The sequence below is a fragment of the Hydrogenophaga sp. H7 genome, from assembly GCF_002025745.1.
Lineage (GTDB): Bacteria > Pseudomonadota > Gammaproteobacteria > Burkholderiales > Burkholderiaceae_C > Hydrogenophaga > Hydrogenophaga pseudoflava.
Map to the genome: position 1 here is coordinate 168863 of NZ_MCIC01000014.1, position 55996 is coordinate 224858.

Consider the following 55996-nt stretch of genomic DNA (forward strand, 5'->3'; position numbering starts at 1 on the left):
CGCGCAGGCCGGGCGGGTCACGGTGAGCACACGGGACCTGGGCGGGCAGGTCGAGCTGTGTGTGTCCGACGATGGCGTTGGACTGGGCAGGCTTGACGGCGGTTTGTCTGGCGGGGGCGGGCGCGGGATGGGCAACATCCGGCTGCGAGCGGCCGAACTCGGTGTGCTGGTGTCGTTTGAGGAGGCCGCGCCCGGGACGTGCGTGCGCTTCCTCTTCCCTCTGCAGCGGCACGACCCGGCGGGCAGCGGGTAACCCGAGAGAAACACTTGGCTATTGGTGTATACTCGATAAAAACAGTCGGATACCAAGTTGACGTTGCAGCCACCACGGTGGCTGGGGTGGGTGGAGAAGCGGTCGAGTGGGTGTCTCAAGACGTCCGCCCGGTTCTACAACGGCAGCCAAACCTCACGATTCAGGAGCACCCCATGCGCCTCACGACCAAAGGCCGCTTCGCGGTCACCGCCATGATCGACCTGGCCCTGCGCCAGAACAATGGCCCCGTCACGCTGGCCGCCATCAGCCAGCGCCAGCAGATTTCGCTGTCCTACCTCGAGCAGTTGTTTGGCAAACTGCGCCGCCACGAGCTGGTGGAGTCCACCCGCGGCCCTGGCGGCGGCTACACGCTGGGCCGGAAGGCAGCAGAGATCACGGTCGCCGACATCATCGTGTCGGTGGACGAACCCATCGACGCCACCCAGTGCGGTGGCAAGGAAAACTGCCTGGGTGAGGGCAACCGCTGCATGACGCACGAGCTGTGGGCTCAGCTGAACGCCAGAATGGTCGACTTCCTCGATTCGGTCTCGCTGCAGTCGCTTGTGGACGAACAGATCGCCAAGGGCGTGGTGGTCGAGAATGCCCCCATGATCAAGCGCGCGATTTCCAGCGCCCCGGTGGTCAAGCCGATTCGCGTCAACGCGCCGAACTCGGTGTTCGCGCTCGGAGGCGCCGCACTCTCCAAATGACGAGCACGGCTGGTGCTTGCACCGGCCTCGCCTTTGGCATGCCCACCCATTCGGGGCGGGCATCCTTCTGGTCCCACGATTCCAAATTACTGAAAATCTGCCGCCATGAGCACGCCGCATTTCCCGATCTACATGGACTACAGCGCCACCAACCCCTGCGACCCTCGGGTGGTGGACGCGATGATTCCCTGGTTGCGCGAGCACTTCGGCAACCCGGCCTCACGCAGCCACGCCTGGGGCTGGGAAGCCGAAAAGGCTGTCGAAACCGCCCGCGAGCAGGTGGCGGCGCTGATCAACGCCGATCCGCGCGAGATCGTCTGGACTTCGGGCGCCACCGAGTCCAACAACCTCGCCCTCAAAGGCGCCGCGCACTTCTACAAGACCAAGGGCAAGCACCTGATCACGGTCAAAACCGAGCACAAGGCCGTGCTGGACACCTGCCGCGAGCTGGAGCGCCAAGGCTTCGAGGTGACCTACATGGATGTCCAGGCCGATGGCCTGCTGGACCTGGAGGCCTTCAAGGCCGCAATCCGCCCGGACACCATCCTGGCCTCGGTCATGTTCGTGAACAACGAAATCGGAGTGATCCAGGACATCGCCGCCATCGGCACCATCTGCCGCGAGAAGGGCGTGATCTTTCACGTGGACGCGGCGCAGGCCACCGGCCGGGTGGACATTGACCTGCAGACTCTGCCGGTGGACCTGATGAGCCTGACCAGCCACAAGACCTACGGTCCCAAGGGCATTGGCGCGCTGTACGTGCGGCGCAAGCCGCGCATCCGCATCGAGGCGCAGATGCACGGTGGTGGCCACGAGCGCGGCATGCGCTCGGGCACCTTGCCCACCCACCAGTGCGTGGGCATGGGCGAGGCCTACCGCATTGCCAAAGAAGAGATGCACGCCGAGAACGTGCGCATCCGCGCGCTGCACGACCGCATGGTCGCCGGCCTGAAGGACATCGAGGAGGTGTTCATCAATGGCCACGAGACGCAGCGCGTGCCCCACAACCTGAACATGAGCTTCAACTACGTCGAGGGCGAATCGCTGATCATGGGTATCAAGGGTCTGGCGGTGTCGTCGGGTTCGGCCTGCACCTCGGCCAGCCTGGAGCCCAGCTACGTGCTGCGGGCCCTGGGCCGCAGCGACGAGCTGGCCCACAGCAGCCTGCGCATGACCATTGGCCGCTGGACCACCGAAGAAGAGATCGACTACGCGATCGCCACCATCAAGGAAAACGTCGCCAAGCTCCGTGAACTCTCCCCCCTTTGGGAAATGTTCAAGGATGGCGTCGATCTGTCCACCATCCAGTGGGCAGCGCACTGAAGGAGAACAACCATGGCCTATTCTGAAAAAGTCGTTGACCACTACGAAAACCCCCGCAACGTCGGCTCTTTCGACAAGGGTGATGAATCCGTCGGTACCGGCATGGTGGGCGCACCTGCCTGCGGCGACGTGATGAAGCTGCAGATCAAGGTGAACCCGCAGACGGGCGTGATCGAAGATGCCCGCTTCAAGACCTACGGCTGCGGTTCGGCCATCGCGTCGAGTTCTCTGGTGACGGAGTGGGTCAAGGGCAAGACGCTGGACGAGGCGGCTGCGCTGAAGAACAGCGAAATCGCCGAAGAACTGGCCCTGCCGCCGGTCAAGATCCACTGCTCCATCCTGGCCGAAGACGCCATCAAGGCCGCTGTGGACGACTACCGCAAGAAGCACGCGAACTGAGTCCTGCCATGTCCGTCACGATTTCTGAAGCCGCGGCCCGCCACGTCACGCGCTACCTGGCCAAACGCGGCAAGGGCGTGGGCGTGCGCCTGGGTGTCAAGACCACCGGCTGTTCTGGCTTGGCCTACAAGCTGGAGTACGCCGACGAGATCGCGCCCGAGGACGTGGTGTTCGAGGAAAACGGCGTCAAGGTGCTGGTGGACCCCAAGAGCATGCCTTACATCGATGGCACGCAGCTGGACTTCGTGCGCGAGGGCCTGAACGAAGGCTTCAAGTTCCACAACCCGAACGAGCGCGACCGCTGCGGCTGCGGGGAAAGTTTCCGGGTCTAATCCCGGAAATGAACCTGCAATCCAACGACTTCGAACTTTTTGAGCTTCCACCGGCCTACTCGCTGGACCGCGCCGTTCTGGACGAACGCTGGAAGGCCTTGCAGCGCGAGGTGCACCCCGACCGGCACGCTGCGGCCGACGCCCAGACCCAGCGGCAGGCGATGCAGTGGTCCGTGCGCATCAACGAGGCTTACCAGCGCCTGAAGGACCCGCTGCAGCGCGCGAGCTACCTATGCGAACTGCACGGGGCTCCCGTCCAGGCGGAGAACAACACCGCCATGCCTCCTGCCTTTCTCATGCAGCAGATGGAATGGCGTGAAGCGCTGGAAGAGGCGGCTTCTGCCGCTGTGGTCGAGGATCTCGCCGATGAGGTGGCCTCTGCACGAAAGCGCATGCTGGCGCAACTGCAGCAGACCGCCGACGTGCAGCACGACTGGCCCGCACTGGCCGGGCAGGTCAGAGCCCTCATGTTCATTGAGCGTTTTGCGCGCGACGTCGAGAGCCGTCTCGAACAGCTGGGACAATAGCGGGTTGCGCTGGTTTCATTCCCGTTTTTTCTCTTCCGTCCATGGCACTCCTGCAGATCTCCGAGCCCGGTCAGTCCCTCGACCCGCACCAGCGACGTGTGGCGGTGGGCATTGACCTGGGCACCACACACTCGCTGGTCGCAGCGGTCCGGCATGGCGTGGCCGAATGCCTGCCCGCGCTGGATGGCCGAGTCATCCTGCCCAGCGTGGTGCGCTACCTCGACCCTCAAACCGGAGGTGCAGGGCGTCAGATCGGGTTTGATGCGCTGGCCGCGCAAATTGGTGATCCGGCCAACACGGTCAGTTCGGTCAAGCGACTGATGGGCCGTCGCCGCGATCAGGTGGTCGACGTGGACAAGCTGTCCTACGCCGTGGTCGACGACAACGGCATGGCCGTGGTCGAGACCGTGGCCGGGCGCAAGACCCCGATGGAGGTGAGCGCGGAGATCCTCGCCACGCTGCGGTTCCGCGCCGAGGACAGCTTCGACGACGAACTGTTCGGCGCGGTGATCACCGTGCCGGCGTACTTCGACGACGCCCAACGCCAGGCCACCAAGGACGCGGCCCAGCTCGCCGGCATCAATGTGCTGCGGCTGATCAACGAACCGACCGCTGCCGCCATTGCTTACGGACTGGACAACAGCAGCGAAGGCGTCTACGCCATCTACGACCTGGGTGGCGGCACCTTCGACATCTCCATCTTGCGACTGACACGCGGCGTGTTCGAGGTCATGGCCACCGGTGGTGATTCGGCTCTCGGTGGTGACGACTATGACCAGGCGCTGGCCTCCTGGGTGCTGCAGCAGGCCGGCCTCGGCCCCGTGGCGGATGCGGCCGAACGCGCCGCATTGCATCGCGAGGCTCGGCGCGTGAAGGAGCAGCTCTCGGCGCATGCCGAAGTGCTCTTCCGCGCCGAGATTGAAGGGATCGCTGTCGAACAGGCCGTGCGGCAAGAAGATTTCGAAGCCTGCACCGCAGAGCTGACGGCCCGCACCATGACCGCTGTGCGCAAGGTGCTTCGCGACGCGGGCGTGACCCGGGACGAGGTGCAGGGCGTGGTCATGGTCGGCGGCTCGACCCGCATGCCGGTGATCCGCCGCGCTGTGGGCGAGTTCTTCGGCCGCGAGCCGCTGACCAACCTCAACCCGGACGAGGTGGTGGCGCTGGGTGCCGCCATCCAGGCCAACGCGCTGGCCGGCAACAGCCAGGACGGTGACCTGCTGCTGCTGGATGTGATCCCGCTGTCGCTGGGCATCGAGACCATGGGTGGGCTGGTCGAACGCATCGTGCCGCGCAACAGCACCATTCCCACCGCCCGTGCCCAGGACTTCACCACCTACCAGGATGGTCAGACCGCGCTAGCGCTGCACGTGGTGCAGGGCGAGCGCGATCTGGTGGCCGACTGCCGAAGCCTGGCGCGCTTCACGCTGCGCGGCATCCCGCCCATGGCGGCCGGTGCGGCGCGCATCCGCGTGACCTTCACCGTCGATGCCGATGGCCTGCTGTCGGTCAGTGCGAAAGAGCAGGGCAGTGGTGTCGAGGCGAAGATCGACGTCAAGCCGGCCTACGGTCTGTCGGACGAACAGATCGCTGCCATGCTGCAGGACAGCTTCAACACCGCCCAGCAGGACATGGCTGCGCGGGCGCTGGTTGAGGCGCGCGTGGATGCCGACCGCATGATCGCCGCCACCCGCAGCGCGCTCGCCGCTGATGGCGACCTGCTGGACGTGGCTGAACGCGATGCCATCGACACCCTGATCAATACGCTGGCGGCAGTTTCGGCCGACGGCAGCGCCGCCGACATCGAAGCCGCCACGCAGGCGCTGGCCAAGGGCACCGAAGCCTTTGCGGCCCAGCGCATGAACCGAGGCATCCAGCATGCGCTGGCCGGCCGCAAAGTCGAAGAAGTCTGAACCCATGCCCACGATCAAGATCCTCCCGCACCCCGAGTACTGCCCGCAGGGCGCCAGCGTCAGCGCGCCCCCCGGCACGTCGATCTGCGAAGCGCTGCTGGACAACGACATCAAGATCGAGCACGCCTGCGACATGAGCTGCGCCTGCACCACCTGTCACGTGGTGGTGCGCGAAGGCTTCAACAGCCTGGGCGAGCTCGATGAAGCCGAAGAAGATCTGCTCGACCGCGCCTGGGGTTTGGAGCCCAACTCCCGCCTGTCCTGCCAGGCCATCCTGGCGCAGCAGGATGTGACGATCGAGATTCCGAAGTACTCGATCAACCACGCCAAAGAGAACCACTGATGAGACAGATCGTTCTCGACACCGAAACCACCGGCCTGTCGGCGGAGAACGGTGATCGCATCATCGAGATCGGCTGTGTCGAGCTGCTCAATCGCAAACTCACCGGCAACAACCTGCACCACTACATCAACCCCGAGCGCGACAGCCACGAGGACGCGCTCAAGGTGCACGGCATCAGTAACGAGTTTTTGCGTGACAAGCCCAAGTTCGCGCAACTGGCCGACGAGATCCTGGACTACCTCTCTGGCGCCGAGCTGATCATCCACAACGCGCCGTTCGACATCTCCTTCCTCAACAAGGAGCTGGAGCGGCTGGGCCGCAAGCCGATCAAGGCCTACATCGACGGGGTGATCGACACCCTGGTGATGGCCAAGGAGATGTTTCCGGGCAAGCGCAATGGCCTGGATGCGTTGTGCGACCGCCTGGGCGTGGACAACTCCAGCCGCACGCTGCACGGGGCCTTGCTCGATGCCGAACTGCTGGCCGATGTCTACATCAACATGACTCGGGGCCAGGATGCCCTGATTGTTGAAGAGGGCATTCCGACCGAGGTGAGCCTTGGGGAAGAGCTGGTGCAGGTCGACCTGAGCCGCTTGGAGCTGCCGGTGCTGACCGCCAACGAGCAGGAAGCGGCTGCCCATGACGCCGTGCTCGCGGATATCGACAAGGCCTGCAAAGGCAAAACCCTGTGGCGCCAACTCGCTCCCGCTGTCTGATTTTGGGCGGTCGTCGGAAAAGGGAAAATATCAGGCTATAATGCGAGGCTTCCGAACAATCGGATCTGATGACAAGTCAGGCAAGATTTTCGGGCGGTTAGCTCAGTGGTAGAGCACTGCCTTCACACGGCAGGGGTCGCAGGTTCGAACCCTGCACCGCCCACCAGTCAAAGCCCCGAGCGAACGCTCGGGGCTTTTTCTTTTTGGCAGCCGATGGAGACGGGCCATGGACCAGGTGGATGTGTTGGTGATCGGCGCTGGCGTGGTTGGGCTGGCGGTGGCCCGGGCGCTGGCGCTGTCCGGGCGCGAGGTGCTGGTGCTCGAGCGTGAAGCGGGTATCGGCATGGGCACAAGCTCTCGCAACAGCGAAGTCATCCATGCCGGGATCTACTACCCGACAGGCTCGCTCAAGGCGCAACTGTGCGTGCGGGGACGTGCGCAGCTGTACGCATACTGCTTGGAGCGAGGCATTGCCCATCGCCGTTGCGGCAAGCTGATCGTTGCCCATACGCCTTCTCAGGTCGCCGGTTTGCCGGACATCATGGCCAGGGCGCGCGCCAACGGTGTGGACGATCTTGTGTTGCTCGGCGCCGACGAAGCCCGCGCGCTGGAGAGTCGCCTGCACTGTGCGGCGGCCTTGCTGTCGCCCTCTACGGGCATTGTCGACAGCCACGGGTTGATGCTCGCGCTGCAAGGCGATCTGGAAAATGCGGGTGGTATGGTGGTCTGTCACAGCGTCGTTGACGAAGTCGCTGCGACCGGTGGGCAGTTCGTGGTCCGGACCGCCGATGGCACAGAACTTCAGGCGACAACGGTGGTGAATGCCGCTGGTCTCGACGCCTGTGCCGTGGCGTCGCGGACGACCGGGCTGGACCGCGTGCATGTGCCTCGCGCGAGGTACGCCAAAGGCAACTACTTCACGCTCGCGGCCGGGCGTTCACCGTTCGAGCGATTGATCTACCCGGCGCCCGAGCCGGCGCAACACCTGGCCGGGCTGGGCGTCCACCTCACCATCGACCTGGGCGGGCAGGCGAAGTTCGGTCCCGACGTTCAGTGGACCGACGATCCTGAGGATCTGGTGGTGGACCCGGCGCGAGGCGATGCCTTTTATGCCGAGGTGCGCAAATACTGGCCCGAACTGCCGGACGGTGTCCTCCAGCCGGGCTACGCGGGCATGCGCCCCAAGATCAGCGGACCCGACGAGCCGGCGGCCGATTTCCGCATCGACGGGTCGGCTGTGCATGGCCTGCCCGGCCTGGTCAACCTGTTCGGTATCGAGTCGCCGGGCCTGACCAGCTGCCTGGCGATTGCCGAGCGGGTGGTCAGCCTGTTGCGCTGATCAGCGGGCTTCCTTGAGGGCTTGCGCGGCCTCGCGCACCAGGGCAGACCCCTTGTAGATCAGACCGGTGTAGATCTGCACCAGATCCGCGCCCGCCCGCACCTTGCTGACGGCATCGTCGCCGCTGAGCACGCCGCCCACACCGATGATGGGAAACCCCTTGCCCAGCGAACCGCGCAGCAACCGGATGACCCTGTTGCTGGCCGCCAGCACCGGCGCTCCCGAGAGCCCGCCAGCCTCTTCGGCATGGGCCAATCCCGCCACCGCATCGCGGCTGAGCGTGGTGTTGGTCGCGATCACGCCCAGCCGCTGGTTGGGCTGACCTGCGGTGTCGCTGCCATAGCGCAGAAGGGTGGCTGCGATCACCCCGATCTGCGTTTCGTCCAGATCGGGCGCAATCTTCAGGAAAACCGGTGCCTGTTTGCCGTAGCGCTGTGCGAGCAGCTCGCGCCGTTCCATGACCGCGCCCAGCAAGGCATCCAGGGCTTCGTCGCTTTGCAGGCTGCGCAGGTTCTTGGTGTTGGGGCTGGAGATGTTGACCGTCACGTAATCGGCGTGCGGGTACACGCCATCGAGGCAGGTCAGGTAGTCGCTGGTGGCCTGCTCGATGGGGGTGGCGGCGTTCTTGCCAATGTTCAGGCCCAGCAGCATGGGCGATGGGCCGCCCTTGCTGCGAAACCGCGCTTTCTGCACATTGGTCACAAAGGCAATCAGTCCTTCGTTGTTGAAGCCCAGCCGGTTGATCAGCGCGTTGCGTTCGGGGATGCGGAACAAGCGCGGCCTGGGGTTGCCCGGCTGGCCCTTGGGGGTGACGGTGCCGACCTCCACAAAGCCGAAGCCCATGGCCGACAGCCCGTCGATGCAGCGTGCGTTCTTGTCCAGCCCGGCGGCCAGACCCACACGGTTCGGGAACCTCAGGCCGGCCACCATCACCGGGTCGTCAATGCGCGACTCGCTCCAGAGGCAGCTCAGGGGCGAGTGCTGGAAGCGCGCGATGTTGTCGAGCGTCAACTCGTGCGCAGTTTCAGGGTCCAGACCGAAGAGAAGCGGGCGGGTGAGCGCGTAGGGCAGAAGTGACATCGGATAATCAACAAATTCGCGTAAACCCTGATTCTCTCAAATGACCCAAGACGAACTCAAAGCCCTGGTCGGCCAGGCCGCCCTTCAGTACGTGACCCCGGGTGAAGTGGTCGGTGTCGGCACCGGCTCAACGGTCAACAAGTTCATTGATGCGCTGGCTGCCATCAAAGGCAGCATTCCCGGAGCGGTATCCAGTTCGGAAGCTTCAACCGCCCGCCTCAAGGCGCTGGGCATTCCTGTGCTGGAGGCGTCCGCAGTCGAGGGGCTTTCGGTCTACATCGATGGTGCCGACGAGATCGACGCAAAAGGCTACATGGTCAAGGGCGGCGGTGCCGCACTGACGCGCGAGAAGATCGTGGCCGCGATGTCCAGGCGCTTCGTCTGCATCGCCGACGAGTCCAAGATGGTGCCGGTGCTGGGGGCTTTCCCGCTGCCGGTCGAGGTGATTCCGATGGCGGCTGCCCGTCTGGCTCGCCAGTTTGACGGGCTGGGCGGTTCCGCCAGGCTGCGCATCAAGGATGGCCAGCCCCTGGTGACCGACAACGGTCAGCACATCCTGGATGTCACCGGTTTGAAGATCAGCGATCCGCTGGCTTTCGAGAGCGAGGTCAACCAGTGGCCTGGCGTCGTGACCGTGGGGGTTTTTGCCCACCAGAAAGCCAGCGTGTGCCTGCTCGGTACCCCGGGCGGGGTGCGCACGCTGACGTTCTGACCAGCAGCGGGGCCAGAGGGCGACTGCCCCCGGTTTCTCAGAAGCGGATGCCGCTGGGATTGCTGGCCGGCGGCGTCACCGGGACTTCCGCGGGTGTATCGGCAGCGGGTTGACCGGCGGGCGTTCTGGTGGCGGGCGCCGCAGCCGGTTTGGCCTCGACCAGCGGGGTGGCTGCTTCGCGACGGTAGCTGGGGGGCAGCACCGACTTTTTCGGGTAGCCGGCCGCATCCAGGTACTGGCCCCACTCGGTGGCCGAATAGCCCTTGAGCTGTTGTCCTCCGACGGTCAGCAGCGGCAGGCTGGTGGCGCCGCTCAGTCGCTTGAAGGCGGCCACGTCGTCGCTGCTGTTGACGGTTTTTTCAGCAAAGGGAATGCCCCGCGTGCTCAGGAAGTTGCGGCCACTGTCGCAGGGCGAGCAGTCGGCGCCGGTGTAGAGGGTCACGGGATAGCGGCTCGCTGCCTGACGAACCTCAACCGGCAGCGTGGGTGCGGCCGATCCCGCTGAGCTGGCCCCGTCGACTGGGCGGGCGTTGGTCGCAGCCGGTGGTGGCTGGTCGGAATAGGTGACTTTGCCATCAGGCCCCACGATCCGGTAGACGCCTTGGGCAGAAGCAAGCGGAGCGACCAGCATGCCTGCGAGTGCGACTGCGGGAGCGAGCTTCGATACAGAGAAGATCGAGTGGCGGCAGAAGGAGCGCATGTCGTTTGTCCTCGGAAGAGATCGGATGAAGGCGGGTCAGGCCATGCCCTGGTGGCGCAGCAGCGCATCCAGGCCGGGTTCGCGGCCGCGGAAGGCCTTGAACGACTCTATGGCCGGGCGGCTTCCTCCCGCCTCGAGAATGGCTTCACGGTAGCGGCGGCCCGTGGCCACGTCCAGCGTGCTGTGACCACTGGCGCGCGCAGCTTCCTCGAAGGCCGAGTAGGCGTCGGCCGAGAGCACCTCCGCCCACTTGTAGCTGTAGTACCCAGCGGAATAGCCGCCTGCAAAGATGTGGCTGAAGGTGTGCGGCGTGCGGCTGTAGGGCGGTGGCTGCAGCACCGCGACCTCATCGCGGACCTGCGACAGCAGCGCCAGGATGTCCTCGCCGCTTGACACGGGGGCAGGCTGGCTGTGCAGCAGCATGTCGAACAGGGAGAACTCGACTTGGCGCAGCGTCTGCAGCCCGCTCTGGAAGTTTTTGGCCGCCAGCATCTTGTCGAACAGGTCGCGCGGAAGGGGTGCACCGGTGTCCACGTGCGACGTCATGTGCTTGAGAACGTCCCATTCCCAGCAGAAATTCTCCATGAACTGGCTGGGCAGTTCGACCGCGTCCCATTCGACACCGCTGATGCCAGACACGTCGCGTTCGTTGACACGCGTGAGCATGTGGTGAAGGCCGTGACCGAACTCGTGGAACAAGGTGATCACGTCGTCGTGCGTGAGCAGGGGGGGCTGCCGGACTCCATTGACCTCGACGCCCTCGGCGAAGTTGCAGACCAGGTGCGCCACGGGCGTCTGCACGCTGCCGTCGTCCGGTCGCAGCCAGCGGGCCCGCACATCGTCCATCCAGGCGCCACCGCGTTTGCCGTTGCGGGCCGCGGGGTCGAGGTAGAACTGGCCGACAAGTTCGGGTCCGGTCGCAGTCCGGCGTTCGATGCGGTAGAACTCCACCAGCGGGTGCCAGACCGGGGCGATGTCCCGGCGGATGCTCACCTCGAACAAGGTTTCGACGATCTGGAAAAGGCCCGCCAGCACCTTGGGCGCGGTGAAGTAGGGCTTGATCTCCTGGTCGCTGAAGGCGTAACGGGCTTCCTTGAGCTTTTCGCCGATGTAGGGCCAGTCCCAGGGCTGCGGATCGCTGATCCCCAGTTCCTGGGCGGCGAACTCCCGCAAATCCTTCACATCCTGCTCGGCGTACGGGCGGGCCTTGCGGGCCAGATCGCGCAGGAAACCGATCACCTGTTCGGGCGATTCCGCCATCTTAGGCACCAGTGAGACATCGGCGAAGTGGCGATGTCCCAGCAACTGGGCCTCCTCGTGGCGCAGCGCCAGCAGCTCGGCCATGATGGTCGTGTTGTCGAAGCGGGTGGCGTCGCCCTCGGCCTGGTCGCTGGCGCGCGTCACGTAGGCGCGGTAGAGCTTTTCCCGCAAAGCGCTGCTGCGGGCAAACTGCATCACAGGCAGGTAGCAGGGCATCTTGAGGGTGAGTTTGTGACCGGCCTGGCCGTCTGCCTGGGCCGCCGCGCGCGTGGCCTGCTGCACATCCGCCGGCACCCCTTCGAGGTCTTCTGGTGACACGTACAGACTGAAAGAGTCGGTGGCGTCCAGTGCGTTTTCGCTGAACTTCTGGGCGAGTTCGGCCTGTCGTTCCTGCAGCCAGGCGAACCGCTGCTTGGCCTCTCCTTGCAACTCGGCACCGCCCAGAACGAATCCACGCATGGCGTTGCGGTGGGCCTGTGCCTGCTCAGGGTTCAACCGGGAGACGTCCATGGCCTTGTACTTGGCATACAGACGCTCGTCGGCACCCAGCCGCGTCCAGAATTCCGTCACGCGGGGCAGCGCTTCGTTGTAGGCAGCCCGCAACTCGGGTGTGTCGGCCACGCTGTTGAGGTGTCCGACTGCACCCCAGGCGCGCGACAGTCGCTCGGTGGACACGTCGAGCCGGGCAGACAAGGCGCTCCAGTCCGCAGGAAACTCCGGCGCCGTGACGTTCTCCAGGGCGGCATCGGCTTCCTTCAACAGGGCATCGATGGCGGGCGCCACGTGGGAAGGGGTGATGGCATCGAACCGCGGCAGTGCGGAGAAATCGAGCAGTGGGTTGTCAGCGACGGTGTTCATGCAACTCAGTAGGGGCTCGGGACAGAAAGTTCAATGGCCTGGGCGGCTGGAACCCGGAACACCGGCTCAGCGGGCGCTTTTCTTGATGCTCTTCTTGAGCACCTTGGCGCGCTTGACCTGGCCGCCGGGAGTCAGTCGCTGGTTGCCCAGCACCCGAACCACCTTGACTTCGGGCTTCTGGCCTCCGCGCTTGCTGAACTTGAGCACCTTCACATCGCGTGGCCCGGGCATGCGGTCTTCATCGGCCACTTTCTGCTTCTCCGGAACCGGGCGCCACAGCACCAGCAACTTGCCGATGTGCTGAATGGGGGCTGCCTCCAGCTCGTCGGCCAGCGTCTGGAGCATGGCCTCGCGGGATGGGCGGTCGTCGCTGAACACACGGATCTTGATCAGGCCGTGGGCCTTGAGCGCTGCGTCCACCTCCTTTTTGACGGCGGCGGTCAGTCCGTCTCCGCCAACAAGAACGACGGGATCGAGATGGTGCGCCTCGGCGCGGTGCACCTTGCGCTGTGCGGGCGTGAGTTGGATCTGGGGCATGGGACAATTATCGTTTACATAGCGGCGGCTCACAGCCCCGGTTTCGCCATGGGCATGAAAGTCAAGACTCAGAGCAAGAAGGTCAACAAGGCGTGGCTGAACGAGCACGTCAACGATCCGTATGTGCGTCTGGCCCAGAAAGAGGGTTACCGTGCGCGGGCGGCCTACAAGCTCAAGGAGATCGACGAAACCCTGGGGCTGATACGTCCGGGTGACGTGGTGGTCGATCTGGGTTCGGCGCCCGGCGCCTGGAGTCAGTATGTGCGGCGGCGCCTGAGCCCGGGCGGCGCCGCTGTCGGCGAGTTGCACGGACAGATCATCGCGCTGGACCTGCTGCCAATGGAACCCGTCGAAGGCGTGCACTTCATCCAGGGCGACTTTCGCGAGCGCGAAGTACTGGCCGCGCTGGAGCAGGCGCTGGCCGACCGTGGGGTGAAGGCAGTCGATGTCGTGGTGTCCGATATGGCGCCGAATCTCTCTGGCATCGGGTCGGCCGACGCCGCGCGCATTGAGGATCTGGTGGGCCTTGCAGTGGACTTCGCCAGTCAGCACCTCAAGCCAGATGGTGCCTTGGTGGCCAAGCTGTTTCACGGTGGGGCCTACGACCCTCTGGTGGCCCTGTTCCGAAAGACGTTCAAAGTGGTAAAGACCTTCAAGCCCAAGGCGTCGAGGGACAAATCCTCTGAAACCTTTTTGGTGGGCATGGGTCTCAAAAGCCCGAGCTGATCAATAAATACTAACCATTTCATTGGCGTTGCCTCCCCAAATGTCAAGTCCCTCGTGGCTTGAAACACCTAAAATGGCCTCAACATGCCAGTATCCGTTCTAGTCAGGAGCCGACCTTGAACAACCAGTGGTTCTCGAAGATTGCCGTGTGGATGGTGATCGCCATGGTGCTTTTCACCGTCTTCAAGCAATTCGATGGCCGCGCGACGGCCGGAGCCGGTTACGTCGGCTACTCCGAGTTCCTGGATCAGGTGAAAGCACAGCAGATCAAGCAGGCCACCATCCAGGAGGGCCAGGGCGGTACCGAAATCGTGGCGGTCACGCACGATGACCGGCGCATCCGCACCACGGCCACTTATCTCGACCGCGGTCTGGTGGGTGACCTGATCAACAACAATGTCAAGTTCGACGTGCGTCCGCGCGAAGAGGGCTCGCTGCTGATGACCCTGCTGGTCAGTTGGGGGCCGATGCTGCTGCTGATCGGCGTGTGGATCTACTTCATGCGCCAGATGCAGGGCGGTGGCAAGGGGGGGGCCTTCAGCTTTGGCAAGAGCAAGGCCCGCATGCTCGACGAGAACAACAATACCGTGACCTTTGCCGACGTCGCCGGTTGCGACGAAGCCAAGGAAGAGGTCAAGGAGGTTGTGGACTTCCTCAAGGACCCGCAGAAGTTCCAGAAGCTGGGCGGCCGCATTCCGCGCGGCCTATTGCTGGTCGGTCCTCCGGGCACCGGCAAGACACTGCTGGCCAAGGGCATTGCCGGCGAAGCCAAGGTGCCGTTTTTCAGCATCTCGGGTTCGGATTTCGTGGAGATGTTTGTTGGCGTGGGTGCGGCCCGTGTGCGCGACATGTTCGAGAACGCCAAGAAGAACGCGCCCTGCATCATCTTCATCGACGAAATCGATGCGGTCGGTCGCCAGCGAGGTGCCGGTCTGGGGGGGGGCAACGATGAACGTGAGCAGACCCTGAACCAGATGTTGGTCGAGATGGACGGCTTTGAAACCAACCTGGGCGTGATCGTGGTGGCCGCCACCAACCGCCCGGACATTCTGGACGCCGCCCTGTTGCGCCCGGGGCGTTTCGACCGGCAGGTCTACGTGACGCTGCCCGACATCCGTGGTCGCGAGCAGATCCTGAACGTGCACATGCGCAAGGTGCCGTTGGGCACCGACGTGAACGCCAGCGTGATCGCCCGCGGGACGCCCGGCATGAGTGGTGCCGACTTGGCCAACCTGTGCAACGAGGCCGCCCTGATGGCCGCCCGCCGCAACGCGCGCGTGGTCGAGATGCAGGACTTCGAGAAGGCCAAGGACAAGATATTCATGGGTCCCGAGCGCAAGAGCATGGTGATGCCCGAGGAGGAGCGCAAGAACACGGCTTATCACGAAGCTGGGCATGCCCTGATTGGCAAGCTGCTGCCCAAGTGCGATCCGGTGCACAAGGTCACGATCATTCCGCGCGGCCGGGCACTGGGTGTGACCATGAGCCTGCCGGCGCAGGACCGCTACAGCTACGACAAGGACTACATGCTGAACCAGATCAGCATGCTGTTCGGTGGCCGCATCGCGGAGGAGGTGTTCATGAACCAGATGACCACGGGCGCTTCCAACGACTTCGAGCGTGCCACCTCAATCGCCCGCGACATGGTGATGCGCTACGGCATGACCGACGCGTTGGGCCCGATGGTCTACGCTGAAAACGAGGGCGAGGTGTTCCTGGGCCGTTCGGTCACCAAGACCACCAACATGAGTGAGCAGACCATGCAGAAGGTGGACGCCGAGGTTCGTCGCATCATTGATCAGCAGTACAAGCTGGCGCGTGACCTGATCGAGGAGCACAGCGACAAGATGCACGCGATGGCGACGGCCTTGCTGGAGTGGGAAACCATTGATGCCGACCAGATCGACGACATCATGGCCGGGAAGCCGCCGCGCCCTCCCAAGGACTGGACACCTCGCACGCCATCGGCGGGCGGAGGTGGCAGCGGCGGGACGCCTGCCGTGACCACGGACACGGCGCCAACAGCCGCCTGAGGCGCGTCATCAGTCCAGTCTTTTTTCTGCGGGGCCCCATGGGCCCCGTTTCTATTCAGAGACCCGTATGCAGTGGACCACCTCCCGTTTTGTCATCGACCTGGACACGCCGAAGGTCATGGCCATCGTCAATGTGACGCCTGACTCATTTTCTGATGGTGGGCAACATGACAGCACGTCCTCCGCGCTGAGACATTGCGAGCAGGTGCTCAAGGAAGGCGCACATATTCTGGACATTGGCGGCGAATCGACACGGCCGGGTAGTCCTGCGGTACCACTGGAGGCCGAACTTGAGCGGGTCGTTCCGGTCGTGCGCGAGGCGGTGAAACTGGGGGTGCCGGTATCGGTGGACACCTACAAGCCGGAAGTCATGCAATCGGTGCTGGACCTCGGCGCCGACATCGTGAACGACATATGGGCTTTGCGCCGCAAGGGCGCAGAGAGTGTGGTGTCTGGCCATCCGCGCTGTGGTGTGTGCCTGATGCACATGCATCGCGATCCGCAGACCATGCAGGTGGCGCCCATGGATGGCAGTGTGCTGACTCCTGTGCGGCAATTTCTAGAGGACCGGGCTGCAGTGCTGGAGGGGAGGGGGGTGAGCCGAGAGCGGATCGTATTGGACCCAGGCATTGGTTTTGGCAAGTCGGTGCAGCAGAATTTTGAACTTCTGGCAAATCAGTCCGCATTGAATCAACTGCCATATCCGTGGCTTGTTGGTTGGTCGCGTAAGTCATCGCTCGGTGCCGCCACTGGACGACCGACTCCAGTCGAGCGTGTTTCCTCCAGCGTGGTGGCGGCTGTACTCGCGGTGGAGCGTGGTGCTTCAGTGGTTCGTGTACACGATGTTCGGGACACGGTGGATGGACTGGCCGTATGGCTGGCCATAGGTGCACCAGCGAACACAGCCTAAAGTCGCAACAAAGTGTGTATCCCCCGCTTTGGGGGCGAAACCAACTAGTACGCAAGTTACAATGCCGACCTGCCAAAAATATATTCAGGAGGAAGTGGCAGCAGGTCCGGCCTAAGCGCGACACAGCGTGGCTGGGCTCGCCGGCCCGCGCAGCCGTCATGCTGGATTGTCCGGATCTCGCGGTACCCAGGGAGGTGATGCAACACGTCGTGCGCGTGGAGTCATCGCGCAATCCGTTCGCCATCGGAGTGGTGGGCGGTTACTTGGCGCGCCAGCCCAAAAGTCTTGAAGAAGCGCTGGCCACTGTGCGTCAGCTCAAGGAAGAGGGCTACAACTTTTCCGTAGGCATCTCTCAGGTCAATCGCTACAACCTGGCGAAATACGGCCTCAAGACCTACGAACAAGCGTTCGAAGTCTGCCCTAACCTGCAAGCGGGTTCCCGCATCCTTCGAGAGTGCTACGACCGTGCCCAAGACTGGGGCAAGGCCTTCAGTTGCTACTACTCGGGTGACTTCACTACGGGCTTTCAGCACGGATATGTGCAGAAGGTGTTCGCTTCCATGTCCAAGGGAGTGCTAGCCAAGGACTCAAGCCTGCCCGTGGCTATACGCGTTATTCCACGCGAAGGCGTCCAGCGTCGGCGTGTCAGCGACGAGCAACTGCCTCTAAGAACTATCGGAAAAGTTCTGCGTCTTGATGGATTGCAGCTGCGAACGGCTTCTGCGTACCCAGAGTCCTATCCGGTACGTCGGCATATCTCTTCCTCGAAGCTACCTGTTGCGGGAAAAACACAGCTGCTTGCCGAGTATGGGGGGCAGCAAGCAAATGCCAACGAATCGAGTTCCGGCCTCTCTGTGCTGGGAATAGGTGTTGTGGCTGCAACTCAGACCACATTGCCCGAGAGTTCACGCACCCAGATTCCAGTGCAGATGGTAGGTGTGGACGGTGATCCCTATCAAACCCGCATGCTTCCACTCCAAACCGGCTTTCCCGACAAAGTTCGGCCTGGGCCAGACTTCAATCAACCTTCCCGCTCTACTCGTTCGGCTGCCCATGTCGCCGAGCGCAGAGGTGGCTTGTTGCTTTCCACTGAGTCTTCAGCTTTGTCTGAAAACCCGGCTGATCGGTCGTCACCGTTCGTCGGAAATGTTCGCGGTCCGAAAGGCATATCGCCGACGGATCATTCCTTCGTCTTTTGATATTTCAACTTCCTCAATACTTCTATGTTGACCACTCAAAAATTCACGCATCGGTTGGAGTATCGCTTTGCCATAGCGGTATTGATCTGCTTGATTTGTATTTTTTTCGTCCCAGAAGTTCTCGCGCAACAACAGGGAGGATTCACGGCTGCCTGTCAGAATGTCCAGACATTCTTTGGCCGTGTAGTGACAATTCTCCGTGCAGCGTCAGTGGCGATCGTAACTATCGCAATTGTTTTTGCTGGCTACCAGATTGCATTTGCTCACAAGCGTTTATCTGATGTTGCTCCGGTGTTGGTTGGAGGTCTTCTGATTGGCGGTGCAACCGCCCTTGCCAGTTGGTTTGCAACCGATCTCGGGGCTGGCTCGGTTGTGGGTGCTCAAGCAACTTGCTGAGCAGGGTCTTTTAAGCGATGAATAGAGATACTGTTTTCCGCGGCTGTACCCGGCCTGCAATGATCATTGGAGTACCCTACTTACCTTTTGTAGTAGGCGCTGGTACTCCACTGGTCTTGGCTATGTATATTTCGTGGTGGTTTCTGCTTCTGATACCGTTTTCAGTCCTAATAATGCGATTAATGGCTAAAAGGGATGAGATGATTTTTCGATTGATTGGGTTGAATCTGGTGTTTCGATTTTTGCCCAGAAATCTAAATGCGGCTGGAGGCGCTTGGGTATTTTCGCCGCAGCGGCAGAGCAAAGGTAATCGCGGTAAGAAGATGGAGCCGTACGCTTGAACGAGCGGCTAAATACTTCATCGGTAGATCCTGCTTATGTCTTTGTTCTCGCCCGATGCTGACTTCAGCAACTTTATTCCCTTCAGCACTCATGTGGATACCCACGCGGTGAAATCACGGGAAGGTGACTACTTGATCACCTGGTTGCTCAGTGGATTCCCGTTCGTAGGACGGGAAGACTGGGAGCTTGAGCACCGGCACAAAGCCTTCAACAACCTGCTGCAAAGCCTGCGTGCGCCGGATTTCGAGAACGTCGCATTCTGGGCCCACGACATCCGGCGTCGCCGGCCCATCAAGGCCGAGGCGCGCTTTCCCCACACCTTCAGCCAGGAACTGCACGACAAGTACATCGACCGGCTTTCGAGCAAGCGGTTGATGCAGAACGAGCTCTACCTGACCATGGTCTACCGCCCAGTGGTCAGTGGAAAGAAGTTCGCAGCGATCTCGCGAGACATTGAGGCCTTGCGTAAGGAAGAGAAGGCTTATCTTGAGAAGATCTACGAGTTGGTGGGCAACGTCGAGGCCCTGCTGCAGGACTACTCACCGTACCGCCTGGGTCTCTACGAGAGTGTGCACAAACAGGTCTTTTCCGAGAACCTGGAGTTCTTTGGCTACCTGATCAATCACGTGGATGAGCCTGCGCCGGTGTTGCCGGCACCCATCTACAACTACCTCCCGACAAGCAAGCATCTGTTCTCGACAGGGAGCGGTGATTTCGCCATTCGCACTGCCAACGGCGACAACTATTTCGGTGCCATCCTCAACATCAAGGAGTACGCCGACAGCTCCTGGCCAGGCATTCTGAACGGCCTGAAGTATCTGGAGTTCGAGTACATCGTCACTCATTCCTTCACGCCCATGAGTCGCTACGACTCGATGAAGGCTTTGGAGCGCACGAAGGGCGCCATGCTCTCGTCCGAAGACAAGGCGGTCAGCCAGATCGTGGAACTGGACTTCGCGATGGACCAGCTCGCCTCGGGCAACTTCGTGCTCGGCCAATACCACTTCAACATGGCCATCTTTGCCGCCAGTCAGGACGAGCTGTACAGCCACGTCGCGCAGGCCCGCGCACAGCTGTCGGGCGCCAGCTTTGTGACAGTAAAGGAGGACGTGGCCGTGCCAGCGGCTTTCTATGCGCAGTTGCCCTGCAACTGGCGCTTCCGCCCGCGCATTGCCAACCTGAGTTCGCTGAACTTCCTGGGGTTGAGCCCGCTGCACAACTTCGCCACCGGCAAGCCCAACTTCAACCCGTGGGGGCCGTCGGTCAGCATCCTTCAGACGCTGAACAATCAGGCATACCACTTCAACTTTCACGCCACCAAGCCGCACGAGTACTCGCTGGGTGAGAAGGCCATTGCCAACACGATGGTGATCGGCAAATCAGGCACCGGCAAGACGGCGCTCATCAACTTCCTGTTGGCGCAGGTACAGAAGATCGATCCGGAACCGACGATCTTCTTTTTTGACAAAGACCGCGGCGCCGAGATCTTCATTCGGGCCTGTGGTGGTCGCTACTTCACCCTGGAAAAGGGGCGGCCGACCGGCTTCAACCCTCTGCAGTGCGACAACACGCCCGAGAACGAGCAGTTTCTCGTGGAGTTGCTGCAGACGCTGTGTGGCAAGGAGAAATACGCCGCTACCGAGCACGAGGACCTGATCCGTGCAGTGCGCGCCATCCTGGACACGCCGGTGCACCTGCGCACCATGACCAACCTGCAGAAGAGCCTGCCCAACATGGGCGAGAACAGCCTCTTCGAGTGCATCTCGGTCTGGTGCAAGGGCGGGCCGTTTGCCTGGGTGTTCGACAACCCCAAGGACAACATCGACTTCTCAGGCGCCAACATCGTCGGCTTCGACTACACCGAAGTCATCGAGGACTCCAAGACCCGTGAGCCCATCATCCAGTACCTGCTGCACCGGATGGAAAGCCTCATCGACGGGCGCCCGTTCATCTATGTGATGGACGAGTTCTGGAAGGTGCTGGAGGGCAAAGGCGGTCTAAAGGACTTCGCTAAGAACAAGCAGAAGACCATCCGGAAACAGAACGGCCTGGGGATCTTTGCCACCCAAAGCCCGCAGGACGCGCTCAACAGCGACATCTCGGCTGCGCTCATCGAACAGACCGCGACGCTGATTTTGCTGCCCAACCCCAATGCCGACCCCAAGGACTACCTCGAAGGTCTCAAGCTGACGCGGGCCGAATTCGAACTGGTGGTCGGGCTGGACGAGCGCAGCCGCTGTTTCCTCGTCAAGCAGGGCCACAACGCGGTGCTCTGTCAACTCAACCTCAATGGCATGGACGACGAACTCGCCGTGTTGTCGGGCTCGTCGGACAACGTCGAGATCCTGACGGCCCTGCTCGCCGAACACCCGACGCCACATTTGCCGGACACCTGGCTGCCCGAGTTCCACCTTCGTCGCAAGGGGCTGCGCACCCAGCGCAAAGCGCTCATGGCCAACAGCAACGAGTTTCTCCGGCATGCGCCAACGGCCGATCTGGAGGAGAGCAGCGAAGCATCGCTGGTCAGGTAGCCGAAAACCCAAGGGAGCAGAAACAACAATGAAACCAATCAGAACATCCAAAGCAACCGCCATGCGCTTGCTCGCTGCGCTTGTTTTGGCGGGCGCCCCGCTGGCCGCTTCGGCGACTGCGGGACAGTCCAAGTGCGGAGGCCTGGCCCCCGAAGGCACCTCCACTGGGGGAGCCTTCTTTGACAACGACCTTCCTGCCGGGCAGGACGTGTTCTCTTTCTGTGCCTTCGGCTACCCGCCGCACTGCTGGGTGGGGGTGAACCCCATCGCAGGCACCTGGAAGATCGTCAACCAGTATTGCTTCAACCCCAAGTGGACCAGCAAGTACGAGCAGGTCTGCCCGCACGGCCGCCGCCCGGGTACTTGGAAGAGCCCGGGCAAGATGCCCTTCGACTACAAGGGCAAGGCCGGTGCGCCTGATGGCCTGGAGGAGTGCCAGCACTTGATGGAAGAGTGACGGCGGCTTGCACCAAGAACAACAGACAGGAGGAAAACCAATGAACACATCCATCACCCGGGCTTTGCGGGGCCTCGGCATGCTGGGGGTCGCCCTGATGCTGGCCACCGCCGCTCACGCCGTCAATTTGCCCAAGCCGCCCAGCCCACCGAAGCCTGGGGATCTGCCTGAAATTCCCGACACCCAGATCCTCGACAAGCTGCCCGAGGGCACAGAAATGCCCGAACCCGGACAGTCCGGCGTGGTGGTGTCCTGCCTGCAAAAAGGCAACATGGACATCTCCCGGCCGAGCCTGCCTCTCCTTAGCTGCTGGGAGAGCGCGACCAACGGCAGCGATGACGTGGAGGCCCTGAACAAGGCCTGCACGGTGCAGATGACGCCGATGAAGATCGACTCGACCCTCGTGCCGAAGTGCCCCCCCAAGGCGCTGGGCACCTGCATCGGAGCCAAGAGTGGCGGCGCTGCCAACAGCGAGAAGTCCACCTCCAACCACTATCACTACACGCCGCAGACCTTGTTCGAGTGGCGAAAGAGCAAGAAGAACTGCGAGGCCTCGGGCGGCAAGTGGTACGGCCTGGGCAACAAGTCGCGCCTCTTCTGATCCATCCGTCCAACACCTGCTTGCTGCTGCGCCATGCACACCTCAAAGCGCGTTCTCCGTTCGCTGTTGCTCACCGTCTCCACCGCGTGTCTGCTGGGGGGCTGCATGATGCCTGCCATGGTCGCCACCAATCTTGAGAAGTCGGGCTACAGCAGCGATATCGACAAGGGTCGCGCCGTGCTGCTGCACCACGTCAAGACATTGCAGGCGGCGGGCGATCCGCTCGGTGACTACTTCTACGCGCTGGGCAATTCGGACGGCTGGATCAAGGACGTTCAAGGCGACGAGGCCATCACCGAGCTGTTCCGCCAGGCGGCGGCCAAAGGGTCGATGGACGCGAAGATTCTGCTGGCGCTGCAGAAGGCGACTGGGGAACCGGTGCCGGGCAAGCTCAATGAAGGCATGGTGCCGAACAAGGACCTGAGGCTTTGGGAGGCCGGGCTGGCCGAATTGCAGCCGCTGTTGCAGCAGCAGTGCTATGTGCGGCGGCTGGTCGTGGGCAGTCGCGACCTGGGTACCGATCTGAGGCCTCATGTCACGACGTATGCGGTGGCATACAAGATCTGGCCGACGTTTCGAGATGGGCATCATGTTCAGGGCGCTCAAGGGGAATGGATTAAGAAAGTCGAGAAGAACCCTGAGCGGCACAGGCTTTGGGAGGCCCTGGAGGAGAACTGCAAAGTACCTGCCGATATGTGGCTGGCCCGCCTGTACAACAAATAAGTCGGGAGTAAGCGCATGAGCGAACAAAAAATACTCCCGCCCGGGCCGCCTGAGAATCCCTGGAACCGGTGGGGCGCCAAGGTGGGGCTGCACCTGGCCTTCTGGGCCTATCCGCACAAGGACGTCAAGAAAGCGGAGGAAGTTGCCAATTACCCCCCGCCTTGGGAGCATGCCGTGCCGGGAAAACTCTTGCCCGCTGACTGGCCAGCTCCCGTCAAAGACACCAACGGCCGCCTGTTGCAAGACGGCTGGAACACCCAGCAAAACGCCGACGGCACGCTGGAGAACCAGTTCATGGTCTCTATCAACCGGAAGACGAACCAGATCTCCTTCGACTTCAAAGGTTCGGACGCCTGGAGCAACTGGGGAAGCGACTTGGGCAATGCCGGCGCCAGCGAGTTCGCCAAGATCCAGGCCAAGGCCCAGGCAGCGTATGACTACTTGAGCCAGCACCCCGACTACAAGCACTACCACTTTTCAGCCACCGGCCACAGCCTGGGCGGCGGCATGGCGCAGAGCTTTGCGCTGAAAAACAACATCGACGTGGCTGTCTACAACAGCCTTCCCATCGCACGCGACACCCGCAACGGCGACTACTTCAAGGATGTGGGCGGTTACGAGGTCGCCCTTGCGCGTTACCGGGCCAGCGGCCGCGTGGTTCACGACGTGCGCACCCCCAACGACATCGCCACCCACACCTACCACAGCGTGATGGGCAACCACTACCTGGGCGAACGCACGGGCCAGCCCCACACCCTGCTGCCCGGCACTCCCGCGCCCGACCTGCTCAAGACCGCTCTGCTGCTCAGCAAGTTCGGCACCCTTCCGGCGGTAGCCATCATGGGCAAGGACCACACGATGGGAGCACTGGTCGACGGTCAGCAGGGCCTGAGCGTCGGACCCGACGGGCGCTTCCGCATTCCCGAGGGGCAACGTGAGTTCTCCGAAATTCCCGCGCAGGCCAGGGCGCGCTTCGCATTGCTCAGCGCTTCACCCGTGACCAAGGTCGGCCAGATGGCGAGCGCCGACGAGAGCTCGCCCTGGAACCGCTACCAGATCGAGCGCAAAGACGGCAGCCGTCAGTGGCTCAGCAGCAACCAGCAAACGGGCGCCGTCGAGATCGAGCACCACGGTGCGGATGACCAACGCCGCCGCATCGAGCTCAATCCCCGGCTTGGGAAGGAGGCTGTGTTCACCGAGCTGGATGCCGAGGGGCGGCCGGTGCGCAGTGAAAAGGTGTCGATGAGCGGGCCAGATGTGAAGAGTGGTGTCCGGCTGGCTGTTGATTCCGGCAAGTCCGAACGCCAGTGGCCCAGTGCAGAGCAACAAACCCAAGCCCAGCGTTTCGAAGAACAGCTGGGAGCACGGCTCAAGCAGCTTGGGATGAACGAACGGCAGATCGACACCCTGGCGGCGGCAGTCGTCAAGGAGTGCACGCGGTTCCATGGCCAGGGCGAGGCCGGCCGGTTTTTGCTGAGCCGCGACGCCAGCACCATCGCACTGCAGCAGGTGCATACCCCGCTGAGGGAATTCAGTGTGGCAGATGCATTGGCGCGAAGTCCGGCGGAGCACTGGGCGGAGGCGGTGACCATGAATCGGGACAGTTCAGCAGAAACACGTGACGACCACGGCGGCCATGGGATGAGCGTGCCGGGATATTCCCAGCATGTGCCGGGACACCAAGCAGTGGCCTGAGCGGCGCACGCTCGTTCCGGCAGCGCCAACGTTTATTCAAGGAGTGGATGGTATGAAAAGCAATGAAGTTAAGGCAGCAGCGCATTCGGTTGCCCGCCGGGCCGTGATGAGGCTCACCCTGGCTGGTGTGCTGGCAGTTGGTTTGTCGGCGTGCGGTGGTGGAGGCGGGGGCGACGACAGCTCGGACGATTCCAAGGACCTGCGGGCGGCGCTGGACCGGTTGGAAGCGGGAATGACCTATGACGAGGTTGTGGCTGCGGTGGGTTGGGAGCCCAATGAAACACGCAATGTGTGGTCCCATGACGGTCTTCAGTTGCAGGTGATCTTCGGAGTTCCGTACAACGGAGATGTTGAGCGAATCGAGACGGCTCGTCTGTCTGGTAGAGGCGACAGTATCGATCGTGACTATCGATAACGAAAACCCGAAGGCATCTGCCATGAAGAAGACAGTGTTCTTGACCTTAATTTTGTTGTCACAAGGCGCGCAGGCGCAATGGGCGGTTCTTGACGAAGAGGTGAGAAAGCTCGTTGACCGCATTAACAATGTGCGTGGCTCTACAGGCCAATTGGATGATCTGTCTCCCAGCACCAATCTCGACATGGACTTTTCCACCGTCGCGGTACAGAACCCTGAGCGATTTGTCGGCACGGCAGCGGATTGCGGTGACCGCTCGCTCAACCAGAACCACTACAACGCCTGCATGGGATTGCGCAACCTACGCCTCACCACGCTTAAAGAGACGGTAGATGTGGTGAACGTAATTGCGGCGCGAGACCGGCAGATAAAGTCGATCATCAACCATGGCAGTCGAACTGCAAACTCTGGTGAGCTTCAGCGCCTCCAGTTCGAGCTGATCGGGCTGCAGACCCGCATGCAAAACGACGCGATGAAGCTTCAGGCGCTGCACTTCGGCTACAAGCAGCGAGAAAAAGCCTACGAGATGCAAATGGCTGAAGCGCGTCGGGTTTCAGATACCCGGCCCAACTCGCTCGTCAATCTCGGCCCGGTGCCTTTCGTACCGCCGCCGAGATAACAGGGTGCTTGGATTGAACCTATTTCCAGAGTTGTCATATGCCCTGTAGTTCCGCTGCGCTTCCAGCATTTCTGGTGACCGCCCTCACTGGCTTGGACAACCGCTACGTTGCCATGGTCAACGATGCCGTGTTCGTCTGCAGCGTTCGTGAGTATTTGATCGACGACATGTTGATCGGTACCTACCGTGAGTTGGTGGCAGCCAAGTTGGCTACCGCGCTGGCCTATATGTCCACGACGCTCGTGACCATCTGGGTGGCTTACCAGGGGTTCATGATCATTTCCGGGGCCAATCGGCAACCCATTCTGGGGCTCGCCTACAAGACAGGGAAGATGGTGTTGATCCTGTCGCTGGTCGCACTGGTGGCTCGGAACTCACCGGTGATTGCCGACACCGTGCTGGATTTTCAGGAACTGGTCACGGCGGTCGTGGTGGACGAGGGGACCGACGTCTACCGCACGATTGACATCAACCTGGCGCTGGCCCAGGTGTTCAATGCCCTGATTGACGGTTTTGTAGGGGGCGCTCAGGCGAACGCAGAGGGCAAGTCTCTGACCCAGATGGCCGGTCTGGTCGGCCAGAGTGGTCCGGCCATGCTGGTGTCGGTGATGGCGATCATGGCGGAGATCTCCATCACGCTGGCCATCATGCTGGCGCCTTTGTTCCTGCTGTTCCTGCTGTTCCAGCAGACCGCGGCTATGTTCTGGAGTTGGGCAAAGTTCCTGCTCGGAACCATGTTTTCGCTGGCGGTGCTGGCGCTCGTCTCCGGCATCTTGCTGAAGATGATGATGATGTACGGCGCCACCGTGCTCGCCGGCTTCTTCCTCAATGCGTCGGCCCTGGGCAGTGTGGTATCGGTGGATGTGGGTGGCAGTGCGATGCGGATGGCCATGCTCGGGGCGCTGTCGACTGCGTTGCTGGTGATGATCCCGCCGCTGATCATGCAGTTCTTCAACTCCGGGGCCTCTTTTGCAGCGGGCGCCATGATGGGGGCCATGGGCGGTGGTGCGGCCGCCGGCGGTGTGGTTGGCCTAGCCAACGCGATGGGCGGGCAGCAGCAGCCTGCTGGTGTTGGTGCTTCGTCCGGTGGCTCGGGCGCACGCCTTGAGACCTCTCGGGAAGGGGCTGGTGTCGCAACTGAAAGCCCCGCCACCCGCAACACCCAAATGGCTCTTCAACGCACCGGCGTTTTCGGGTCGGCAGGTGCAGGCGAACGCCTGTCTTATGGCACATCTCCCGCGCCCGGCAGTATGGGCGTGGCCAGCCGGGTACCCGAATCCCCGGGGTTGGCGTTTCTTCGGCAGAAGCAGAGCAGCGACGAGTTCCGCGATCCAGGCAACGCTTCCTCTTCCAGGCCGGTTGAGGTTGAAAGCGCTGAGAGCACATCGGTGCAGCCCCCGGTGGCCGACCTGACCTACGACGCGACACGGGGGGTGTACGTCGGCGCTGGCACCGAGGCTGCCTTGGCCGGCGACGCTGGCAAGGGGGGGCGGCTGAAGGTTTCTCAGGGCGAGGGCGATACCTCTGTTCACCGTGGCAACCAAGGCCCTGTTGCTACAAGCAATGGAGCTCCGGCAAGGCCGCGTGTGCCATTCGGGGCGCCTGCAGACAAGCCCCTGAAGCAGAGCTGACGATGCCGATTCGAAATGACCAATGAGTGACTACGAGATGACCAATACAAACATGACCAAGGGACGGATGACACGTGTACTGGGGGCCTTGTTGCTGGCGGGCTTGCTGCAAGCCTGCGCAGCGCCCAAGCCCATTGACATTTCCGACAGCTGGAAGCCGGTGAACACGCTGGCCGCCAAGCCGCAGGAGATTCCGCTCAAGGAGGAAAACGAGCTGCCGCGCTTCCAGATGCTGCCGACCGATGCCACGCTGCGCCACATGCTGGAACGCTGGGCCAAGGAGAACGGGGGGGCGCTGGACTGGCAGTACCCCAGCGACCTGACCCTGGTGTCGGGCCTGGAGTCGATCAAGGACAACAACCTGCAGCGCGCCCTCAACGCGGTGAGGCGCAACTACGCGGCGCAGAAGCTGCGCATCCAGGTGTCGGCCAGCCGGTCGATGCTGGTCACCAAGATGCCTTGAGGACGGTATGGCTTTGTTCAAGCGCGAGGTGTCCGAGGCCTCGCAGGAAATTCTCAAAAAGTCGATGGACTTCGAGTCCAACGTCATCTCGATGGTCAAGCGCAGCGAGCGCAGGGCATGGATCGTGGCCATCGGTTCCATGGTGCTGACCCTGATGCTGGGCGGGGCGATTGCCTACATGCTGCCGCTCAAGGAAAAGGTGCCTTACCTGGTGACGGTGGATCTCAAGCGCAGCACCAGCACCGTGTCGCCGTTGCGCGACAACGTTGCGGCCACGGGCATCTATGCCAGCGAGGCGCTCAACCGCAGCCATGTCGCCCGCTTCGTGCAGGCGCGCGAGGGCTACGACTACGACACCATCAACGAGCACGACTGGGAGTACGTCGCGTCCATGTCCAACGACCAGGTCAAGGGCCTGTTCGTGCAGCAGTTCGACGGCACGGCCAACAGCCCCGAGAAGAAGTGGGGCCGCAACACGGCGATCCGGGTGAAGGTCAACAGCATCGTGTTCAACGGGCTGGACGAAGAGCGTGGCGCCCGGCCCACCGGGGCCACGGTGCGCTTCGAGAAGTGGAAGTTCGACAAGACCAACGGGCGCAGCGAGTACCTCAGCAGCCACGTGGCCACGATGAGCTACGAATACAAGACCAACCTGAAGATGAGCGACCACCTGCGATTGCGCAACCCGCTGGGGTTCCAGGTGACCTCGTTCCGCGTGGACGACGAGTTCAACGCACCGGTGTTCAAGGCCGGCCAGCCGGACAAGGGCGTCCCGCTGCTGACGGAGGACGAAGGTGTGATGCACCGCGGCGCCGACGCGCCGGATGCGCCGTCTGCGGTGGTGCCGGCAAGCGCCCAGCCTGCCCAGCCTTCGCTGCCCGCACTGCCTGGTGCACCTGCGACACCGGCCCCAGGCCAGTAGTGGCCTGAGCCAGCGCACACATGGGCGCCACCCGGTGGTTGCGCCCTCATCGAGTTTGAAATGACAGGGAGTAGACAAGCATGACCCATCGATTGCGAAACTTCAGCGCCATGGCGGTTCTGGCGCTCACGGCCAGCCTCTGGGCGGGCAGCGCCGGCGCACAGGAGGTGCGCGAAGTGCCGTATCAGCGCGACCAGGTGGTGCGCGTGAACACTGGGCTTGGCATCGCCACCCAGATCGAGATCAGCGCCCAGGAGCAGGTGAAGGATTTCGGCACCGGTTTCAGCGACGGCTGGGAGCTGGTGCGGCGCGACAACATCTTCTACATCCGACCGAAGAACGTGGATGTGGACACCAACATGTACATCCGCACCAACATGCGTTCGTACCTGCTGGACCTGCGCGTGTCGGCCACCAAGTGGAAGACGCTGGAAGAGGCCAAGAACGCGGGCGTGTTCTACAAGATCCGCTTTGTCTATGGCAATGAAGAGCCGGACAAGGCCAGCCCGCTGGCCGCCGCCAATGCGGTGCTGTCGCCATCGGCGGCTGCTCTGAACTCGCAGAGCAACTACCACCTGAACTACGACTATTCGACGGTCAGCGATGTGTCGACCATCGTGCCCACCCGGGTCTACGACAACGGTCAGTTCACCTACATCCACCTGCCGCCGATGGCGAATTTCCCGGCCGTGTTCGGGCGCAACGAGCGCAACGGCGAGGAGTTTCTGGTGAACACCAAGAGCGAGAAGAACGTGATGGTGGTGCTGGGCGTCTATCCGTTTCTGGTGATGCGGCTGGGCAATGACGTGGTGGGACTCAGGAGGAACCAATGAGCATGCAATTTCCCCAAGGCGGCGGACAGGGCCCGGTGCTGTCCGACAACATGCCCAAGCTGTCGGCGGGTCTGACGCGCGGTGTGAACAAGACGGCGGTGGCGTACATCGTGCTGGTGTCGCTGGCCACCATCGGCATGACCCTGTGGGTTGCGAGCAATGCGTTCTCGGCCGACGACGACAAGAAGAAGCAGGTGACCTATGAAGAGGTCACCGTGCCGAACAAGCCGAAGCTCGCCGTGCTGCCACCTCCGCCGCCGGCCGAGGTGGTGGCCAAGGCGGATATGCCGTCACTGCCTACGGAGATGCACCAGCTGGCCGAGGCCCAGGCGCCCAAGGACGACCTGATGCAGCGGCGCATGGCAAGCGAGAACAATCTGGTCGCCACCCAGGACAAGGGCAAGAAGAACCAGTTGTTCGAGGACGAGTACTCGTCGGTCAAGCGCGGCGCGGTGGAGGCCCTGGCCAATGCCGACTTCACGCTGACCCGTGGAACGTACATCCGCTGCTCGCTGGAAACCAAGATCGTGTCGACCCTGCCTGGCATGACCTCGTGCATCGTCACCGAGCCCATCTACTCGGTCAACGGGCGCCGGTTGCTGATCGACAAGGGGTCGAAGGTCACAGGCGAGTACAAGTACGCCGACGAGAACTACGACCGGATCGGCATCGTCTGGACCCGCGTGCTCACCACCACGGGCCTGGATGTGCGGATCGACAGCAACGGCACGGACGCGCTCGGGGGGGCTGGGGTGCCTGGTCACTACGACGGTCACTGGGGTGAGCGCATTGGCGCAGCCATGTTGGTCAGCCTGCTGGCCGATGGCATCGATGCCGGGGCTCAGAGGTTCGCGAACGAACACAACATCCGCGGCAGCACGACAGTGACGGGGGCTGGCGGTGTGGGCGTGGTCTCGATCGACCCGTGGGAGTCGGCCACCGCGGCAACGGCCAAGAAGGCCGCCTCCGATATGTTGGCCCGCTCAGCCAACCGCAAGGCGACGGTGACGGTGCTGAACGGCACGGTGATCAACATCTTCACCGCCCGGGACGTGGATTTCTCGAGCGTGATGCGCTGACCGGTGGTGGTGTCTGACATGTCAGAGAGTGGCGGCGCGGAACAGATCGCGAACATCTCAACCGAGTTTCTGGAGTACCAGTACCACGTCCTGGGCATCACCCCGTTCCTGGGTGATCCGCGCGTCACCGAGATCTGCATCAACCGGCCGGGCGAGGTGTTTCTGGAGACGGTCAAGGGCTGGGAGCGCATCGATGTGCCCGGGCTGACCTTCGACCGTGCGCGCCAGTTCTGCACCACGGTGGTCAACGAGAGCAAGACCGGGCAGCGCATCACTGCGGTGGACCCGGTGGTGTCACTGACTTTTCCCACCGGGCAGCGCGCGCAGTTCGTGCTGCCGCCAGCGGTGCCGGCGGACCACGTCTCGATCACCATCCGCCTGCCCTCGCGCTACACCAAGACGCTGAACCAGTACCAGGAGGACGGCTTCTTCGCCCGGATTCTGGAGGGCACCGACAGCGTCAGCGAGATGGACGAGGAGTTGCTGACGCTCAAGCGCTCCCGCAATTACCACGACTTCTTCAGCAAGGCAGTGTTCTACAAGAAGAACATCGTCGTGTCGGGTGCCACCGGCAGCGGCAAGACGACCTTCATGAAGTCGCTGGTGACGCACATACCGGAGGACGAGCGGCTCATCACGATCGAGGACGCGCGGGAGCTGTTCATCGAGCAGCCCAACCGCGTGCACCTGATCTATTCGCGGGGCGGGCAGGGCACGGCCAATGTCACGGCCAAGGGCTGCATGGAGGCCTGCCTGCGGATGAAGCCCGACCGCATCATCCTGGCCGAAATCCGGGGCGACGAATCGTTCTACTACATCCGCAACTGCGCCTCCGGCCACCCGGGTTCGATCACCAGCTGCCATGCCGGCAGCACGAGCCAGACCTGGGACCAGATGGCGCTGATGGTCAAGGCCTCGCCTGAGGGCTCAGGCCTGGACTTCGACGAGATCAAGCGATTGCTGATGCTCACCATCGACATCGTGGTGCACATCAAGGCCCATGCCGGCCAGCGCTACATCACTGGCATCGACTTCGATCCCCAGCGCAAGCTCGCGCTGGAGTCATGACATTCAAGGAGGACAACATGAAACATCGTCAGGTTGTGGCGGCGGCCTTTGTCGCGCTTTGTGCCATGGCGGCGCAGGCCGCCACGCCGACGCCGGGCATCACCCCGGTCGACATGCGGGGGCTGTGGTTCCTGAAGAACGAGGAGGGGGCCGCCAAGTGCGCCGCCTACCTCGGGCGCAAACCGGTGGAGCCCGATCCGGGGGCGCTGGTGATCGACGAACGCCAACTGCAGCAGTGGGCGGAGAACACCCAGACCACCATGTACTTCGTGACCGATGTACAGACTCGCCGCGTCAACACCTGGCGCATGCAGGCCCTGGTCGATGTGCCGCCCTACGACAAGCCCAAAACGCTGGAGACCTATGTCTTCGAGCTGCGACAGGACGAGCTGCTCTGGTCCCGCCGCCGGGGCACCGACGCGCTGGACGAACCCGTGGACACAACGGTGTTTGCGCGCTGCGGCTACTGAGGTCTGTGAAAACAAGGGAGTGAGGACATGAAGAATGTTTTGAGAAGCGCCAGCAGCCTTGCGCTGCTGCTGTCCCTGGCGGCCTGTGCCCCGTTGTCCCTGGATTTCCTGCGCCCACAGGCCCAGGGTCTCGACACCATGACCCAGAAGGTCGGGCACGAGGCGCCGGAGCTTGCGTTCAGCTTCGAGTTCGACGACAAGGCCGATGCCGCCGAGGGCGAGGTGGGGTCGGGCTACATCGTGGTGACGCAGGATGGCAAGGAACTGCAGGCGCTTCCGCACGCCTTCGAGATGCCGCGCGAGCGGCTGGACGCCAGCGGATGGCTGCAGTTCAAGGACTTCAATGGCGACGGGCTGCTGGACTTCAAGGTCACGCGCCTGTACGCCATGGACGGCAAGCTGCCGGTGGACAGCCTCTACCAGTTCGATCCGAAAACCGGGCGTTATGCGCAGATTGATCTGGTGTCCAACGCGGGAGAGATCCAGCCTTCGGCACCGAACTGCGTGTCGTTGAAGGTGGCCGGCGCCTCGGGGAGCCCGAAGGTGGAGAGCCACTGCTATGTGGCTGCCAGCGGGCGCTGGGTGCGCGGCACACCGGCGGCGGCGCGGCGCGGGGCAGCACCCGACCGGGTGGACGCGGTGTGCGACAGCGGGGCGCCCGAGCTGGTGGCCTGCCGCCGCGCGCGCATCGAGCAGGACAAGGCCCTGCTGACCCTCGTGCGCGACTACCGGGCGGGCCGCATGCAGTCGCTGCAGGCCGAGCACGGCAAGAGCTATGCGCAGTCCTATGCGCGCCACCAGGACCTGGACCACAGCCGGTGGCGCGAGTACCGCGATGCGCGTTGCGCGACGCAGTCCCGCGAGCAGGCGGTGCCCGTCAAGGCGCTGCCCGCCTCGGTCGAGCTGTGCCGGTACGAGTGGGCCCGCGACCAGCTGAGGCGCTACAAGGACCAGATGGCGCGCCTGGGCGAAGTCAAAGGTGCCAAGGTCCGGCAATGAGGCGTTTCCTCGGCTGGGGCGTGCTGGTGCTGCTGGTGTTGGCACTGGTGGCGGGAACCTATTTCAGCGGGTGGCTGATGGCCTGGCGCCTGGGCCTGCCGCTGGAGCGCATCGGCGCGTTCGACTACTGGCGCTACCTCGCCGCCTACGCCGATGCGCCCAAGCATGGCCCGGTCATCAAGAGCAGTGGCCTGGTGGGATTCGGCGTGCCCTTGCTGGCGCTGGCCGCGCTGGTGCTTGCCGTGTTGTTGCGCAGGAAGCCGAGCCTCTACGGCGAGGCCCGCTTCGCCACCATGGCCGACCTGCGGTCGCGCAAGATGCTCCGTGCCGAGGACACGGCGCTGGTGGTGGGTAAGAAGGACGGGCAGTTTGTCTACTTCAATGGCCAGCAGTTCGCCCTGCTGGCCGCGCCCACGCGCTCGGGCAAGGGGGTGGGCATCGTCATTCCCAACCTGCTGAGCTACCAGGGCTCGGTGGTGGTGCTGGACATCAAGCAGGAAAACTTCGAGCTCACCAGCGGCTTTCGGGCGCGCTACGGGCAGTCGGTCTATCTGTTCAACCCGTTCGCTGAAGACCGGCGCACGCACCGCTGGAACCCGCTGTCCTACGTCTCGCGCGATCCGGCGTTCCGCATCAGCGACGTGCAGAGCATCGCGGCCATGCTGTACCCGGTGTCGGACCTGCACAAGGACCCGTTCTGGGCCAACCAGGCGCAGAACGCCTTCGTGGCATTCGCGCTGTATGCCTACGAACAGGCGGCCTACCTGGCCGAGCAGTACGGGGTGTCTTTCGAGGAACCGACCATGGGCGGGCTCTACCGCCTGGCGTCGGGGCGCCCCGGCCAGGAGTTCAAGGCCTACCTGGCGGAGCTGGCGGCCTGGCCGCACCTGAGCCCCAGTGCGCGCACCGCCTTCGCCACACTACTGGGGCAGGCCAACGAGACCTTCGCCAGCATCATGGGCACCTTCAAGGAGCCGCTGAACCCCTGGCTGAACCCGGTGGTGGACGCCGCCACCAGCGGCAACGACTTCGACCTGCGCGACGTGCGCAAGAAGAAGATGAGCATCTACGTCGCCATCCAGCCCAACAAGCTGGCCGAGAGCCGGCTGATTCTCAATCTCTTCTTCAGCCAGCTGATCAACCAGAACACGCGAGAGCTGCCGCAGGCCAATCCCGAGCTCAAGCACCAGTGCCTGCTGCTGATGGACGAGTTCACCAGCATCGGCCGCGTCGACATCATTGCCAGTGCGGTCAGCTTCATGGCCGGCTACAACCTGCGCCTGATGCCCATCATCCAGAGCATGGCGCAGCTGGAGTCGACCTACGGCAAGGAGAACGCGCGCACCATCATGACCAACCACGCGCTGCGCATCATCTTCGCGCCGCGCGAGCAGCAGGACGCCAACGAGTACAGCGAGATGCTGGGCTACACCGGCGTGCGCAAGGACAGCGTGAGCCGCAGCCGCTCGCGCGAAAGCAGCTACACCCGCAGCGAGAGCGAGGAACGTCGGGCGCTGATGCTGCCGCAGGAGCTCAAGGCCATGGGTGACGACAAGCAGATCCTGCTGGTGGAGGGCATGGCGCATCCGGTGATGTCGGACAAGATCCGCTACTTCAAGGACACGGCGTTCAAGGAGCGGCTGCTGCCCAAGGTCGACGTGCCCCTGCTGGCCCTGGCCAGCGAACCGCCTGTGACGCCGGCTTCCGAACGACATGTGCCTCCGCCCGCGGTGGTGCCTATCGAGCTGCCGGAAGCGGTGCCCAGCGTCCAGGAGTCGCTGGCACGGCAGATGGATGCCGACCGCAGCAAGGTGGCGAGCCCACCGGCCGAGTACACCGGACTGGCAGGCATCGGCGGCGAGATTGATGCGATGCTTGCGCACCTGGAGCGCTGAGGCGCGGATTCAAAGGAGCCGATGTGGTGTGTTCATTCCTTGTCAAAAACTTGCGCCGGTGGGGGTGTGCCACCGGACTGGCGGTGGCCCTGGTCGGCTGTTCGGCGGGTGGGGCCGGTGTACCTGCTGCGCAAGCTGTCCCGGAGAGTGGTGTGCTGACGGCGCCCTTGAGGATCCCCATGCCGCTGGACAAGGCGGGCCACAAGATCGATGTGACTTTTGACGTGCCGCCGCCGCCGAAGGTGAGCCACTCGACGGGTTACTTTCTGGGGTTGAGGGTGTTGTTTGCGCCCTCAGACCCGGACAGAAAGATAGCGACGATTGACGCCCATCCGGTGGAAGTTCGTGTGACTTTGCATCGAATGCAGGATGGAAAAGAGGTTCCGGTGAAGATCTGGAATCGTGTGGATGTCGCCAAAGGCTATGAACCAAGCCGATTCGAGTCTTTCAGCCTTAGAGACGGTATCGCGATATCCCGCGGCTCCTTTTCTGAGCACTCTGGGGCGCCGCCGGGAACACCAGACGCCTCTACCTATGTGGTGGTGTTTGGCGGTCCCGGTGAGCAGGGGCCAGGCAGGTACCGGCTGAGACTGGAGACCTTGAAGGACATTCCCCAGCTCAAGGGATTCAAGGCGTTTTTGGCTTACGAAAGAGGACCTGATCGCTAGGAGCGCATATGGCAGGCCCATATCAGATCACCATATACACAGCACTGCCAAGCACTCCACTGGTGGACGAGCAGGGGCGACCCGACGGTACTTCGGCAGCTGGGCACATGTGGTACCAGGTGTCCGACGGCGATGCCAGAAACAGCTACGGCTTTGCGCCAAAAGAGCATGGCGCTTCAAGTGGTCCGGGACAGGGGTACCGCAGTGACACTCAGGCATACGGCGCCCCACGCTATTCGCGGACCACGGAGATCACTGCAGAACAATACGCAAAACTCAAACAGTTTGGCGAAGCTGCGGTCAATGGAGACTGGCGCTACTTCAAAGGCGAGTACAACGGCGCCACCAACAGCTGCGTCGACTTCACCTGGGGCGCCCTGAAACACGCCGGCTTTGAAATCCATCGGCCCGAGGTTTCGGCACACGACGGTACTGTGGTGACGCCCGAGTACCGAGGTCCCATCGAGTCTTACTTCGACGGAAGGCTCAAGCCCGGTCACAACAAGGCGGACATCCAGCAGATCGTGGCGCCGGTGCCAGACAGCCCGATGAATGCAGAGAGAACCAACCCGCCGCCCAAAGACCGCAGCCTGTTGCAGCATCTGCTGAGCGACAACCAGGTGGGCACGCCGCAGCAGCGCGAGACGGCCCAGCGTTTCAGGGAACAGCTCGGGGACCGCCTCGGCCAGCTTGGCATGAGCGATCAGCAAGTGAGCGCCTTGGCCGCAGCGGCTGCCAAGGAGCAAACACGCTTCGCAGGGCAGGGTGACGTGCAGTCGTTCCTGTTGAGCAAGGACTGCAGCAAGGTGGCGATGTGCCAGTCGTTCCCGCCCTTGCGGGAGATCGAAGTTGGATCGGCGCTGGCGCAAAGCGAACGCAGCCACTGGAGCGAGGCGGTGGCCATGGCACGCGAACGTTCTAAAGATCTGGCAATGGAGAGCGGCGTACCGTCCCAAGCCCACGCTGCACAACAGATGGATGCGCCCGTGCTCTCCCGCGGCTGAGCCACCGACCCGGCGCCTAAAATCGCGCGCATGACACGCAAATACTTCGGCACCGACGGCATTCGTGGCACCGTCGGTCAGGCTCCGATCACCCCCGACTTCGTCCTCAAGCTGGCCCACGCCGTGGGGCGCGTGCTCCGGCGCACAGAGGAACACCCGACTGTGCTGATCGGCAAGGACACCCGCATTTCCGGTTACATGCTCGAGTCGGCGCTGGAGTCCGGTTTCAACTCGGCGGGTGTCGATGTGGTGCTGCTGGGCCCGGTGCCCACGCCCGCGGTGGCCTACCTCACCCGGGCGCAGCGTGCGAGCCTGGGCGTGGTCATCTCCGCCAGCCACAACCCCTTCGGTGACAACGGCATCAAGTTCTTCAGCGCCCAGGGCAACAAGCTCTCGGACGACTGGGAGCTGGCAGTCGAAGCCGAGCTCGACAAGGACCCGGTCTGGGCCGATTCGCGCAATCTGGGCAAGGCGCGCCGCATGGACGATGCCGCCGGCCGCTACATCGAGTTCTGCAAGAGCACCTTTCCCAACGATCTGACGCTCAAGGGACTGAAGATCGTGGTGGACGCCGCCCACGGCGCGGCCTACCAGATCGCGCCCGCGGTGTTCCACGAGCTCGGTGCCGAGGTCGTGCGCATCGGCTGCGCGCCCGATGGCCTGAACATCAACCACGAGGTGGGCGCGACCCACCCGCAGGCGCTGGTGGCCGCTGTGCAGGCGACCGGCGCCGACTACGGTGTGGCGCTGGACGGCGACGCCGACCGTTTGCAGCTGGTGGACGCCAGTGGCCGCCTGTTCAACGGCGACGAGCTGCTCTACCTGATTGCCTCGGACCGCATCGCGCGCGACATCGACGTGCCCGGTGTGGTGGGCACGCTGATGACCAACATGGCCGTCGAGGTGGCGTTCCGGAAGAAGGGCGTCAAGTTCGTGCGCGCCCGGGTGGGCGACCGTTACGTGCTCGAAGAACTGGAGCACCACGGTTGGATCCTGGGCGGTGAGGGTTCGGGCCACCTGCTGGTGCTGGACAAACACACCACGGGCGATGGCCTGGTCTCGGCGCTGCAGGTGATGCAGGCCTGCGCCGGCAGCGGGCAGTCCATGGCGCAGCTGCTGGCCGATGTGACCCTGTTCCCGCAGACGCTGATCAATGTGCGGCTGCAGCCCGGCCAGGAAGACTGGAAAAACAATCCGGCGCTGGCCGCCGAGACCAAGGCGGTTGAGGCCGAATTGGGCGAGACGGGGCGCGTGCTGATCCGTGCCAGCGGCACCGAGCCGCTGCTGCGCGTGATGGTCGAGGCGCGCGACGCCGCACAGGCCCAGGCCTGCGCCGAGCGCCTGGTCGCCGCGGTGAAGGTGCTCTGATGGCGGCGGCGTTCTCAGTCCGGCAGGCCGACTACGGCCACCCGTCCGACGCGGCCGCTGTGGTGGCCCTGCTCGATGCCTACGCCAGCGACCCGGCGGGCGGCGGCGAGCCCTTGTCCGACTTCGTCAAGGCCAATCTGGCACGCGAGCTGGCTGCGCGTCCGCAGGCCTACAGCGTGCTCGCATTCGACGGTGAGCAGCCGGTGGGGCTGGTCAACTGCATCGAAGGGTTTTCGTCGTTCAAGTGCAAGCCGCTGGTGAACGTTCACGACGTGGCCGTGCTCGCCAGCCACCGGGGGCGCGGCATTGCCGAGGCCATGCTGGCCGAGGCCGAGCGCATCGCGGTGGAACGCGGCGCGGTGAAGATGACGCTGGAGGTGCTCTCGGGCAACGCGCCGGCGGTCAAGCTCTACCGGCGCATCGGTTACGAGGGCTATCAGCTGGACCCGGCGATGGGCACGGCGCAGTTCATGCAGAAGTGGCTGGGTGCCAGCTGAACACAAGCGTACGTGTGTGCGGCGCGCCGCAGGGCTTCGCGCACGGCAGGGATGGTTTTCAGGGGGAGTGAGCGATGATGAAAAGAAGATGGGTTTGCGGCTTGTTGTGCGTGCTGCCCAGTGCGGCGCTGTGGGCGCAGTCCTCGGTGTTCCGGTTTGACGGTGAGGACTACGCGCAGCAGTTTGTCGGCGCACCATCCAACGGTGACCGGCTGGTGGAATTTGTGCGCCCCACGGAGAGCTTGAACAACTGGACCCGGCTGGTCGGCCTTCGATACCAGCAGATGCCGTTTCTGGGCAATGACCCGGTGGCAGCGGCCCTGCGGCTTGAACAGGTGGTCATGAAGGCCAATCCTCAGGCTCGCACGAGTGTGATGAGCAACGAGGCGAAGACCGATGCCACCATCGACTTTCTCACCTGGACCGACGGGCAGGACATCATGGAGTTCAACGTCTTTCGCTACGTGAAGAGTCCGGACGGTCGCGGTCTGGTGTCGCTGCAGGTGGCGCAGCGCTTTCATTCGGGCCAGCCCCAGGTGGCAGAGAAGCTGCGGGCGACCCGGGCGTCGTGGGTCCGACAGGTCGTTCAATACGACATGGGGTCGGTCAGCAAGGTGGTGTTGGCGCCGCGCTAGGCCAGGCCAGCACCGGTTGCTTCAAGCGGGGGCGCAAGCGGCCTTTTCGCCTCAGTAGAGCAGGAACGGCCGACGGGCTTCCGTCCACGCCGCTTCATCGGGCGCGGCGACAGCTTCCAGATCGTCGGCCGTGGCGTTCATGTCGTCCACCCACTCGCGCAGCGCCGGTCCTCCGTTGATGAGGTCGATCGCCAGGCGGTCGCGCTCGTACTCGTACGGGAAATCGCGCCAGAGCGGGTAGTCGAAGGCCTGCTCGCGTACGGCTCTGAAGGCCAGGGCTTGCAGGCGCCAGGGCTTGAAGGCTGCGTGGTCGTAGTGCTGCGGGTCTTCAACGTGGATCTGCACGCCCGCGCAGAGCTTGCCCACGTGCTTGTGGAAGGTCGGCTCGAACCAGCAGGCGCGCAGCCGGCAGCCGGCCAGCCACTGCGGCGCGATGCGGCGCATGTCGGCCAGCAGGCGGGTGGTGTCGATGTCGGGCGCGCCGAAGAGCTCCAGCGGGCGCGTGGTGCCGCGGCCTTCGCTGAGCGAGGTGCCTTCGAGCATCACGGTGCCGGCGTAGGCGCGGGCCATCCAGAGGTTGGCGGCATTGGGGCTGGGGTTGACCCAGGTCCGCTGGTCATCGGCGCTCATGGGCCAGCCGTAGCCGGGACCCTCGTCGGGTCGCCAGCCGTCCATGGTGATGACGCGGTACTCCACGTCGAGCTTGAGCAGGTCGATGAACCAGTGACCCAGTTCGCCCATGGTCATGCCGTGGCGCATGGGCATGGGGCCGGCGCCCACGAAGCTCTCCCAGCCTTCGCGCAGCAGCGTGCCTTCCACCGGGCGGCCGGCGGGGTTGGGGCGGTCGAGCACCCAGACCGCCTTGCCATGCTGTGCGGCGGCTTCCAGCACGTAGCGCAGCGTGGTGATGAAGGTGTAGATGCGGCAGCCCAGGTCCTGCAGGTCTACCAGCAGCACGTCGAAGGTCTCCATCATCTCGTCGGTCGGGCGCCGCACCTCGCCGTACAGGCTGAACACCGGGATGCCCAGCCGCGGGTCGGTGAAGTCGGGCGACTCGACCATGTTGTCCTGCTTGTCGCCGCGCAGGCCGTGCTGTGGGCCGAAGGCGGCGCTGAGCTTCACATCGGGCAGGGCGGCCAGCGCGTCGAGCGAATGGGTGAGGTCGCGCGTGACCGAGGCCGGGTGGGCGAGCAGCGCGACACGGCGGCCGGCCAGCGGAGCGCGCAGGGCGGGGTCTTCGAGGAAACGTTCGAGGCCGAATTTCATGCGGACGGAGGGGCGGGTGGAAACGGGGGCAGGGCGGGGCGGAAGGTCCAACCGGCGCTGTGGTGGAAGTCGGGCCGGTCGGCGCGCGGGTGGTGCAGTGCCCAGTGGCTGATCTGGCCACCGAGGGTTTCGATGACCGCGGTCAGGCCGATGGCGGTTGGTCGTGCGGGCAGCAGCGCGCCGGGCAGCCAGGCCTGCAGCACCAGCGAATCGGCGGAGCGTTCGGTGGTGATCGTCGGCCCGCTGGGCGGTGGCGCGTCGCCGGGCACGCGCTGGCGCTCGGCGCTGAAGCGGTAGACCGCCCACTGCCCCGAGGGCGAGAGGTTGAATTCGTGGTAGCTCGGACCGTCGCCGTCCTGCACAAAGGCTTCCAGGCAGGTGTGGCGCCAGAGGCCGTCGGTGGCGCCCGCGGCGGGCGGAGGAAGGGCCAGCGCGTCGATATCGCCTTCCAGCCGGTAGCGCAGCAGCCAGCCCGGCCCGTCGTCGGACGCCACCAGGTCCAGGGAGGCCGAGACGCCCAGACCTGCGGGCCCTTGTTCGCCGGGGTGGACCTGCAAACGCAGTGGAGCTGCTTGCAGACCGCCGGATGGTGCGCTGGACATCAGGGCTTGTAGCACTGGCCGGCGGCGTCGACGTCCATGCGCAGCAGTTGCTTCTTGCCGTTGAACACGCCGCCCGCGCTGTAGGTCAGGCAGCCTTCGCCGCGGTAGTGGGTGACGATGCGCTGGCCGTCGGCGCCGAAGTAGAAGGGAATCCAGTTCTTGCCGGTGGTGTGGTTGTAGAGCTGATCGGGCTCGCCGATGAGCTTGTAGACCTGCTCCAGCTCCATGCCGATCTTCACCTTGGCGAAGCGGCTCTCGGGCGCGGGCGTGCCGCTGATTTCGCCGTCGAAACTGTTGTCGTAGGACCGCACGACCCGCACGTCGCTGCCGCTGCCAGCGGCATCCGCCTTGGGGGCAGGCTGGTCCAGCGAGATGCTGGAGCAGCCCATCAGCACGAGGGTCGCGGTGCCCAGGGTCAGGGCCAGTCGTGAAGAGGGCATGGGGGCTCCTTGGTGCGTGGTCGGTGCAGCATGGCGGAGCCCCGTGTGGGGACGACCGCGTCGCTGCGGTCGATTGTAGTGAGCGGGGTCAGTGCGACGGGGTGGCGCCGGCAGGTTCCAGGCCGCGCTGGCCGCGGTTGAGGAACGCCACCAGCGACAGCATCACCGGCACCTCCACCAGCACGCCGACCACCGTGGCCAGGGCCGCGCCCGAGTGCAGGCCGAAGAGGGAAATGGCCACAGCGACCGCCAGTTCGAAGAAGTTGGAGGTGCCGATCAGGCAGGCCGGCGCGGCGATGTCGTGCGGCAATTTCAGCCAGCGCGCACCCAGGTAACCGATGGCAAAGATGCCGTAGGTCTGTATCAGCAGCGGGATGGCGATCAGGCAGATCACCGCCGGCTGGGCGACGATGGTCTGGGCCTGGAAGCCGAACAGCAGCACCACGGTGGCGATCAGGCCAACCACCGACCAGGGCTTGAGCCGCTTCACGAAAGCGTTCACGGCCGCCTCGCCGCCGCGGGCCAGCCACCAGCGCCGCGTCAGCACGCCCGCCACCAGCGGCAGCACCACATACAGCACGGTGGACAGCAGAAGCGTCTGCCAGGGCACGGTGAGGTCGGTCACGCCGAGCAGGAAGGCGGCGATGGGGGCAAACGCAAAGACCATGATCAGGTCGTTCACCGACACCTGCACCAGGGTGTAGTTGGGGTCGCCTTTGGTGAGCTGGCTCCACACGAAGACCATGGCGGTGCAGGGCGCCACGCCCAGCAGGATCATGCCGGCGATGTACTCGCTGGCCGATTGCGGGTCGACCCAGTCTGCGAACACGACGCGGAAGAACAGCACGCCCAGCGCCGCCATGGTGAAGGGCTTGACCAGCCAGTTGATGACCACGGTGAGCAGCAGGCCCTGCGGTCGTTTGCCGACGTCGCGCACGGCCGCGAAGTCGATCTGGATCATCATCGGATAGATCATCACCCAGATGAGCACCGCCACGATCAGGTTGACGTGCGCGAACTCGACCGCGGCGATGGCGGCGAAGGTGGCAGGTGTGAGCAGGCCCAGGCCCACGCCGGCCAGGATGCCCAGGCCGACCCAGACGGTGAGGTAGCGTTCAAAGAGTCCCATCGCGTCAGCCCTTCTGTGCCAGGTCGCGCGCGGCCTGCTGCAGGCGCAACCGGTCCACGCCGCTGGCCGGCAGGTTGATCAGCAGCTCCAGCCGGCGGCGGATCGCCAGCAGGGTCTGCTTGAAGGTGTCCAGGCGTTCTTCCTCGGAGCCGGTCACGTTGGACGGATCGGGGTAGCCCCAGTGCGCGGTGGCCGGTTGGCCGGGCCAGAAGGGACAGACCTCACCCGCCGCGTTGTCGCAGACGGTGATGACGAGGTCCATGTGCGGCGCGTCGGGCAGGGCGAAGACGTCCCAGCTCTTGCTGGAGAGGCCTTCGGTGGCGATGCCCGCGTCCTGCAGCGCGCGCAGGGCCAGCGGGTTGGGCTGCTGGTTCTCGCGCGGGCTGCTGCCGGCGGAGAAGCCCCGGAAGCGCTGTTCGCCGCCGACGCGGCCCAGGTGGTTGAGCGCCGCTTCGGCCAGGATGGAGCGGGCGGAGTTGTGGGTGCAGAGGAAGAGGACGTTCATGGTGGAGAGTGCAGGAAAAGTCAGAGGGCGCGCGGCAGCACCACCACGGGTGAGAAGCCGCCGCCTTCGGTGCGGAAGTTGGTGGTCTGGCCGGCCCAGGTGCGGGCGGCCAGCAGCTGCACCTGGCCGCGGTAGGTGTAGGCGCGCAGGTCCAGTTTGAGCCGGGTGGTCTGGCCTTCCACCGACACCAGGCGTTCGCTGGGCGGCACGGTGGCCTGGGCCACGTAGTCGCCGGCCAGGATCTCGCTCCACACGCGCCGGGTGAGCTTGTCGCCGCGGTAGGCGGCGCGGGCGCCGAAGCCGGCCGCGGGTTTGAAGAACAGCCCGCGCCGCTGCGCCCAGAGCGCCTCGGCGTGGTCGGCGGTGACGCGCTGCGTGGAGGGCACCACGCGGCGCAGCAGGGCACGGTCCGCTTCGTTCACGCCCCAGCGTTCGAGCAGCGCGGCGTCGGACAGGGTGACCAGGTTGCGCTTGTCGGCGTACAGCGCGTGGGTGCGCGGGTGGGGCGTGACCACCGCAGCGCCCGCCAGGTAGGCCTGCCGCAGCGCCTTGTGTCCGCTGTCCTGCAGGTAGAAGTCGGTCAGCCGGTTGTAGACCAGGTCCACCGGCGTGCCGGCGGGCAGGGCGGGGTGCCAGAGCGCGCCATCGCGCCATTGCAGTTCGCGCGGGTCGGCCACCACAGCGGTCAGGCCGTGCGCAGCGAACAGCGCGCGCGCCATCTGGAATTCGGGCGCCAGGTACTGGGCCTCGGGCGCGTCGTCCACGATCAGGATGTTGCGCAGCGGCGCATCGCCGCGCTGCGCCTGCCATTCGGCGCGGAACATGGCGACGAAGGCCTCGTCAAGGTGGCGCAGCCGGTCCCGCGGGTCGAACACCTGCTGGAACGATTCGCAGCAGGCCCGGTGCGCCCGCGCCAGGGCGGCGTTGAGCAGGGCACCGCCGGCGTTGCTGTTGATCTCGATCAGGCGCGGCCCGTCCTCGGCGAGGTGGAAGTCGTAGCCCATGAAGACCCCGGCAGGGCCGTGGTCCAGGCGGGCGATCGGTGGCGCGCGGTCCAGCGCCTGCTGTTGCCAGGCGGGCAGGGCGATCACGCGCTCCAGCGTGGCCACCGCGTCGGTGATCTGGTCCATCACCCCGGCATCGAGGAACACCGCCGAGCGCGAGAACAGGTGCGGGTGGCTTTCGGCCAGCTGGGCGGTGAGGCCGGCCAGCGCGGGTTCGGTCTCCAGCTGCTCGCGCAGGCGCGGCGTCTCCAGCGTCTGGCAGGCGCAGCCGAGGTTGAGCGCGTCGGCCAGGTTCATGCCGGGTCTCCGCAGTCGGTGCAGGCCGGGGGCACGACCTCGCACGCTTGCCCGCCGCAGCAGTGCTCGGTCAGGTAGCCGAGCAGGGCGTTCATGCGGTCGAAATGGGCGCGGTAGATCAGATGTCGACCCTGCGGCTCGGCGCTCACCAGGTCGGCATGCACCAGTTCCTTGAGGTGGAAGGACAGCGAGCTGGGCGCGACGTCCAGGCGCTCGGCGATGGCGCCCGGTGTCATGCCGGCCGGGCCGGCCACCACCAGTTCGCGGAAGGCGCGCAGGCGCACCACCTGGGAGAGGGCGGTGAGGGCGCTCAGGGCCTGCTGTTCGGCGGGTGTGATTGTTTCCATATTTCAATGATAGTTGAAACATTGGGGTGAAAACACGCCGCTGGTCGCGGCGTGGTGTCTCCATTCAGTAGATGGCAGGAACCATCATGTCCACCGGCACCGCCTGGCGTTTGTAGTCCTCGTGCCGCTCGCGCTGCGGCAGCACGATGGCCGGGCGCTCGATCTCGTGGTACGGCATCTGGCCCAGCAGGTGGTGGATGCAGTTCAGGCGCGCCTTCTTCTTGTCGTCCGCCTGCACCACCCACCAGGGCGATTCGGGGATGTGCGTGCGCTCCAGCATCACCTCCTTGGCCTTGGTGTAGAGCTCCCAGCGGCGGCGCGACTCGAGGTCCATCGGGCTGAGCTTCCACTGCTTGAGCGGGTCGTGGATGCGGCCCATGAAGCGCAGGTGTTGCTCCTCGTCGGAGATCGAGAACCAGTACTTGATGAGCTGGATGCCGTTGCGCACCAGCATCTTCTCGAACTCGGGCACGTCCCGGAAGAAGGCCTCGTACTGCTCGTCACTGCAGAAGCCCATGACCTTCTCGACGCCGGCGCGGTTGTACCAGCTGCGGTCCAGCAGCACGATCTCGCCGCCCGCGGGCAGGTGCGTCACGTAGCGCTGGAAGTACCACTGCGTGCGTTCGCGGTCGTTGGGCGCCGGCAGCGCGACCACGCGGCAGACCCGCGGGTTCAGCCGCTGGGTGATACGCTTGATCACGCCGCCCTTGCCGGCGGCGTCGCGGCCCTCGAAGATGATCACGACCCGGTGCCCGGTCGCGACCACCCAGTCCTGCAGCTTGACCAGCTCACCCTGCAGCCGGAACAGCTCGCGGAAGTAGCTGATGCGGCTGGAGGCGCTGGCGCCGGGGCGCCGTGCATCCTCACCCAGCCGATCCTCCATCTCAAGCTCGAACTCCTCGTCCATCGAGTCGAGCAGGTCCTCGCGCAGCTGCGCGATCTGCTGATCGGGGTGCACGGTGGTGTCCATCTCAGCTGCCGATGACGCCGCCGTCGTTCTTGGTGATGACGATGGTGGCCGAGCGCGGACGCTGGCCGGCACCGTAGCCGGCGTTGGCGGGCCACTGGCTGGTGTACTTCGACGGATCGGTCACGTCGGCCATCTTGGTGCCTTCACCCGGGTGCTGGATGTTGATGAAGATCGCACGGCCGTCGGCGGTCTCGCACCAGCCGGTGATCTCGCAGTCCTTGGGGCCGACGAGGAAGCGCGCCAGCGTGGACGGCGTCGGGGTCTTGCCCACGTAGGTGGTGACTTCCTTGTCGCCGTGCTTGATGGTGCGGGCACCGCCGTCGCCCTGCTTGCCGGGGATGGCGGCCAGCATCATGCAGTTGGTCTTGTCGGTGTAGGCGCCGTCGTCGGTCTGGATCCAGCAGATGCCGGTGGCCGGGCTGAACACCAGGCCGTCGGGCGCGGACATGTCGTTCTCGTCGGTCAGGCTGGAAAGGTTGACGGTGGCCTTGTCGGCGTCGGCCTCGGCACCGAACACATAGATGTCCCACTTGAACGTCAGACCGGCGGGCGAGGCGTCGGCCAGGCGCGCGATATGGCCATGCACGTTGCCCTTCTGCTCCTTGCTGCCCTTCATGTCGGTGTAGACGCGCGGGTTGGGGGCGTCGGCGGTGGCGGCGGTGCGGGCGCTGTTGTTGGTCAGCGTGAAGTAGACCTCGCCGGTGCGCGGGTGCACGCCGTTCCATTCCGGGCGGTCCATCTTGGTGGCGCCCGCAGCGTCGGCGGCCAGGCGGGTGAAGATGGCCACGTCGGCGTTGCTCTTGAACTCGAAGTAGGAGCTGTTGGCGATCTGCGGGTTGTTCATCGACAGTTCCAGCCACTGGCCGGTGCCGTCGCCCTTGAAGCGGGCGGCGAACAGGGTGCCCTTGTCGAGGTACTTGTCACCGGCGGCCAGGCGGTTGGCCGGCCGTGCGTCCTTCGGGTCCCATTTGGCGTCGGAGACGAACTTGTAGATGTACTCGCCGCGGGCGTCGTCGCCCATGTAGGCCACGATGGGCTGGCCGGCCACCGGCTTGGCAAAGGCCACGCTCTCGTGGGCGAAACGGCCCAGGCCGGTGCGCTTGCGCATCGGGGCGGTGGTGTCGTAGGCGTCCACCTCGACCACAAAGCCGAAGGTGTTCATCTCGTTGCGGTAGTCGTCCTTGGCGCTGGCGCCGATGGCGCTGTTGTTCCAGCGCACGAAGCGGTCGTCGCTGCCACCGCTCTCCCAGCCGTGGCGGCTGGCGTCGCCCGCCTTGCGACCATAGCGCTTGAGCGCCTGCACCTGCTTGTCCTTCTTGCGTGCGTCGTCGTCCTTGGCGTCGCGGAAGAAGTAGCCGAACCAGTTCTCTTCACCGCTGACGAAGGTGCCCCAGGGGGTCTTGCCGGTGCCGCAGTTGTTGAGGGTGCCGCGGCAGGCGGTGGCGTCGGGGCTGTACTTGGTGACCAGGTGCTCGCTGCCACGGGCCGGACCGTGGATGACGGCCGGCGTCATGGTGGTGATGCGGCGGTTGAACGGCGAGCTGGTCTTGTAGGCCCAGCGCTTGCCGTCGGTCTGCACCTCGACGAAGGACAGGCCGTGGATCGCCAGTTCCTTGTCGATCTCGGCAGCCGGGCGGGGCAGGGTGGCGGTGCCGCCATTGGCGTGAATGAAGAAGGAGGCCAGTTTCTCGTCGGTGGTGGCTTCGTGGTTCACGCCCAGGATGCCGCGGCTGTTGTAGCTGGCCGAGGGCTTGCCCTGCGCGTCCAGGCCGAACCACTCCATGCCGTCGTGGTGGTCACCGGCGCGCAGTTCGAACTGGGTGTCGGTGCCGTCGTTCTTGAACGGGGCCACGCCCGTTGCCAGCGGGTCGCCCAGGGCGTAGATCACCTGGGCGGTGTAGCCCTCGGGCACGATCACCTTGTCGGCGAGGCTCTTGGGCACGGCCTTGAAGCCCAGGCGGTCCAGCTGGGTGGCGCTGCCGCTGCCCATGGTGGTGGCGCAGCCGGTGACGGACGCGGCGCCCACGGCGGCACCCGCCAGCCCCGCGCCGCGGAACAGGCTGCGGCGGCTCAGGCGGGTTTCCAGGACCTGTTCGAAGGCCGGGTTGCTGGAGGTGTTCGACGCTTCGTTGTTGAAGTGCGATTCGGTTTTGTGGCTCATGTCGGTTCCGCGTGGGTTGATGGAAAACGCGTGGAGTCTGTGCGGCGGCTGTGAAAGTTTGATGACGCTTGTGCGGCAGTTTGTGGGGCGGGCCTGCAACGTCAAAAAAGTTTCATCGGGATGCCACGGGAGGGACATGGCGGGGCCGGAGCATCGTGGCCATGAGCAAGCGATCCATCCACCCAGCGTCCGTTGTGGACGCCATCCCCACCCAGGAGCCCACCATGCGAGAACTGCCCACCCCGACGCTGGACCTGTCGCCGCTGCCCGACTTCCGGAGGTCACTTCACCCACGCACGGACGCTCCCGCTGCGGTGGTGGTCCCCGGTGCGGTGGTCCAGGCGCCGGCCGGCATCGACGTCGGCTGGGCGCGGCACCTGGACGAGGTTCGTGAGGCGCAGCGCCTGAGGTACGAGGTGTTCGCCGGCGAGATGGGGGCCATTCTCTCCAACGCCGTGCCGGGCCACGACGTCGACCTGTTCGACGACTACTGCGAGCACCTGCTGGTGCGCGACGGCGCCACGCGCAAGGTCATCGGCACCTACCGCGTGCTGACCCCACAGCAGGCCAAGCGCGCCGGCAGCACCTACAGCGACACCGAGTTCGACCTGGTGCGCCTGCGCCCGCTGCGCGAGAGCATGGTGGAACTGGGCCGCAGCTGCGTGCACCGCGACCACCGCCAGGGCGGCGTGATCATGGCCCTGTGGGGCGCGCTCGCGGCCTTCATGCAGCGCAACCGGCTGGACACCATGATCGGCTGCGCCAGCATCCCCATGCAGTACGAAGGCCCGCACGGCATGATCGGCGGCGGCCACGCGGCCGCCAGCATCTGGCGCCAGGTGAAAGACACGCACATGGCCCCGATCGACTGCCATGTGCGGCCGCGGCTGCCGCTGCCGGTGGACCGGCTGGACGGCTCGCTGGAGGTGGAACCGCCGGCGCTGATCAAGGGCTACCTGCGCCTGGGTGCCAAGGTCATGGGCCCGCCGGCCTGGGACCCGGACTTCAACGCCGCCGACCTGCCGATGATCATGCGCATCGCGGACATGCCGGCGCGGTACCGGCGCCACTTCGGAGTTTGACCGTGGTGCCCCCCCGCGCCGCCTTCGGCGTCACCCCCCCAGGGGGGCGGAGCCTGTGGCCCGGCACAGCCGGTTCCACGGCTCCACTGGAAGAAGCCTCTGCTCCGGTTGCGTCTTCGCTTCGGGCTGTGTTCATTTCTGACATTCATCTGGGCACGCCCGGGTGTCAGGCCGATGCGCTGCTCGACTTTCTCAAGCACCACCCGAGCGACACCCTGTACCTGGTGGGTGACATCGTCGATGGTTGGCAGATGCGGCGGCGCTGGTTCTGGCCGCAGTCGCACAACGACGTGGTGCAGAAGCTGCTGCGCCGCGCGCGCAAGGGCTGTCGCGTGGTGTTCGTGCCGGGCAACCACGACGAGTTCGCGCGCCAGTTCGACGGCATGCACTTCGGCGGCATCGAGGTGGCCAACGAGGCGGTGCACACCACCGCCGATGGCCGCCACCTCTGGGTGATCCACGGTGACCACTTCGACGGCGTGATCCAGTGCGCCAAGTGGCTGGCCCACGTGGGCGACTGGGCCTACGGCGTCACGCTCGAACTCAACCGCCACTTCAACCGCATCCGCCACAAGCTGGGCTTGCCCTACTGGTCGCTCTCGCAGTACCTCAAGCACAAGGTCAAGCGCGCGGTCAGCCACGTCAACGACTTCGAGCGCGCCGTGGCCGCGGAGGCGCGCGAGCGCGGCTACCACGGTGTGGTCTGCGGCCACATCCACCGCCCCGAGATGCGCACCATCGACGGCACGCTCTACGCCAACGACGGCGACTGGGTCGAGAGCCTCTCGGCCCTGGTCGAGCACCAGGACGGCCGGCTGGAGCTGGTGCACTGGCACCCGATGGGGCACGGCGGCCTGACCCTGCCGCTGAAGGAGCCCCAGGCGATCCCGGGGGTTCTGGCACCCGCATGAAGATCCTGCTGGTGACCGACGCCTGGCAGCCCCAGGTCAACGGCGTGGTCACCACGCTGGTGGAACTGGTCCGGCACCTGCAGGGCGCCGGGCACGAGCTGACGGAGATCCACCCCGGGCAGTTCCGCACGCGGCCGTGCCCCGGCTACGCCGGCATCGACCTCGCCCTGTTCCCGGGCGCGCGCCTGCGGCGGCTGATGGACGAGGCCCAGCCCGACGCCATCCACATCGCCACCGAAGGCCCGCTGGGCTGGGCCGCGCGCCGCCACTGCCTGCGCCGCGGCTGGCCGTTCACCACCGCCTTCCACACCCGCTTTCCCGAGATGCTGCAACTCGCGCTGGGCGTACCGGCATCCTGGGGCTATGCCCTGCTGCGGCGCTTCCACCGGCCCAGCCGGGGGGTGATGGTGCCAACCGCCGGCGTGCGCCGCCTGCTGGAGCAGCGGGGCTTTGCCAACCTGCGCGACTGGACCCATGGCGTGGACACCCAGCTGTTCGCGTTCCACCCCGAGCCGCGCGAATGCCCCGGGCTGGGCCACCTGGCGCGGCCGGTGAGCCTGTTCGTCGGTCGCCTCTCACACGAAAAGAACCTTCAGGCCTTCCTGGACCAGGACATCCCGGGCAGCAAGGTGGTGTGTGGCGTGGGGCCGCTGGAGCAGGCCCTGCGCGACCGCTATCCCGGCGTGCACTGGGTGGGGCTGCTGGCGCGGCGCGAGCTGGCCGAGGTCTACGCCGCGGCCGACGTGTTCGTGTTCCCCAGCCTGCACGAGACCTTCGGCCTGGTGATGCTCGAAGCCATGGCCACCGGCCTGCCCGTGGCCGCCTACCCGGTGGACGGCCCGCTGGAGGTGATCGGCGACTCCCCCGCCGGCGCGATGCACACCGACCTGCGCGAGGCCTGGTCGCAGGCGCTGCGCGTGCGCCGCCACCAGGCTCGCCAGCGCGCGCTGGACTTTGGCTGGGGGCGGGTGGCCGATCTGTTCCTCTCCCACCTGGTGCGGCTGCCCGGGCAGCGCCGCGCCGTTCTGTCACACAAACGTCATCGGCTGGTCGAATAATCGTCATTGATGAACCCGCCCACCCCCAGCCTGACCTTTCTCGACCGGGACCACAGCATCCTGGCCTTCAACGAACGCGTGCTGGACTGGGCGCGGCGCGAACAGGTGCCGCTGCTGGAGCGCCTGCGCTACCTGTGCATCGTCTCCAGCAACCTCGACGAATTCTTCGAGGTGCGGATGGCGCCGCATCTGGCCGCCTTCAATGCCAACGAGCCGCGCGGCCCGCAGACAGCGGACGACTATGTGCGCCTGAGCGCCCAGCTGCACGAACTGGTGGCGCAGCAGTACGCGATCTACAACGACGAGCTGCTGCCGCTGCTGCAGAAGCAGGGCGTCGAGCTGGTCTCGCACGGCGAGCGCGACGCCGCCCAGCGCCGCTGGGTCAAGGCCTTTTTCGAGCGCGAGGTGCAGCCACTGCTGATGCCGGTGGGCCTCGACCCGGCGCACCCGTTCCCGCAGGTGGCCAACAAGTCGCTCAACTTCATCGTGCGCCTCAAGGGGCGCGACGCCTTCGGGCGCGAAAACGAGGTCGCCATCGTCAAGGTGCCGCGCGTGTTGCCGCGCTATGTGCGCGTGCCCGGGCCCAAGGGTTCGAAAAAGACGGTCTTTGTCTCCATTTCCAGCCTGATCCGCTCGCACCTGGCCGACCTGTTCCCGGGCCGGCAGGTGACGGAGTTTTCACAGTTCCGCGTGACGCGGCACTCGGATCTGGCTGTGGACGAGGAAGAGGTGAAGAACCTGCGCACCGCCCTGCGGGTGGGTCTGCAGCACCGCCACTACGGCGAGGCGCTGCGGCTGGAGGTGTCGGCGGGCTGTTCCGAGTTCCTCTCCAGCTTCCTGCTGGAGCAGTTCGCCCTGCCGCCGCAGGCGCTGTTCCGCGTGCCCGGGCCGGTGAACCTGGTGCGCCTGAACCAGCTGATCGACCAGGTCGACCAGCCCGCGCTGCGCTTTGAGCAGCACACGCCGGGCTGGCCGGTCCAGCTGGTGCCGGGTCAGTCCTTCTTCGAGCGCATGCAGCAGGGCGATGTGCTGATCCACCAGCCCTACGAGAGCTTCGACGCGGTGCTGGCCTTCCTGCGCGAGGCGGTCAACGACCCCGACGTGCTGGCCATCAAGCAGACCATCTACCGCACCGGCAGCAAGGCCGAGATGATCGAGCTGCTGCGCGAGGCGGTGCGGCGCGGCAAGGAAGTGACCGCGGTGGTCGAGCTCAAGGCGCGCTTCGACGAAGAGGCCAACATCAACTACGCCGAGCGGCTGGAATCGGTGGGCGCCCAGGTGGTGTATGGCGTGGTGGGCCTCAAGACCCACGCCAAGATGCTGCTGGTCACGCGCCGCGAGGGCGGGGTGCTGCGCCGCTACGGCCACCTCTCCACCGGCAACTACAACCCCGGCACGGCGCGCCTCTACACCGACCTGAGCTACCTCACCGCGGACAAGTCGCTCACCGCGGACATGGAGCAGGTGTTCCTGCACCTGGCCAGCCAGAGCCGGCTGCCGCGCCTGAAGAGCGCCCTGATCGCGCCCTTCCACCTGCACAAGGCCATGCTGGAGCGGGTCGAACGGGCAGGGCTGGCGGCCCAGTCCGGCCAGGACGCGCGCATCATCCTCAAGATGAACGCCCTGACCGACGAGCCCATGGCGCGCGCACTGGCGATCGCTTCGCAGCGCGGGGCTTCGATCGACCTCATCGTGCGCGGCGCCTGCATCCTGCCAGCGCAGGTGCCCGGCGTGACCGACCGGGTGCGCGTGCGCTCGGTGATCGGCCGCCTGCTGGAGCATTCGCGGGTGTTCTATTTCCGGTTCGGCGACGAGGAGGAGCTCTGGCTCTCCAGCGCCGACTGGATGAACCGCAACATGCTGCGGCGGGTCGAACTGGCCTGGCCGGTGACCGACCCGGCGCTGCGCCAGCGCATCAAGGACGAGTGCCTGTCGGCCTACCTGCACGACACGCGCGACGCCTGGCTGCTGCAGCCGGACGGCGACTACCGCCGCGCCAGCGACGCCATCGAAGGCCCGGGCCTGTCGGCCCAGGCGGCGCTGATGGCACGCTACGGACACCGTTCCCAGGAGTGACCCCCATGGACCTCATCCTCTGGCGCCACGCCGAAGCCCAGGACCACCCCTATGGCGAGCAGGGCGCGCAGGGCGACCCGCTGGACCTGGAACGGCGCCTGACCCCGCGCGGCGAGAAGCAGGCCGCGCGCATGGCCGCCTGGCTGGACCGGCAGCTGCCCGACGGCGCCCGGGTGTACGTGAGCCCCGCCGAGCGGGCCCGCCAGACCGCCAGCGCGCTCGGCCGCAAGCTGCGCGTGCGCGAGGAGTTGCTGCCCGGGGCGGACCCGGCGGTGGTGCTGGCGCTGGTGGGCTGGCCCGAGGGCCGCGGCCCGGTGCTGGTGATCGGGCACCAGCCGACGCTGGGCCAGGTGATCGCCCAGCTGCTGAACCTGCCCGAGGGCGAATGCACCATGCGCAAGGGCTCGGTCTGGTGGCTGCGCCAGCGTGAGCGCAACGGCCGCATGCAGACCGTGATCGTGACGGTGCAGACGCCGGAACTGGTATGAGCGGACCGGCCTGCTGACCGCCGTCAGGTGGTGACGAGCGCCTCGCGCGTGCCCTGCGCCACCTGGTCGAGCAGCCCGTCGTACGCAAAGACCTCGGGGTCTTCCGCCAGCGAGCGCGTCTCCAGCGCCTCGCACAGCTGCGCCAGCCGCGCCGCGCAGGTGTTGAGCGCAGCGCCCTTGAGCTGGTGCGCGGCATTGCCCAGTGCCTCGTGGTCGCGCGTGGCCATGGCCTGGCGGATGTCGTCCATGCGCGTGTCCAGTTCGGCCAGGAAGTCCTGGACGATGGCGCCGCGCACCTTGCCCGCACCGTTGTCGAACTCGCCTAGCATGGTCCAGCGTTCGGTGTTGATCCAGGGCGCAGCGGGCCGGGTCGGGGCCGGGCCTGTGGCACTGCTGGCGGCCGCGGGCGCGCGCTCGATCCAGCGCTGCAGCGCCTGGCCGAGCGTGTGCAGTTCCAGCGGCTTGGCCAGGTAGTCCGACATGCCCGCTTCCAGGCAGCGGGTGCGATCGTTCGGCAGGCTCGACGCGGACACGCCCAGCACGATGGGCGCGGCGGGCCCCAGGCGTTCGCGGATCTGGCGCGTGGTCGCGGCACCGTCCATCTCGGGCATGTGGCTGTCCATCAGCACCAGGGCGTAGGGCTGGTGTTCGCGCTGGGCCTGCTCCACCGCCTCGACCGCGCGCAGGCCGTTGTCGCGCAGGTCGTGCGGATAGCCCAGCCGGTTGAGCATGGCGGAGGCCACCTTGAGGTTGGTCAGGTTGTCGTCCACCACCAGCACGCGGTGGGGGCTGCGGGCCAGCTGCAGCGTGGGCACCAGGGGCGCCACGATGTCCTCGGGACGGGCCGGCTGGGCGCGGATGGTGAACGAGAAGGTCGAGCCCACGCCGGTCTGGCTGTTCACCTGGATGCGTCCGCCCATGCGCTCGACCAAATGGCGGCAGATCATCAGCCCCAGGCCGGTGCCACCGTAGACGCGCGCGGTCGAGGTGTCGCCCTGCGAGAAGGGCTGGAACAGTTCGCCCAGCCGCTGCTGCGAGATGCCGACACCGGTGTCGCTGACGCTGAAGCCCAGGGTCAGCGGATCACCCGGCTGCTCGACCCAGGCCCGCAGGCAGACCTCGCCGTGGTGGGTGAACTTCACCGCGTTGGACAGCAGGTTCAGCAGCACCTGGCGCAGGCGCGTGATGTCGCTGACGATGGCCCGCGGCAGGTCCGGGCGCAGGTCGACGCGCAGCTCCAGCCCCTTCTCCTGGCAGCGCAGCCGCGAGATGTCGCACACGCCCTGGATGGCCGCGTGCAGGTCCATCGGCAGGTGTTCCAGCGCCAACTTGCCCGATTCGATCTTGGAGAAGTCCAGGATGTCGTCGACCACGGCCAGCAGCTGTTCGCTGGACACCTTGAGCACGCCCAGCAGCTCTTTCTGCGACGGTGTCAGGCCGGTGTCGGTGAGCAGCTGGCTCATGCCGACCACGCCGTTGAGCGGTGTGCGGATCTCGTGGCTCATCACCGCCAGGAAGCCGGCCTTGGCCCGCACCGCGGCCAGCGCCTCTTCGCGCGAGGTGGCCAGTTCGGTGGTGCGCAGGCGCACCCGTTCTTCCAGCAGCAGGGTGGCGTCGCGCAGAGCCTTGTTCTTGCGCTTGATGGCCCGGTTGTAGGCGTGCAGCTTGAGCGCGCTGTCGTGCATCACGCGCGAGAGGTTGTGGACCTCCCGGAACGGCGCCTTCTCCTGCACCGGCGGCACCTGGCCGGAGCCGAGCTGGGTGGCGGACTTGTTGAGCTGGTGGAACTGGGCCGACAGGCGCCGGGCGACCAGAAAGGCGCCCAGCACACCGACGCCGATGAGCGCCGCCATGGCCAGCAGCGCCCACTGCCGGGCCTGGAGCACCTGCGCCGTGAAGTCTTGTTCCGGTGCCACCACCACCAGCTGCCAGCCCAGCTCGTACTTGGCGCCGAAGGGGCGCTGCAGCGCGATCAGGCGGTTGCTGGTCAGGCCCAGTCGCTGCAGCCAGTCGCGTTCGGTCTCCAGCCGCACCAGGCCCGGCGCGCGTCGCGAGCCCTGCCGGTCGGGCGCGAACAGCTGGGTGTAGGACTCGCGCACCAGCGGCTCGCGGCTCTGCAGCGGCGTGATGCGCTGGTGGCGGCCGTTGACCAGTTCGCTGAGTTCCTCGTCGACCGAGGAGGCGACCATGCGGCCCTGGCCGTCCACCAGGTAGGTCACCGCGTGTTCGCTGATGCGTGTGCTGCGGATCAGCTCGGTCAGGCGCGCCAGGCTCATGTCCACCGCCATCACGCCCAGCAGGGTGCGGTTGTCGGTGTCGAAGATCGGCTGGGCCAGCGTCAGGTCGAACTGCTTCTTGACCGCCGAGCGGTAGACGTCGGTGAACACGCGCTTGCCGGTGCTCGCGGCCAGCTGGTACCAGGGGCGCTTGCGCGGGTCGTAGATGGTGTCCTCGGTCCTGACCAGGCGGCTGCGGTCGC

57 protein-coding genes and 1 tRNA gene (2 of these 58 cut by a window edge) are annotated in these 55996 nt (G+C 65.0%); 44 read left to right on the forward strand and 14 right to left on the reverse strand.

What is annotated here, in order from left to right; translation table 11 throughout:
• The 11 genes from BC358_RS09855 to BC358_RS09905 all read left to right on the forward strand — a co-directional run.
• A protein-coding gene (locus tag BC358_RS09855; protein WP_079365685.1) for an ATP-binding protein crosses the window boundary here: on the forward strand, window positions 1-253 show its 3' end. Its footprint begins 1658 nt before the window's first position; the window shows 253 of its 1911 coding nt (coding positions 1659-1911); its start codon lies off the left edge, out of view; its stop codon occupies window positions 251-253.
• Between the two features lie 173 nt (window positions 254-426).
• On the forward strand, window positions 427-963 hold the full coding sequence (gene iscR, locus BC358_RS09860; RefSeq protein WP_066151405.1) for a Fe-S cluster assembly transcriptional regulator IscR: 537 nt from the start codon (window positions 427-429) through the stop codon (window positions 961-963).
• 105 nt (window positions 964-1068) lie between these two features.
• Window positions 1069-2286, forward strand: a complete 1218-nt coding sequence (locus BC358_RS09865) for an IscS subfamily cysteine desulfurase (RefSeq protein ID WP_066151403.1) — start codon at window positions 1069-1071, stop codon at window positions 2284-2286.
• A 12-nt stretch (window positions 2287-2298) separates the two neighbouring features.
• Window positions 2299-2685 carry a Fe-S cluster assembly scaffold IscU gene (gene iscU / locus BC358_RS09870; RefSeq protein WP_066151401.1) on the forward strand — a complete coding sequence of 129 codons (387 nt, stop codon included), beginning with the start codon at window positions 2299-2301 and terminating at the stop codon, window positions 2683-2685.
• 8 nt (window positions 2686-2693) lie between these two features.
• Entirely contained in the window at window positions 2694-3017 is a 324-nt protein-coding gene (gene iscA, locus BC358_RS09875) for an iron-sulfur cluster assembly protein IscA (RefSeq protein ID WP_066151399.1), read from the forward strand.
• An 8-nt stretch (window positions 3018-3025) separates the two neighbouring features.
• Complete coding sequence (hscB, locus tag BC358_RS09880) at window positions 3026-3544, forward strand: Fe-S protein assembly co-chaperone HscB (RefSeq protein WP_079365686.1); 519 nt, start codon at window positions 3026-3028, stop codon at window positions 3542-3544.
• Window positions 3545-3585: 41 nt separating this feature from the next.
• Window positions 3586-5457, forward strand: coding sequence for a Fe-S protein assembly chaperone HscA (gene hscA, locus BC358_RS09885; protein ID WP_079365687.1), 1872 nt, complete (start codon window positions 3586-3588; stop codon window positions 5455-5457).
• A 4-nt stretch (window positions 5458-5461) separates the two neighbouring features.
• Window positions 5462-5800, forward strand: coding sequence for an ISC system 2Fe-2S type ferredoxin (gene fdx / locus BC358_RS09890; RefSeq protein ID WP_066151390.1), 339 nt, complete (start codon window positions 5462-5464; stop codon window positions 5798-5800).
• The gene (gene dnaQ / locus BC358_RS09895) at window positions 5800-6516 is read left to right on the forward strand and encodes a DNA polymerase III subunit epsilon (protein WP_174545228.1); all 717 of its coding nucleotides are present in this window, start codon (window positions 5800-5802) and stop codon (window positions 6514-6516) included. Before fdx ends, dnaQ begins: the two co-directional genes overlap by 1 nt.
• 91 nt (window positions 6517-6607) lie before the next feature.
• Window positions 6608-6682, forward strand: a tRNA-Val gene (locus BC358_RS09900).
• Window positions 6683-6742: 60 nt separating this feature from the next.
• Complete coding sequence (locus BC358_RS09905) at window positions 6743-7855, forward strand: NAD(P)/FAD-dependent oxidoreductase (protein WP_079365688.1); 1113 nt, start codon at window positions 6743-6745, stop codon at window positions 7853-7855.
• Here the strand turns inward: BC358_RS09905 and BC358_RS09910 are convergent, their stop codons facing one another.
• Window positions 7856-8935 carry a quinone-dependent dihydroorotate dehydrogenase gene (locus BC358_RS09910; RefSeq protein ID WP_079365689.1) on the reverse strand — a complete coding sequence of 360 codons (1080 nt, stop codon included), beginning with the start codon at window positions 8933-8935 and terminating at the stop codon, window positions 7856-7858.
• A gap of 40 nt (window positions 8936-8975) precedes the next feature.
• On the opposite strand from BC358_RS09910, the gene rpiA reads away from it, so the two are divergent.
• Window positions 8976-9647, forward strand: coding sequence for a ribose-5-phosphate isomerase RpiA (gene rpiA / locus BC358_RS09915; RefSeq protein ID WP_066151381.1), 672 nt, complete (start codon window positions 8976-8978; stop codon window positions 9645-9647).
• Between the two features lie 37 nt (window positions 9648-9684).
• On the opposite strand, the gene BC358_RS09920 is transcribed toward rpiA, so the two are convergent.
• From BC358_RS09920 to BC358_RS09930, 3 genes are all read right to left on the reverse strand, one after another.
• Window positions 9685-10347, reverse strand: a complete 663-nt coding sequence (locus tag BC358_RS09920; protein WP_066151378.1) for a glutaredoxin family protein — start codon at window positions 10345-10347, stop codon at window positions 9685-9687.
• A gap of 36 nt (window positions 10348-10383) precedes the next feature.
• Entirely contained in the window at window positions 10384-12465 is a 2082-nt protein-coding gene (locus tag BC358_RS09925) for a M3 family metallopeptidase (protein WP_079365690.1), read from the reverse strand.
• 66 nt (window positions 12466-12531) lie between these two features.
• Window positions 12532-13002: a YhbY family RNA-binding protein gene (locus BC358_RS09930; protein ID WP_066151374.1), complete on the reverse strand. Its 471-nt coding sequence runs from the start codon at window positions 13000-13002 to the stop codon at window positions 12532-12534.
• 54 nt (window positions 13003-13056) lie between these two features.
• On the opposite strand from BC358_RS09930, the gene BC358_RS09935 reads away from it, so the two are divergent.
• The 27 genes from BC358_RS09935 to BC358_RS10065 all read left to right on the forward strand — a co-directional run bounded on the left by BC358_RS09935 (window position 13057) and on the right by BC358_RS10065 (window position 39181).
• On the forward strand, window positions 13057-13728 hold the full coding sequence (locus tag BC358_RS09935) for an RlmE family RNA methyltransferase (protein ID WP_079365892.1): 672 nt from the start codon (window positions 13057-13059) through the stop codon (window positions 13726-13728).
• 116 nt (window positions 13729-13844) lie between these two features.
• Window positions 13845-15761, forward strand: coding sequence for an ATP-dependent zinc metalloprotease FtsH (gene ftsH, locus BC358_RS09940; RefSeq protein ID WP_079365691.1), 1917 nt, complete (start codon window positions 13845-13847; stop codon window positions 15759-15761).
• A gap of 67 nt (window positions 15762-15828) precedes the next feature.
• Window positions 15829-16671 (forward strand): dihydropteroate synthase, encoded by an 843-nt coding sequence (gene folP, locus BC358_RS09945; protein WP_079365692.1) that lies wholly within the window; start codon window positions 15829-15831, stop codon window positions 16669-16671.
• Window positions 16672-16829: 158 nt separating this feature from the next.
• A complete protein-coding gene (locus tag BC358_RS09950; protein WP_179130048.1) occupies window positions 16830-17870 on the forward strand; it encodes a lytic transglycosylase domain-containing protein in 1041 nt (346 codons plus the stop codon).
• Window positions 17871-17894: 24 nt separating this feature from the next.
• On the forward strand, window positions 17895-18266 hold the full coding sequence (locus BC358_RS09955) for a TrbC/VirB2 family protein (RefSeq protein ID WP_079365693.1): 372 nt from the start codon (window positions 17895-17897) through the stop codon (window positions 18264-18266).
• 17 nt (window positions 18267-18283) lie between these two features.
• Window positions 18284-18607 carry a VirB3 family type IV secretion system protein gene (locus BC358_RS22495; protein WP_079365694.1) on the forward strand — a complete coding sequence of 108 codons (324 nt, stop codon included), beginning with the start codon at window positions 18284-18286 and terminating at the stop codon, window positions 18605-18607.
• A gap of 36 nt (window positions 18608-18643) precedes the next feature.
• The gene (locus BC358_RS09965; RefSeq protein WP_218669485.1) at window positions 18644-21139 is read left to right on the forward strand and encodes a VirB4 family type IV secretion/conjugal transfer ATPase; all 2496 of its coding nucleotides are present in this window, start codon (window positions 18644-18646) and stop codon (window positions 21137-21139) included.
• Between the two features lie 61 nt (window positions 21140-21200).
• Window positions 21201-21596 (forward strand): hypothetical protein, encoded by a 396-nt coding sequence (locus BC358_RS09970; protein ID WP_079365695.1) that lies wholly within the window; start codon window positions 21201-21203, stop codon window positions 21594-21596.
• A 40-nt stretch (window positions 21597-21636) separates the two neighbouring features.
• Window positions 21637-22197, forward strand: a complete 561-nt coding sequence (locus BC358_RS09975; protein WP_079365696.1) for a hypothetical protein — start codon at window positions 21637-21639, stop codon at window positions 22195-22197.
• A 117-nt stretch (window positions 22198-22314) separates the two neighbouring features.
• Window positions 22315-22920, forward strand: coding sequence for a hypothetical protein (locus BC358_RS09980; protein ID WP_143434253.1), 606 nt, complete (start codon window positions 22315-22317; stop codon window positions 22918-22920).
• Between the two features lie 15 nt (window positions 22921-22935).
• On the forward strand, window positions 22936-24615 hold the full coding sequence (locus tag BC358_RS09985) for a hypothetical protein (protein WP_143434254.1): 1680 nt from the start codon (window positions 22936-22938) through the stop codon (window positions 24613-24615).
• Between the two features lie 52 nt (window positions 24616-24667).
• Entirely contained in the window at window positions 24668-25030 is a 363-nt protein-coding gene (locus tag BC358_RS09990; RefSeq protein ID WP_079365699.1) for a hypothetical protein, read from the forward strand.
• On the forward strand, window positions 25017-25649 hold the full coding sequence (locus BC358_RS09995; RefSeq protein ID WP_143434255.1) for a hypothetical protein: 633 nt from the start codon (window positions 25017-25019) through the stop codon (window positions 25647-25649). The genes BC358_RS09990 and BC358_RS09995 overlap by 14 nt, the downstream gene beginning before the upstream one ends.
• Before the next feature lie 74 nt (window positions 25650-25723).
• Complete coding sequence (locus BC358_RS10000; protein WP_179130049.1) at window positions 25724-27280, forward strand: type IV secretion system protein; 1557 nt, start codon at window positions 25724-25726, stop codon at window positions 27278-27280.
• A gap of 52 nt (window positions 27281-27332) precedes the next feature.
• Window positions 27333-27743 (forward strand): TcpQ domain-containing protein, encoded by a 411-nt coding sequence (locus tag BC358_RS10005; protein ID WP_179130050.1) that lies wholly within the window; start codon window positions 27333-27335, stop codon window positions 27741-27743.
• 7 nt (window positions 27744-27750) lie between these two features.
• Window positions 27751-28665: a virB8 family protein gene (locus tag BC358_RS10010; protein WP_079365703.1), complete on the forward strand. Its 915-nt coding sequence runs from the start codon at window positions 27751-27753 to the stop codon at window positions 28663-28665.
• Window positions 28666-28745: 80 nt separating this feature from the next.
• Window positions 28746-29498, forward strand: a complete 753-nt coding sequence (locus BC358_RS10015) for a TrbG/VirB9 family P-type conjugative transfer protein (RefSeq protein ID WP_079365704.1) — start codon at window positions 28746-28748, stop codon at window positions 29496-29498.
• Between the two features lie 2 nt (window positions 29499-29500).
• Complete coding sequence (locus BC358_RS10020) at window positions 29501-30577, forward strand: TrbI/VirB10 family protein (protein ID WP_179130051.1); 1077 nt, start codon at window positions 29501-29503, stop codon at window positions 30575-30577.
• 18 nt (window positions 30578-30595) lie between these two features.
• Window positions 30596-31645 (forward strand): P-type DNA transfer ATPase VirB11, encoded by a 1050-nt coding sequence (gene virB11 / locus BC358_RS10025; protein ID WP_079365895.1) that lies wholly within the window; start codon window positions 30596-30598, stop codon window positions 31643-31645.
• 17 nt (window positions 31646-31662) lie between these two features.
• A complete protein-coding gene (locus tag BC358_RS10030) occupies window positions 31663-32115 on the forward strand; it encodes a hypothetical protein (RefSeq protein ID WP_143434257.1) in 453 nt (150 codons plus the stop codon).
• Window positions 32116-32142: 27 nt separating this feature from the next.
• Window positions 32143-33114: a hypothetical protein gene (locus tag BC358_RS10035; protein ID WP_143434258.1), complete on the forward strand. Its 972-nt coding sequence runs from the start codon at window positions 32143-32145 to the stop codon at window positions 33112-33114.
• A complete protein-coding gene (locus BC358_RS10040) occupies window positions 33111-35009 on the forward strand; it encodes a type IV secretory system conjugative DNA transfer family protein (protein WP_079365708.1) in 1899 nt (632 codons plus the stop codon). Before BC358_RS10035 ends, BC358_RS10040 begins: the two co-directional genes overlap by 4 nt.
• Window positions 35010-35188: 179 nt before the next feature.
• The gene (locus BC358_RS10045) at window positions 35189-35677 is read left to right on the forward strand and encodes a hypothetical protein (protein WP_143434259.1); all 489 of its coding nucleotides are present in this window, start codon (window positions 35189-35191) and stop codon (window positions 35675-35677) included.
• Window positions 35678-35784: 107 nt separating this feature from the next.
• Window positions 35785-36681: a hypothetical protein gene (locus tag BC358_RS10050; RefSeq protein ID WP_143434260.1), complete on the forward strand. Its 897-nt coding sequence runs from the start codon at window positions 35785-35787 to the stop codon at window positions 36679-36681.
• Between the two features lie 30 nt (window positions 36682-36711).
• Window positions 36712-38049 carry a phosphoglucosamine mutase gene (glmM, locus tag BC358_RS10055; protein ID WP_079365711.1) on the forward strand — a complete coding sequence of 446 codons (1338 nt, stop codon included), beginning with the start codon at window positions 36712-36714 and terminating at the stop codon, window positions 38047-38049.
• Window positions 38049-38546, forward strand: coding sequence for an N-acetyltransferase (locus tag BC358_RS10060; RefSeq protein ID WP_066151341.1), 498 nt, complete (start codon window positions 38049-38051; stop codon window positions 38544-38546). The genes glmM and BC358_RS10060 overlap by 1 nt, the downstream gene beginning before the upstream one ends.
• A 74-nt stretch (window positions 38547-38620) precedes the next feature.
• On the forward strand, window positions 38621-39181 hold the full coding sequence (locus BC358_RS10065; protein WP_127807008.1) for a hypothetical protein: 561 nt from the start codon (window positions 38621-38623) through the stop codon (window positions 39179-39181).
• Window positions 39182-39232: 51 nt separating this feature from the next.
• Here the strand turns inward: BC358_RS10065 and BC358_RS10070 are convergent, their stop codons facing one another.
• The 9 genes from BC358_RS10070 to BC358_RS10110 form a co-directional block, all read right to left on the reverse strand.
• Complete coding sequence (locus BC358_RS10070; RefSeq protein WP_079365713.1) at window positions 39233-40447, reverse strand: exo-beta-N-acetylmuramidase NamZ domain-containing protein; 1215 nt, start codon at window positions 40445-40447, stop codon at window positions 39233-39235.
• A complete protein-coding gene (locus tag BC358_RS10075; RefSeq protein WP_143434261.1) occupies window positions 40444-41049 on the reverse strand; it encodes a DOMON-like domain-containing protein in 606 nt (201 codons plus the stop codon). The genes BC358_RS10070 and BC358_RS10075 overlap by 4 nt, the downstream gene beginning before the upstream one ends.
• Entirely contained in the window at window positions 41049-41489 is a 441-nt protein-coding gene (locus BC358_RS10080; protein ID WP_066151335.1) for a hypothetical protein, read from the reverse strand. Before BC358_RS10080 ends, BC358_RS10075 begins: the two co-directional genes overlap by 1 nt.
• Window positions 41490-41577: 88 nt before the next feature.
• Window positions 41578-42618: an ACR3 family arsenite efflux transporter gene (arsB, locus tag BC358_RS10085; RefSeq protein WP_079365715.1), complete on the reverse strand. Its 1041-nt coding sequence runs from the start codon at window positions 42616-42618 to the stop codon at window positions 41578-41580.
• A 4-nt stretch (window positions 42619-42622) separates the two neighbouring features.
• Window positions 42623-43123, reverse strand: a complete 501-nt coding sequence (locus BC358_RS10090; RefSeq protein ID WP_079365716.1) for an arsenate reductase ArsC — start codon at window positions 43121-43123, stop codon at window positions 42623-42625.
• Window positions 43124-43143: 20 nt separating this feature from the next.
• Window positions 43144-44424: a hypothetical protein gene (locus BC358_RS10095; protein ID WP_079365717.1), complete on the reverse strand. Its 1281-nt coding sequence runs from the start codon at window positions 44422-44424 to the stop codon at window positions 43144-43146.
• Complete coding sequence (locus BC358_RS10100; RefSeq protein ID WP_079365718.1) at window positions 44421-44771, reverse strand: helix-turn-helix transcriptional regulator; 351 nt, start codon at window positions 44769-44771, stop codon at window positions 44421-44423. The genes BC358_RS10095 and BC358_RS10100 overlap by 4 nt, the downstream gene beginning before the upstream one ends.
• Window positions 44772-44835: 64 nt before the next feature.
• Window positions 44836-45741: a polyphosphate kinase 2 gene (ppk2, locus tag BC358_RS10105; protein ID WP_079365719.1), complete on the reverse strand. Its 906-nt coding sequence runs from the start codon at window positions 45739-45741 to the stop codon at window positions 44836-44838.
• A gap of 1 nt (window position 45742) precedes the next feature.
• Window positions 45743-47902 carry a PhoX family phosphatase gene (locus BC358_RS10110; protein ID WP_079365720.1) on the reverse strand — a complete coding sequence of 720 codons (2160 nt, stop codon included), beginning with the start codon at window positions 47900-47902 and terminating at the stop codon, window positions 45743-45745.
• A gap of 224 nt (window positions 47903-48126) precedes the next feature.
• Here BC358_RS10110 and BC358_RS10115 point away from each other — a divergent pair, with 224 nt between their 5' ends.
• From BC358_RS10115 to BC358_RS10135, 5 genes are all read left to right on the forward strand, one after another.
• Window positions 48127-48984: a GNAT family N-acetyltransferase gene (locus BC358_RS10115; RefSeq protein WP_079365896.1), complete on the forward strand. Its 858-nt coding sequence runs from the start codon at window positions 48127-48129 to the stop codon at window positions 48982-48984.
• Between the two features lie 86 nt (window positions 48985-49070).
• The gene (locus BC358_RS10120; RefSeq protein WP_256861476.1) at window positions 49071-49895 is read left to right on the forward strand and encodes a UDP-2,3-diacylglucosamine diphosphatase; all 825 of its coding nucleotides are present in this window, start codon (window positions 49071-49073) and stop codon (window positions 49893-49895) included.
• On the forward strand, window positions 49892-50953 hold the full coding sequence (locus BC358_RS10125) for a glycosyltransferase family 1 protein (protein ID WP_079365722.1): 1062 nt from the start codon (window positions 49892-49894) through the stop codon (window positions 50951-50953). The genes BC358_RS10120 and BC358_RS10125 overlap by 4 nt, the downstream gene beginning before the upstream one ends.
• A 9-nt stretch (window positions 50954-50962) precedes the next feature.
• The gene (ppk1, locus tag BC358_RS10130; RefSeq protein WP_079365723.1) at window positions 50963-53029 is read left to right on the forward strand and encodes a polyphosphate kinase 1; all 2067 of its coding nucleotides are present in this window, start codon (window positions 50963-50965) and stop codon (window positions 53027-53029) included.
• 5 nt (window positions 53030-53034) lie between these two features.
• On the forward strand, window positions 53035-53517 hold the full coding sequence (locus tag BC358_RS10135; protein ID WP_079365724.1) for a histidine phosphatase family protein: 483 nt from the start codon (window positions 53035-53037) through the stop codon (window positions 53515-53517).
• Between the two features lie 23 nt (window positions 53518-53540).
• On the opposite strand, the gene BC358_RS10140 is transcribed toward BC358_RS10135, so the two are convergent.
• Window positions 53541-55996: the 3' portion of a hybrid sensor histidine kinase/response regulator gene (locus tag BC358_RS10140; protein ID WP_079365725.1), read on the reverse strand. It continues 484 nt past the right edge of the window; only the last 2456 of its 2940 coding nucleotides appear in the window; its start codon lies off the right edge, out of view; the stop codon is at window positions 53541-53543.

Excerpts from the sequence above, each read along its gene's own strand:
- iscR (WP_066151405.1), top strand. The coding sequence starts at position 427 with ATGCGCCTCACGACCAAAGGCCGCTTCGCGGTCACCGCCATGATCGAC.
- BC358_RS09865 (WP_066151403.1), top strand. The coding sequence starts at position 1,069 with ATGAGCACGCCGCATTTCCCGATCTACATGGACTACAGCGCCACCAAC.
- iscU (WP_066151401.1), top strand. The coding sequence starts at position 2,299 with ATGGCCTATTCTGAAAAAGTCGTTGACCACTACGAAAACCCCCGCAAC.
- iscA (WP_066151399.1), top strand. The coding sequence starts at position 2,694 with ATGTCCGTCACGATTTCTGAAGCCGCGGCCCGCCACGTCACGCGCTAC.
- hscB (WP_079365686.1), top strand. The coding sequence starts at position 3,026 with ATGAACCTGCAATCCAACGACTTCGAACTTTTTGAGCTTCCACCGGCC.
- hscA (WP_079365687.1), top strand. The coding sequence starts at position 3,586 with ATGGCACTCCTGCAGATCTCCGAGCCCGGTCAGTCCCTCGACCCGCAC.
- fdx (WP_066151390.1), top strand. The coding sequence starts at position 5,462 with ATGCCCACGATCAAGATCCTCCCGCACCCCGAGTACTGCCCGCAGGGC.
- dnaQ (WP_174545228.1), top strand. The coding sequence starts at position 5,800 with ATGAGACAGATCGTTCTCGACACCGAAACCACCGGCCTGTCGGCGGAG.
- BC358_RS09905 (WP_079365688.1), top strand. The coding sequence starts at position 6,743 with ATGGACCAGGTGGATGTGTTGGTGATCGGCGCTGGCGTGGTTGGGCTG.
- BC358_RS09910 (WP_079365689.1), bottom strand. The coding sequence starts at position 8,935 with ATGTCACTTCTGCCCTACGCGCTCACCCGCCCGCTTCTCTTCGGTCTG.
- rpiA (WP_066151381.1), top strand. The coding sequence starts at position 8,976 with ATGACCCAAGACGAACTCAAAGCCCTGGTCGGCCAGGCCGCCCTTCAG.
- BC358_RS09920 (WP_066151378.1), bottom strand. The coding sequence starts at position 10,347 with ATGCGCTCCTTCTGCCGCCACTCGATCTTCTCTGTATCGAAGCTCGCT.
- BC358_RS09925 (WP_079365690.1), bottom strand. The coding sequence starts at position 12,465 with ATGAACACCGTCGCTGACAACCCACTGCTCGATTTCTCCGCACTGCCG.
- BC358_RS09930 (WP_066151374.1), bottom strand. The coding sequence starts at position 13,002 with ATGCCCCAGATCCAACTCACGCCCGCACAGCGCAAGGTGCACCGCGCC.
- BC358_RS09935 (WP_079365892.1), top strand. The coding sequence starts at position 13,057 with ATGAAAGTCAAGACTCAGAGCAAGAAGGTCAACAAGGCGTGGCTGAAC.
- folP (WP_079365692.1), top strand. The coding sequence starts at position 15,829 with ATGCAGTGGACCACCTCCCGTTTTGTCATCGACCTGGACACGCCGAAG.
- BC358_RS09950 (WP_179130048.1), top strand. The coding sequence starts at position 16,830 with ATGCTGGATTGTCCGGATCTCGCGGTACCCAGGGAGGTGATGCAACAC.
- BC358_RS09955 (WP_079365693.1), top strand. The coding sequence starts at position 17,895 with ATGTTGACCACTCAAAAATTCACGCATCGGTTGGAGTATCGCTTTGCC.
- BC358_RS22495 (WP_079365694.1), top strand. The coding sequence starts at position 18,284 with ATGAATAGAGATACTGTTTTCCGCGGCTGTACCCGGCCTGCAATGATC.
- BC358_RS09965 (WP_218669485.1), top strand. The coding sequence starts at position 18,644 with ATGTCTTTGTTCTCGCCCGATGCTGACTTCAGCAACTTTATTCCCTTC.
- BC358_RS09970 (WP_079365695.1), top strand. The coding sequence starts at position 21,201 with ATGCGCTTGCTCGCTGCGCTTGTTTTGGCGGGCGCCCCGCTGGCCGCT.
- BC358_RS09975 (WP_079365696.1), top strand. The coding sequence starts at position 21,637 with ATGAACACATCCATCACCCGGGCTTTGCGGGGCCTCGGCATGCTGGGG.
- BC358_RS09980 (WP_143434253.1), top strand. The coding sequence starts at position 22,315 with ATGGTCGCCACCAATCTTGAGAAGTCGGGCTACAGCAGCGATATCGAC.
- BC358_RS09985 (WP_143434254.1), top strand. The coding sequence starts at position 22,936 with ATGAGCGAACAAAAAATACTCCCGCCCGGGCCGCCTGAGAATCCCTGG.
- BC358_RS09990 (WP_079365699.1), top strand. The coding sequence starts at position 24,668 with ATGAAAAGCAATGAAGTTAAGGCAGCAGCGCATTCGGTTGCCCGCCGG.
- BC358_RS10005 (WP_179130050.1), top strand. The coding sequence starts at position 27,333 with ATGACCAAGGGACGGATGACACGTGTACTGGGGGCCTTGTTGCTGGCG.
- BC358_RS10010 (WP_079365703.1), top strand. The coding sequence starts at position 27,751 with ATGGCTTTGTTCAAGCGCGAGGTGTCCGAGGCCTCGCAGGAAATTCTC.
- BC358_RS10015 (WP_079365704.1), top strand. The coding sequence starts at position 28,746 with ATGACCCATCGATTGCGAAACTTCAGCGCCATGGCGGTTCTGGCGCTC.
- BC358_RS10020 (WP_179130051.1), top strand. The coding sequence starts at position 29,501 with ATGCAATTTCCCCAAGGCGGCGGACAGGGCCCGGTGCTGTCCGACAAC.
- virB11 (WP_079365895.1), top strand. The coding sequence starts at position 30,596 with ATGTCAGAGAGTGGCGGCGCGGAACAGATCGCGAACATCTCAACCGAG.
- BC358_RS10030 (WP_143434257.1), top strand. The coding sequence starts at position 31,663 with ATGAAACATCGTCAGGTTGTGGCGGCGGCCTTTGTCGCGCTTTGTGCC.
- BC358_RS10035 (WP_143434258.1), top strand. The coding sequence starts at position 32,143 with ATGAAGAATGTTTTGAGAAGCGCCAGCAGCCTTGCGCTGCTGCTGTCC.
- BC358_RS10040 (WP_079365708.1), top strand. The coding sequence starts at position 33,111 with ATGAGGCGTTTCCTCGGCTGGGGCGTGCTGGTGCTGCTGGTGTTGGCA.
- BC358_RS10045 (WP_143434259.1), top strand. The coding sequence starts at position 35,189 with ATGCCGCTGGACAAGGCGGGCCACAAGATCGATGTGACTTTTGACGTG.
- BC358_RS10050 (WP_143434260.1), top strand. The coding sequence starts at position 35,785 with ATGTGGTACCAGGTGTCCGACGGCGATGCCAGAAACAGCTACGGCTTT.
- glmM (WP_079365711.1), top strand. The coding sequence starts at position 36,712 with ATGACACGCAAATACTTCGGCACCGACGGCATTCGTGGCACCGTCGGT.
- BC358_RS10060 (WP_066151341.1), top strand. The coding sequence starts at position 38,049 with ATGGCGGCGGCGTTCTCAGTCCGGCAGGCCGACTACGGCCACCCGTCC.
- BC358_RS10065 (WP_127807008.1), top strand. The coding sequence starts at position 38,621 with ATGATGAAAAGAAGATGGGTTTGCGGCTTGTTGTGCGTGCTGCCCAGT.
- BC358_RS10070 (WP_079365713.1), bottom strand. The coding sequence starts at position 40,447 with ATGAAATTCGGCCTCGAACGTTTCCTCGAAGACCCCGCCCTGCGCGCT.
- BC358_RS10075 (WP_143434261.1), bottom strand. The coding sequence starts at position 41,049 with ATGTCCAGCGCACCATCCGGCGGTCTGCAAGCAGCTCCACTGCGTTTG.
- BC358_RS10080 (WP_066151335.1), bottom strand. The coding sequence starts at position 41,489 with ATGCCCTCTTCACGACTGGCCCTGACCCTGGGCACCGCGACCCTCGTG.
- arsB (WP_079365715.1), bottom strand. The coding sequence starts at position 42,618 with ATGGGACTCTTTGAACGCTACCTCACCGTCTGGGTCGGCCTGGGCATC.
- BC358_RS10090 (WP_079365716.1), bottom strand. The coding sequence starts at position 43,123 with ATGAACGTCCTCTTCCTCTGCACCCACAACTCCGCCCGCTCCATCCTG.
- BC358_RS10095 (WP_079365717.1), bottom strand. The coding sequence starts at position 44,424 with ATGAACCTGGCCGACGCGCTCAACCTCGGCTGCGCCTGCCAGACGCTG.
- BC358_RS10100 (WP_079365718.1), bottom strand. The coding sequence starts at position 44,771 with ATGGAAACAATCACACCCGCCGAACAGCAGGCCCTGAGCGCCCTCACC.
- ppk2 (WP_079365719.1), bottom strand. The coding sequence starts at position 45,741 with ATGGACACCACCGTGCACCCCGATCAGCAGATCGCGCAGCTGCGCGAG.
- BC358_RS10110 (WP_079365720.1), bottom strand. The coding sequence starts at position 47,902 with ATGAGCCACAAAACCGAATCGCACTTCAACAACGAAGCGTCGAACACC.
- BC358_RS10115 (WP_079365896.1), top strand. The coding sequence starts at position 48,127 with ATGCGAGAACTGCCCACCCCGACGCTGGACCTGTCGCCGCTGCCCGAC.
- BC358_RS10125 (WP_079365722.1), top strand. The coding sequence starts at position 49,892 with ATGAAGATCCTGCTGGTGACCGACGCCTGGCAGCCCCAGGTCAACGGC.
- ppk1 (WP_079365723.1), top strand. The coding sequence starts at position 50,963 with ATGAACCCGCCCACCCCCAGCCTGACCTTTCTCGACCGGGACCACAGC.
- BC358_RS10135 (WP_079365724.1), top strand. The coding sequence starts at position 53,035 with ATGGACCTCATCCTCTGGCGCCACGCCGAAGCCCAGGACCACCCCTAT.